This window comes from Micromonospora avicenniae (assembly GCF_900156065.1).
Lineage (GTDB): Bacteria > Actinomycetota > Actinomycetes > Mycobacteriales > Micromonosporaceae > Micromonospora > Micromonospora avicenniae.
Map to the genome: position 1 here is coordinate 169462 of NZ_FTNF01000007.1, position 57153 is coordinate 226614.

General features: G+C 72.0%; 51 protein-coding genes and 2 pseudogenes. 19 read left to right on the plus strand and 34 right to left on the minus strand.

Annotated elements, in window-relative coordinates; genetic code table 11:
* Positions 1 to 78: 78 nt before the first annotated feature.
* From BXA10_RS13790 to BXA10_RS13805, 4 genes are all read left to right on the plus strand, one after another.
* Complete coding sequence (locus BXA10_RS13790) at positions 79 to 873, plus strand: hypothetical protein (RefSeq protein ID WP_076470846.1); 795 nt, start codon at positions 79 to 81, stop codon at positions 871 to 873.
* A gap of 123 nt (positions 874 to 996) precedes the next feature.
* Positions 997 to 1341 carry a YkvA family protein gene (locus BXA10_RS13795; RefSeq protein ID WP_076470724.1) on the plus strand — a complete coding sequence of 115 codons (345 nt, stop codon included), beginning with the start codon at positions 997 to 999 and terminating at the stop codon, positions 1339 to 1341.
* Between the two features lie 30 nt (positions 1342 to 1371).
* Complete coding sequence (locus BXA10_RS13800; protein ID WP_076470725.1) at positions 1372 to 1779, plus strand: pyridoxamine 5'-phosphate oxidase family protein; 408 nt, start codon at positions 1372 to 1374, stop codon at positions 1777 to 1779.
* 449 nt (positions 1780 to 2228) lie between these two features.
* Positions 2229 to 2891 (plus strand): C39 family peptidase, encoded by a 663-nt coding sequence (locus BXA10_RS13805; protein ID WP_076470726.1) that lies wholly within the window; start codon positions 2229 to 2231, stop codon positions 2889 to 2891.
* A gap of 8 nt (positions 2892 to 2899) precedes the next feature.
* On the opposite strand, the gene BXA10_RS13810 is transcribed toward BXA10_RS13805, so the two are convergent.
* The 3 genes from BXA10_RS13810 to BXA10_RS13820 form a co-directional block, all read right to left on the minus strand.
* Positions 2900 to 4243 carry an FUSC family protein gene (locus BXA10_RS13810; protein ID WP_076470727.1) on the minus strand — a complete coding sequence of 448 codons (1344 nt, stop codon included), beginning with the start codon at positions 4241 to 4243 and terminating at the stop codon, positions 2900 to 2902.
* A 166-nt stretch (positions 4244 to 4409) separates the two neighbouring features.
* Positions 4410 to 4592: an antitoxin gene (locus BXA10_RS13815; protein WP_076470728.1), complete on the minus strand. Its 183-nt coding sequence runs from the start codon at positions 4590 to 4592 to the stop codon at positions 4410 to 4412.
* Between the two features lie 64 nt (positions 4593 to 4656).
* Positions 4657 to 5304, minus strand: coding sequence for a dienelactone hydrolase family protein (locus tag BXA10_RS13820; RefSeq protein WP_076470729.1), 648 nt, complete (start codon positions 5302 to 5304; stop codon positions 4657 to 4659).
* A gap of 226 nt (positions 5305 to 5530) precedes the next feature.
* On the opposite strand from BXA10_RS13820, the gene BXA10_RS13825 reads away from it, so the two are divergent.
* On the plus strand, positions 5531 to 5731 hold the full coding sequence (locus BXA10_RS13825; RefSeq protein WP_076470730.1) for a hypothetical protein: 201 nt from the start codon (positions 5531 to 5533) through the stop codon (positions 5729 to 5731).
* Between the two features lie 47 nt (positions 5732 to 5778).
* Here BXA10_RS13825 and BXA10_RS13830 read toward each other — a convergent pair whose 3' ends face one another.
* From BXA10_RS13830 to BXA10_RS13865, 8 genes and pseudogenes are all read right to left on the minus strand, one after another.
* Entirely contained in the window at positions 5779 to 8151 is a 2373-nt protein-coding gene (locus BXA10_RS13830; protein ID WP_076470731.1) for a glycoside hydrolase family 65 protein, read from the minus strand.
* Positions 8148 to 8900: an HAD family hydrolase gene (locus BXA10_RS13835; RefSeq protein ID WP_076470732.1), complete on the minus strand. Its 753-nt coding sequence runs from the start codon at positions 8898 to 8900 to the stop codon at positions 8148 to 8150. Before BXA10_RS13835 ends, BXA10_RS13830 begins: the two co-directional genes overlap by 4 nt.
* An 84-nt stretch (positions 8901 to 8984) precedes the next feature.
* Positions 8985 to 9449, minus strand: coding sequence for a DUF4442 domain-containing protein (locus tag BXA10_RS13840; protein WP_076470733.1), 465 nt, complete (start codon positions 9447 to 9449; stop codon positions 8985 to 8987).
* A gap of 188 nt (positions 9450 to 9637) precedes the next feature.
* A complete protein-coding gene (locus tag BXA10_RS13845; RefSeq protein ID WP_076470734.1) occupies positions 9638 to 11848 on the minus strand; it encodes a bifunctional glycosyltransferase/CDP-glycerol:glycerophosphate glycerophosphotransferase in 2211 nt (736 codons plus the stop codon).
* Positions 11849 to 11867: 19 nt separating this feature from the next.
* A pseudogene (locus BXA10_RS13850) lies at positions 11868 to 13834 on the minus strand (DUF5941 domain-containing protein); the annotation flags it as partial.
* Positions 13831 to 14577, minus strand: a complete 747-nt coding sequence (locus BXA10_RS13855) for an ABC transporter ATP-binding protein (protein WP_076470736.1) — start codon at positions 14575 to 14577, stop codon at positions 13831 to 13833. The gene BXA10_RS13855 and the pseudogene BXA10_RS13850, both read right to left, overlap by 4 nt.
* A 1-nt stretch (position 14578) precedes the next feature.
* Positions 14579 to 15406, minus strand: coding sequence for an ABC transporter permease (locus BXA10_RS13860; protein ID WP_076470737.1), 828 nt, complete (start codon positions 15404 to 15406; stop codon positions 14579 to 14581).
* 68 nt (positions 15407 to 15474) lie between these two features.
* Positions 15475 to 16845 carry an L-serine ammonia-lyase gene (locus tag BXA10_RS13865; protein WP_076470738.1) on the minus strand — a complete coding sequence of 457 codons (1371 nt, stop codon included), beginning with the start codon at positions 16843 to 16845 and terminating at the stop codon, positions 15475 to 15477.
* An 813-nt stretch (positions 16846 to 17658) separates the two neighbouring features.
* On the opposite strand from BXA10_RS13865, the gene BXA10_RS13870 reads away from it, so the two are divergent.
* Positions 17659 to 17865, plus strand: coding sequence for a PspC domain-containing protein (locus tag BXA10_RS13870; protein WP_076470739.1), 207 nt, complete (start codon positions 17659 to 17661; stop codon positions 17863 to 17865).
* Between the two features lie 236 nt (positions 17866 to 18101).
* On the opposite strand, the gene BXA10_RS13875 is transcribed toward BXA10_RS13870, so the two are convergent.
* The 7 genes and pseudogenes from BXA10_RS13875 to pdxH all read right to left on the minus strand — a co-directional run bounded on the left by BXA10_RS13875 (position 18102) and on the right by pdxH (position 24280).
* Complete coding sequence (locus BXA10_RS13875) at positions 18102 to 18863, minus strand: DUF4230 domain-containing protein (protein WP_076470740.1); 762 nt, start codon at positions 18861 to 18863, stop codon at positions 18102 to 18104.
* Positions 18864 to 18986: 123 nt separating this feature from the next.
* The gene (locus tag BXA10_RS13880; RefSeq protein WP_076470741.1) at positions 18987 to 20162 is read right to left on the minus strand and encodes an acyl-CoA dehydrogenase family protein; all 1176 of its coding nucleotides are present in this window, start codon (positions 20160 to 20162) and stop codon (positions 18987 to 18989) included.
* Between the two features lie 45 nt (positions 20163 to 20207).
* Positions 20208 to 20513: a type II toxin-antitoxin system VapB family antitoxin gene (locus BXA10_RS13885; RefSeq protein ID WP_076470742.1), complete on the minus strand. Its 306-nt coding sequence runs from the start codon at positions 20511 to 20513 to the stop codon at positions 20208 to 20210.
* A gap of 188 nt (positions 20514 to 20701) precedes the next feature.
* The gene (locus BXA10_RS13890; RefSeq protein ID WP_076470743.1) at positions 20702 to 21304 is read right to left on the minus strand and encodes a nitroreductase family protein; all 603 of its coding nucleotides are present in this window, start codon (positions 21302 to 21304) and stop codon (positions 20702 to 20704) included.
* Positions 21305 to 21320: 16 nt separating this feature from the next.
* The gene (locus BXA10_RS13895; RefSeq protein ID WP_076470744.1) at positions 21321 to 22247 is read right to left on the minus strand and encodes an aldose 1-epimerase family protein; all 927 of its coding nucleotides are present in this window, start codon (positions 22245 to 22247) and stop codon (positions 21321 to 21323) included.
* Between the two features lie 126 nt (positions 22248 to 22373).
* Positions 22374 to 23654: pseudogene (locus BXA10_RS13900) on the minus strand (MFS transporter); the annotation flags it as partial.
* Positions 23651 to 24280, minus strand: coding sequence for a pyridoxamine 5'-phosphate oxidase (gene pdxH / locus BXA10_RS13905; protein ID WP_076470745.1), 630 nt, complete (start codon positions 24278 to 24280; stop codon positions 23651 to 23653). The gene pdxH and the pseudogene BXA10_RS13900, both read right to left, overlap by 4 nt.
* A 281-nt stretch (positions 24281 to 24561) precedes the next feature.
* On the opposite strand from pdxH, the gene BXA10_RS13910 reads away from it, so the two are divergent.
* The 4 genes from BXA10_RS13910 to BXA10_RS13925 all read left to right on the plus strand — a co-directional run bounded on the left by BXA10_RS13910 (position 24562) and on the right by BXA10_RS13925 (position 29792).
* The gene (locus BXA10_RS13910) at positions 24562 to 25668 is read left to right on the plus strand and encodes a citrate synthase 2 (RefSeq protein WP_076470847.1); all 1107 of its coding nucleotides are present in this window, start codon (positions 24562 to 24564) and stop codon (positions 25666 to 25668) included.
* A gap of 578 nt (positions 25669 to 26246) precedes the next feature.
* Entirely contained in the window at positions 26247 to 27374 is a 1128-nt protein-coding gene (serC, locus tag BXA10_RS13915) for a phosphoserine transaminase (RefSeq protein ID WP_076470746.1), read from the plus strand.
* 185 nt (positions 27375 to 27559) lie between these two features.
* Positions 27560 to 28636 (plus strand): septation protein SepH, encoded by a 1077-nt coding sequence (gene sepH / locus BXA10_RS13920; RefSeq protein WP_076470747.1) that lies wholly within the window; start codon positions 27560 to 27562, stop codon positions 28634 to 28636.
* 157 nt (positions 28637 to 28793) lie between these two features.
* Positions 28794 to 29792 (plus strand): alpha/beta fold hydrolase, encoded by a 999-nt coding sequence (locus BXA10_RS13925; RefSeq protein WP_076470748.1) that lies wholly within the window; start codon positions 28794 to 28796, stop codon positions 29790 to 29792.
* Positions 29793 to 29820: 28 nt separating this feature from the next.
* On the opposite strand, the gene thpR is transcribed toward BXA10_RS13925, so the two are convergent.
* The 5 genes from thpR to BXA10_RS13950 all read right to left on the minus strand — a co-directional run bounded on the left by thpR (position 29821) and on the right by BXA10_RS13950 (position 34471).
* Positions 29821 to 30399, minus strand: a complete 579-nt coding sequence (gene thpR / locus BXA10_RS13930; RefSeq protein ID WP_076470848.1) for an RNA 2',3'-cyclic phosphodiesterase — start codon at positions 30397 to 30399, stop codon at positions 29821 to 29823.
* Between the two features lie 13 nt (positions 30400 to 30412).
* On the minus strand, positions 30413 to 30922 hold the full coding sequence (locus BXA10_RS13935; protein WP_076470749.1) for a hypothetical protein: 510 nt from the start codon (positions 30920 to 30922) through the stop codon (positions 30413 to 30415).
* Between the two features lie 147 nt (positions 30923 to 31069).
* Positions 31070 to 32353: an MFS transporter gene (locus tag BXA10_RS13940; protein ID WP_076470750.1), complete on the minus strand. Its 1284-nt coding sequence runs from the start codon at positions 32351 to 32353 to the stop codon at positions 31070 to 31072.
* Between the two features lie 73 nt (positions 32354 to 32426).
* Positions 32427 to 32876, minus strand: a complete 450-nt coding sequence (locus tag BXA10_RS13945; protein ID WP_175649206.1) for a MarR family winged helix-turn-helix transcriptional regulator — start codon at positions 32874 to 32876, stop codon at positions 32427 to 32429.
* Positions 32877 to 32992: 116 nt separating this feature from the next.
* Complete coding sequence (locus tag BXA10_RS13950; RefSeq protein WP_076470751.1) at positions 32993 to 34471, minus strand: NCS2 family permease; 1479 nt, start codon at positions 34469 to 34471, stop codon at positions 32993 to 32995.
* Positions 34472 to 34558: 87 nt separating this feature from the next.
* Between BXA10_RS13950 and BXA10_RS13955 the strand changes: the two genes are divergently transcribed.
* On the plus strand, positions 34559 to 34807 hold the full coding sequence (locus BXA10_RS13955) for a DUF2530 domain-containing protein (RefSeq protein ID WP_076470752.1): 249 nt from the start codon (positions 34559 to 34561) through the stop codon (positions 34805 to 34807).
* An 87-nt stretch (positions 34808 to 34894) separates the two neighbouring features.
* Here the strand turns inward: BXA10_RS13955 and BXA10_RS13960 are convergent, their stop codons facing one another.
* Positions 34895 to 35734, minus strand: a complete 840-nt coding sequence (locus BXA10_RS13960; RefSeq protein WP_076470753.1) for a DUF3027 domain-containing protein — start codon at positions 35732 to 35734, stop codon at positions 34895 to 34897.
* 87 nt (positions 35735 to 35821) lie between these two features.
* Here BXA10_RS13960 and BXA10_RS13965 point away from each other — a divergent pair, with 87 nt between their 5' ends.
* Complete coding sequence (locus tag BXA10_RS13965; RefSeq protein WP_076470754.1) at positions 35822 to 37435, plus strand: MFS transporter; 1614 nt, start codon at positions 35822 to 35824, stop codon at positions 37433 to 37435.
* On the plus strand, positions 37432 to 38082 hold the full coding sequence (locus BXA10_RS13970; protein WP_076470755.1) for a futalosine hydrolase: 651 nt from the start codon (positions 37432 to 37434) through the stop codon (positions 38080 to 38082). The genes BXA10_RS13965 and BXA10_RS13970 overlap by 4 nt, the downstream gene beginning before the upstream one ends.
* A 40-nt stretch (positions 38083 to 38122) precedes the next feature.
* On the opposite strand, the gene BXA10_RS13975 is transcribed toward BXA10_RS13970, so the two are convergent.
* The gene (locus BXA10_RS13975; protein WP_076470756.1) at positions 38123 to 38992 is read right to left on the minus strand and encodes a GNAT family N-acetyltransferase; all 870 of its coding nucleotides are present in this window, start codon (positions 38990 to 38992) and stop codon (positions 38123 to 38125) included.
* A 631-nt stretch (positions 38993 to 39623) separates the two neighbouring features.
* Between BXA10_RS13975 and BXA10_RS13980 the strand changes: the two genes are divergently transcribed.
* A complete protein-coding gene (locus BXA10_RS13980; protein ID WP_076470850.1) occupies positions 39624 to 40454 on the plus strand; it encodes a 1,4-dihydroxy-6-naphtoate synthase in 831 nt (276 codons plus the stop codon).
* Here BXA10_RS13980 and BXA10_RS13985 read toward each other — a convergent pair.
* A complete protein-coding gene (locus BXA10_RS13985) occupies positions 40415 to 40801 on the minus strand; it encodes a cold-shock protein (RefSeq protein ID WP_076470757.1) in 387 nt (128 codons plus the stop codon). The two genes, BXA10_RS13980 and BXA10_RS13985, sit on opposite strands and share 40 nt — an antisense overlap.
* A 28-nt stretch (positions 40802 to 40829) precedes the next feature.
* Positions 40830 to 41453 carry an HAD family hydrolase gene (locus BXA10_RS13990; protein WP_076470758.1) on the minus strand — a complete coding sequence of 208 codons (624 nt, stop codon included), beginning with the start codon at positions 41451 to 41453 and terminating at the stop codon, positions 40830 to 40832.
* Positions 41454 to 41563: 110 nt separating this feature from the next.
* Between BXA10_RS13990 and BXA10_RS13995 the strand changes: the two genes are divergently transcribed.
* The gene (locus tag BXA10_RS13995; protein ID WP_076470759.1) at positions 41564 to 44026 is read left to right on the plus strand and encodes a helicase-associated domain-containing protein; all 2463 of its coding nucleotides are present in this window, start codon (positions 41564 to 41566) and stop codon (positions 44024 to 44026) included.
* Between the two features lie 56 nt (positions 44027 to 44082).
* On the opposite strand, the gene BXA10_RS14000 is transcribed toward BXA10_RS13995, so the two are convergent.
* Entirely contained in the window at positions 44083 to 44313 is a 231-nt protein-coding gene (locus tag BXA10_RS14000; protein ID WP_076470760.1) for a hypothetical protein, read from the minus strand.
* 238 nt (positions 44314 to 44551) lie between these two features.
* On the opposite strand from BXA10_RS14000, the gene BXA10_RS14005 reads away from it, so the two are divergent.
* A complete protein-coding gene (locus BXA10_RS14005) occupies positions 44552 to 46231 on the plus strand; it encodes a DNA repair helicase XPB (RefSeq protein WP_076470851.1) in 1680 nt (559 codons plus the stop codon).
* A 102-nt stretch (positions 46232 to 46333) separates the two neighbouring features.
* Here the strand turns inward: BXA10_RS14005 and BXA10_RS14010 are convergent, their stop codons facing one another.
* Entirely contained in the window at positions 46334 to 47296 is a 963-nt protein-coding gene (locus BXA10_RS14010) for a zinc metalloprotease (protein WP_076470761.1), read from the minus strand.
* Positions 47297 to 47664: 368 nt separating this feature from the next.
* On the opposite strand from BXA10_RS14010, the gene BXA10_RS14015 reads away from it, so the two are divergent.
* Together BXA10_RS14015 and BXA10_RS31505 are read left to right on the plus strand one after the other, a co-directional pair.
* On the plus strand, positions 47665 to 49515 hold the full coding sequence (locus tag BXA10_RS14015; protein ID WP_084752722.1) for an amidase: 1851 nt from the start codon (positions 47665 to 47667) through the stop codon (positions 49513 to 49515).
* Positions 49512 to 49685: a hypothetical protein gene (locus tag BXA10_RS31505; RefSeq protein ID WP_175649207.1), complete on the plus strand. Its 174-nt coding sequence runs from the start codon at positions 49512 to 49514 to the stop codon at positions 49683 to 49685. Before BXA10_RS14015 ends, BXA10_RS31505 begins: the two co-directional genes overlap by 4 nt.
* A 139-nt stretch (positions 49686 to 49824) precedes the next feature.
* On the opposite strand, the gene BXA10_RS14025 is transcribed toward BXA10_RS31505, so the two are convergent.
* The 4 genes from BXA10_RS14025 to BXA10_RS14040 all read right to left on the minus strand — a co-directional run bounded on the left by BXA10_RS14025 (position 49825) and on the right by BXA10_RS14040 (position 53162).
* Positions 49825 to 50670: a patatin-like phospholipase family protein gene (locus BXA10_RS14025; protein WP_076470764.1), complete on the minus strand. Its 846-nt coding sequence runs from the start codon at positions 50668 to 50670 to the stop codon at positions 49825 to 49827.
* A 204-nt stretch (positions 50671 to 50874) separates the two neighbouring features.
* Positions 50875 to 51630, minus strand: coding sequence for a TIGR03089 family protein (locus BXA10_RS14030; RefSeq protein ID WP_076470765.1), 756 nt, complete (start codon positions 51628 to 51630; stop codon positions 50875 to 50877).
* Positions 51631 to 51779: 149 nt separating this feature from the next.
* Positions 51780 to 52658: a hypothetical protein gene (locus tag BXA10_RS14035; protein WP_076470766.1), complete on the minus strand. Its 879-nt coding sequence runs from the start codon at positions 52656 to 52658 to the stop codon at positions 51780 to 51782.
* Positions 52659 to 52664: 6 nt separating this feature from the next.
* The gene (locus BXA10_RS14040; protein ID WP_076470767.1) at positions 52665 to 53162 is read right to left on the minus strand and encodes a SigE family RNA polymerase sigma factor; all 498 of its coding nucleotides are present in this window, start codon (positions 53160 to 53162) and stop codon (positions 52665 to 52667) included.
* A gap of 175 nt (positions 53163 to 53337) precedes the next feature.
* Here BXA10_RS14040 and BXA10_RS14045 point away from each other — a divergent pair, with 175 nt between their 5' ends.
* Positions 53338 to 55647, plus strand: coding sequence for an esterase-like activity of phytase family protein (locus BXA10_RS14045; RefSeq protein ID WP_245828240.1), 2310 nt, complete (start codon positions 53338 to 53340; stop codon positions 55645 to 55647).
* 107 nt (positions 55648 to 55754) lie between these two features.
* On the opposite strand, the gene BXA10_RS14050 is transcribed toward BXA10_RS14045, so the two are convergent.
* Positions 55755 to 56642, minus strand: coding sequence for a GNAT family N-acetyltransferase (locus BXA10_RS14050; RefSeq protein ID WP_139337999.1), 888 nt, complete (start codon positions 56640 to 56642; stop codon positions 55755 to 55757).
* Positions 56643 to 57153: the final 511 nt, after the last annotated feature.

Sequence of the window (57153 nt, forward strand, 5' to 3'; positions counted from 1 at the left end):
AACCCTCCACCCAGTCGTCATTCCGCTCACCAGCGGGTCAGATCGTTCACTTCCGACACCGACCACGAGGTGCAGATGATGCAGACCGTCCTCTCCGCCGTCCTGCCCGATGTGCCCCGCGCCGCCGTGATCTGGCTGAGTTTGCTCGCCGTCGTGGGCGTCGCCGTCGCCGCCCTGCTGCTCCGGCCGGGCCGGCTCGCGATCGACGCCGCCAAGCGGGTCCGGAGCGCAGCCATGCCGAGCCCGCTCGAACTCGCCGAGGAGGAGCGCGAGCGGACCCGTTACTCGCAGGAGGTCGCCGTGGCCGCCGAGCGCGCCACCGCCACCGCGCAACGGCAGCGCGCGGAGTGGCTCGCCGCGCAGGAGGCGGTCGAGGTGGCCTGGCAGGCGTACGAGGCCGCCGAGGCGGACGTACGCCGGCTGAGCGCCGCCGCTGCCATGCCGCTCCCGCGTACCGCCCGCACCCCGTCCGAGTACGTCGACCGTGAGCGCTACCTGCACCGTGCGGCGCTGGACGCGTACTGGCAGCGGGAACTCTCCGTCGAGCAGCTCAGCGACGTGTTCGCGCACCGCAACGGCTGGGACCCGCGACTGCACCCGGTGGAACAGGAGTTGGTGCTGCGCCGGGCGGTACGCGACAACCTCCTCGCCCGCCACCAGGCGGCACGGGAGCAGGAGCAGGCCGCGTGGCGGGAGGCCGAGCGCGCTGTCGCGGCGGCCCGGAGCCTCCGGGAGGAGGCGTTCGCCGCCACCGGCCGCCGGGTCGAGGACGCCCAGTCGGTGCTGCCGCTGAGCGAGGTCGCCCAGCCGGCGGAGCAGACGCGGGAGAACCAGGTCGTGGCGCGGGGCCGGGCGGCCGTGCCGGCGTACTGAGCAGCGCTGCCGCCGGGAGGCGCACGCGGTGAAGGCAGCCGGGCCGGGGCGTCGTCCGCCGGTACGTGGTGGTCGATGGCCCGGCATCGGGTGGGCGCGGCCCGATTGGGTTAGCGTGACCGCATGTCCCGGGAAGCGTGGATCGTCGTCCTCGTCATCGCTGGCATCGTGCTGCTCGCGACGCTGGTCGGCGTCGTGGTGCTGGCCGTCCGGGTGGTACGGACGCATCGCCTGCTCACCTCGCTCGGCGCGAGCGGCAAGCTGGCGCTCTACGGCGCGCTCCTCTACACGATCTTCCCGATCGACCTGCTGCCCGATCCGATCTACCTGGACGACATGGGCATCCTCGCCGGCACGCTGTTCTACCTCACCCGGCTGGTCCAGAAGCACCGGGCGGCCGCGCGCCAGCTGCCGGGTCAGCCGTACGCTCCACCGGGGACCGGGCACGACCGCCGGCCCGTTCCATGATCGGTCGACGGCGGGAGGCGGGGGACGGAGATGCCGGGGGCGCACCTGTTGGACGTACGTGACGACCGGGTCGTCGCCTTCTGCCGGGAACGGCACCTCGCCACGCTCACCACGCTCCGCCCGGACGGTACCCCGCACGTGGTGCCGGTCGGGGTGACGCTGGACCCGGCGTCCGGCCTCGCCCGGGTGATCACCTCGGCCGCTTCCCGCAAGGCTCGGCACGTCGCCGCTGCCGGCCCTCAGGGCGCACCGGTGGCGCTCTGCCATGTCGACGGCCGCCGCTGGCTCACCATCGAGGGCCGCGCGGTCGTACGGACGGACGCGGCCGCGGTCGCCGAGGCGGAACGCCGGTACGCGGAGCGTTATCGCACCCCGCGTCCCAATCCGGAGCGGGTCGTCGTCGAGGTCACCGTCACCCGGGTCTTGGGCAGTTTGTGAAATATGCCGCGCGGTGCGCCACGCCCGCGCGCCACGATGTCGCCTACCCCGCAAGATCGTACGGGCGCGCCGCACCAGCGCGGCAAGATCGCGCTTGATCTAGGAAATAGTGGCCTCCGATCGCAGGGACGCCACTATTTCCCTGTTGCAGCATGATCTTGTGGCGCGATCTGGTCGCGATCTGACGGAACGCGACACCGACAGCGTGTGACACGAAGGACGTCCCTTCGCAAAACGCCGACAAGTACGTGCGGGACGCCCGAAAGTGCGTAACGGGACGCGGGCACCGGGGTCGCCGGCCGCCGGAATGCCGGCCGGAGCAGGGCCGTTACAACCGCGGGACGCCCGTGGGCCGTACGGTCCGCGCGTCGTTCCGCAGCTGAGCCGAGCCCCCTGTCCCGGTGCGTGCGCCTCCATCGGAGGCGCCACCCCCGATTGGAGCCCGACCCATGAACCCCATCCTTCACAAGAGCGGTCTCTCCGTGGCCGGCCTGCTCGTCGCCGGCGGGTGCGCGCTGGGTCCCGCGGTGGCCGCACCCGCCGCCCCGCCCCAGACCGGGCCCACGGCCACGTCCGCGCAGGCCGACAAGGGTGGCCACGACCGGCGGGCCGAGCGCCTCGTGAACGTGGACTACCAGGCCCAGCCGAACTTCTTCTACTGCGGACCCGCCGCGACGCGGATCGCGCTCTCCGCGCAGGGCAAGGAGATCTCGCAGGACGACGTCGCCGCACTGCTGGGCACCACCGAGGCGGGCACCCCGTCCGCCCTGGACACCACCCGGGTGCTCAACCAGCTGACCGGCGGCAGGTACCGGACCACCGAGATTCCGGACTCGACGGCCAAGCCGAGCGAGGTGGAGCGTCTGCGTACCGACGCGATGAAGGCGCTCGACGACGGGCGTCCGGTGGTGGCGAACGTCAAGGGCACGGCCGTGGACACCAACGGCGTTCCGCACTCGTACGAGGGTGGCCACTACGTGACCCTGATCGGCTACCGGGACGGCGGCGACAGCATCCGGATCGCCGACCCGGCCGACCCGGCCGACAGCGAGTACTGGATGCCCCTCGCCAAGGTCGCCAACTGGATCGCGGAGCGCGGCTACTCCGCCTGATCCGAGCATCACCGCGCCGGGCTGCTCCTGCGGGGGCGCCCGGTGCTCCGCGTTCTCCTGGCCCGGTTGCTGGTACGCAACGAAGAGCGACGGGACAATCGGGCGTCCCTGGTGGAGAAGTTCCGCTTGGCGGCCCGGTGCAGCCGGCGGTGCACCAACGGACGAATCGAGTGCTGCCCGGCAGCGGCCGCCGTACGAACGAGCCGGTTCGCTTCGGCGGGCTCGTAACCGGTGGCCCGGAGCAGGTCGCTGGCGCTGGCCCGGAGATCGGTGGTCAGGGTGTCGCCGAACGAGTGGACGCCGTGCGCCCACGCCCGGCCGGCGAGGTCGGCGGCCTCCAGGACGAGCGCCCGGGTCCGCTCGGGTTTGTCGTCCAGCCGGCACTCCTCGCGCATCTTCAGCACCGATTCGGACAGCCGCACGAAGGCGCCAGGTAGCTCGTCCGGAATGGGTTCCTTGTACTGGATGGCGGTCGCCGACCGTCTCGCCATGACCCGGACGTTCAGCACCAGCCGTTCGACGTGCGTCAGGCTGTTGGCGTACCGGTGGAACTGCCTTCGCCGGTGCCAGCGTGCCGGGGCCAGCGTGACCACCTCCTCCGCCCCGCTCAGCGCCTCGTTCAACCGGCCGATGTCGGCTTCGAGGCCGCGCACCCGCTCCAGGGATCGGATCGACCGGTCCGCGTCACGCTGCCGAAGGGCGACGCCGATCTCACCGAGTTGGTCGGCGATCGCCGAGAAGACCGGTGACGCCGCCCGGTCCAGCACCCGGATCGGGTTGACGGGCAGCAGCAGCACGACGACGACCAGACCGATCCCGCCCCCGATCAGCGCGTCGAAGATCCGGGGCAGTTCGAGATTGCCCTCCATCGGGGTCAGTGTGGAGATCAGGACGGCCGTACCACCCGCCTGGCCGACCAGCGCGCCGCCCCGGCCGGCCACCAGCAGCGCGGTCGCGATCGCCAGGCCCACCACCAGCCCGGTCTGCCAGGCGCCGATACCGAGGAAGTAGCGCAGCAGGTCGCCGATCACGATGCCGAGCCCCACCCCGCCCAGCAACTCGAAGGTGCGCCGGGCGCGCTGCCCGATCGCGGATGCGATGGTGGCGACGGCGGCCGCAGGGGCGAACACGTGCATACCGCTGCCGAACAACGTCTGCGCGATGAGGGTGGCGAGCGCCGCGGCGAGCCCGGCCTGCACCGCGATCACGAGGATGACCTCCAGTTGGCGCATCCGCGCCTTGCCCTCCTCGCCACCACGGCGCCGGGCGTGCCGGAGGTGCTTGCCGCTCTGTGCGGCGGCCATGCCCAGTGGCGACCGTTCGGGTTCCTGCTCAGGACGGTCGTCGGTCATGACGGTAGTTACCCCGCCCGGGACAGGCGAATCGTTGGTCGCGGCCGCTCTTGCCCGCGACGTTCGGGCGATTCTCGCCACCGTGCGACGTCCGGGGCGACAAATCCGTCCGGACAGGAGCTTCCCGGGGAGCCGTGACACGGCACCCCGGGAACGGCGTTTCGCCTCAGCGCGCCTGGTCGCCCTCACCGGTACGCGCCTGGGCCCGGTCGACGGCCTTGTCGATCTGGTCGTCGTACTTGCCGCCGGTGCGTTTGTTGGCCATCTCGCCGCCCTTTTCCAGCGCCCGGTCGATCTGCTTGTCGTGCTTGTTCGCGAAATCCTTGGCCTTGTCCATGAAGTCACTCACGGCATACCTCCTCGGTCCGGGCATCGAACCTGATGTCTTCCCAGGGCCTGCGACGGCAAACTGGTCAGCGGGTGAGGTGCCTGGTGAACCAGTCACCGGCGGCGGCCGTGACCTGGTCGAGGGTGCCGGGTTCCTCGAAGAGGTGGGTGGCGCCGGGCACGATGTGCAGCTCGACCGTGCCGGACAGTTGAGCGCGTGCCTGCTCGTTGAGGGCGATCACCTCGTCGTCGAGGCCGCCCACGAGCAGCAGGGTCGGGGCGCGTACCGCGGCGAGCGCGGAGCGGGCCAGGTCCGGCCGGCCTCCGCGGGAGACCACCGCATCCACCTGCCCGGGCCGGGCCGCCGCGCTGACCAGTGCCGCGGCAGCGCCGGTGCTGGCACCGAAGAGACCGATCGGAAGGCCGCGTGTCGCCTGCTCGGCGCCCAGCCAGTCGACGATCGCCGCCAGCCGGTCGGCGAGCAGTTCGATGTTGAAGCGCAGCTCGGCGGTACGGGAGTCCACCGCGTCCTCGGCCGGCGTGAGCAGGTCGACCAGCACGGTGCCGAGCGCGCGTTCGTTGAGTATGCGGGCGACCGCGACATTGCGGGGACTGTGCCGGGAGCTGCCACTGCCGTGCGCGAAGAGCACCACCCCGACGGAATCGGCCGGAAGGATCACGTCGGCCACCAGCTCCACGTTTCCGACCGGAATCGTCACCTCACGCACGTCCATGCCCTGACCTCCGCCCGCGGGCCACTGCGCCCGGCGGGGACCGTCTTACCCCGCCGGGCGCAGCGCAAGCCTGCCGGGCCGAGAGCCGGCGCGCCGGCGGCCGCGCCCTGCCGACCCAGGGCCGCCGCCGGTGCCGTGGCGTTTGTCGACGGGCGCGTCGGGTAGGCGACGATCGACCGCAGACCGTGTCGGCGCAGCCGCGCCCCGACGGATCGCGAGGATCACCATGGCCCAGCAGCGGCAGACGTCCCGGCAGCAACAGGCGTCCCGACATAAGCAGAGGTCCGAGGAGGAGAGCCGGCTACAGTCGGCCGAACGCAACAAGGACTGGGCGGACAACGCCGCCCACGCGCGTACGGCCGACGATCCCCGGACGATGGCACCGCGTGACGCGGGAGGCCGCCCCTCGACGGGTGACCGTTTCTGACCTGGGCATCACGGTCGGGGTGGGCAGCGTCCCGCCCCGACCGCCCGTCACGGCTCGGTCTCCGGCAGCCGGAGCAGCGGCGACCGGCCGGGCGGGTGCTCCGGGGCCGGTCCGGCGGGATGCGCCGCGGGAATCGGCACCGTCACCGGCTCGTCGCAGGTGACCCGGATGGTCTGACCGTGATGGCGCAGTTCGACCACGTCGTCCGGGTCGGCGTGGCGCAACGCGTACGTCGTCTGGTGCGGCCGCACGTCCACCCGCAGTCGCCGCCCCCGCCACAGGAGCGAGAACTCCAGGCGGCTCAGCTTGCTGGAGAGCCGGGGTGCGAACGACAACGTGCCGTCGTGGTCACGTAGCCCGCCGAACCCGGCCACCAGAGCGATCCAGGCGCCCGCGAGCGAAGCCATGTGCACACCGTCGCGGGTGTTCTCGTTCAGGTCGTGCAGGTCCATCAGCGCGGCTTCGCGCAGGTAGCTGTGCGCCAACTCCGGGTGACCGACCTCGACGGCCAGCACCGCCTGGGTGCAGGCCGACAGAGACGAGTCCCGCACCGTACGTCGCTCGTAGTAGAGGAAGTTCCGCAGCTTCTGCTCCGGGGTGAACGCGTCACCCCGCCAGTGCATGGCCAGCACCAGGTCCGACTGCTTGATCACCTGCTTCCGGTACAGGTCGAAGTACGGGTAGTGCAGCAGCAGCGGGTACTTCTCCGACGGGGTGTGCAGGAAGTCCCACTCCTGGAGCCGGGTGAACCCCTCCACCTGCTGGTGCACGTCGACGTCGTCGTCGTACGGGAGGTGCATGTCCGACGCGGCGTCCCGCCAGCTCGCCGCCTCCTCGTCGGTGACGCCGAGGTGCACCGCGTCGTCCCGGTAGCGGTTCACCAGCTCGGCGGCGAAGAGCAGGTTCCGCTGCGCCATCAGGTTGGTGTAGATGTTGTCGTTCTTGACCGCCGTGTACTCGTCCGGCCCGGTCACCCCGTCGATGTGGAACTTGCCGTGCCGGTCGTGGTGGCCGATGGAGCGCCACAGCCGGGCGGTCTCCACCAGCAGTTCCAGACCGATCTCGCGCTCCAGCTGGTCGTCCCCGGTGACCAGCACGTACCGGCGCAGCGCGTCGGCGATGTCGGCGGCGATGTGGAACGCCGCGGTGCCCGCCGGCCAGTATCCGGAGGATTCGGGACCCTCGATCGTGCGCCAGGGGAAGGCCGCGCCCTTCAGGTTCAACGTCTGGGCCCGCTCCCGGGCCGAATCGAGGGTCGCGTGCCGCCAGTGCAGCGCGTTGCGGACCGCGCTCGGCTGGGTATAGGTGAGCACCGGCAGCACGAACATCTCGGTGTCCCAGAACGCGTGCCCGTCGTACCCCGGACCGGTGAGCCCCTTGGCCGAGATCGGCCGGCGTTCGGCGCGGGCGCCGGCCTGGAGCACGTGGAAGAGGCCGAAGCGGACCGCCTGCTGCACCTCCGGGTCACCCTCGACCCGGACGTCCGACGCGTCCCAGAACTCGTCGAGGTAGGCCCGCTGGTCGCGGCAGAGCCCGTCCCAACCGTCGAGCCGCGCTGCGGCCAGCGCCGCGCCGACCTGGTCACGCAGCGCCGGCAGTGACCGCCGGCTGGACCAGCCGTACGTCAGGTACTTGACCACCCGAAGTTTCTCGCCCGGCCGGAGCACGCAGCCGATCGTGGTGCGGACCCAGTCCTCGTACCCTTCGGACTCGATGCTCGTGCGCTCGGGCCCGTACACCTCGTGATCCATGGCGGCGGCGACGCGCAGCCCGGAGACCTTGGTCCGGTGGACGAGCAGCCCGCCGTCATCGGTGGTCAGCTCCTCCTCCGCCTGCAACGGCGATTCGAGCACCGCCGCCACCCGGGGGTCCCGGCTCTGCGCCGGCAGCGACTCGTTCGCGACGAGCTCCGACTGGAGGATCAACCGCAGCGGCTCGCCGACCGCCTCCACCTCGTAGTTGATCGCGGCCACCGACCGTTGGGTGAACGAGACCAGCCGGGTGGTGCGGACCTTGACCTCGCGGCCGGACGGCGAACGCCAGTGCACCTCCCGGTGCAGGGTCCCGGCGCGCATGTCGAGGATGCGCTCGTGCGAGAGCACCTCGCCGTAGCGGACGTCGAGCGGCTCGTCGTCGACCAGCAGCCGGATCAGCTTGCCGTTTGTCACGTTGACGATGGTCTGGCCGGACTCGGGGAAGCCGTACCCGGCCTCCGCGTACGGCAACGGGCGCAGCTCGTAGAAGGAGTTCAGGTAGGTGCCGGGCAGACCGTGCGGCTCCCCCTCGTCCAGGTTGCCGCGCAGACCGATGTGGCCGTTGGAGAGCGCGAAGACCGACTCGGACTGGGCCAGCACGTCCATGTCCAGCCGGATCTCCCGGACGTGCCACGGATCGACCGGATAGGCCCGCTCCCTGATCATGCGTCGCGCCCTTCGTCCAGCAGCTCGGACAGGTCTCGGACCACGACGTCGGCGCCGTGCGCGCGCAGCTCGTCCGCCTGGCCCACCCGGTCGACCCCCACCACGTAGCCGAAGCCACCGGCACGCCCAGCGGCCACGCCGGAGAGCGCGTCCTCGAAGACGGCCGCCCGGGACGGGTCGACGCCGAGCGCCCGCGCCCCGGCGAGGAAGGTGTCCGGTTCCGGCTTGCCGCGCAGGCCCTCGGCCCGGGCGACCAGTCCGTCCACCCGCGCCTCGATCAACGGCTCCAGTCCGGCGGCGGCGACCACCTCACGGCCGTTGGCGCTCGCCGTGACCACGGCCCGCCGCAGCCCGGCGGCGGCCGCCGCCTTCACGTACGCCACCGAGCCGGGGTATACGTCCACGCCACGGGTGCGCAGCTCGTGCAGGAGCAGGACGTTCTTGCGGTTGCCGATCCCGTTCACCGTCTCCGCCTCGGGCGGGTCGTCCGGCGAACCCTCCGGGAGCACGATCCCGCGGGAGGCCAGGAACGTCCGTACGCCGTCCGCGCGGGGCCGCCCGTCGACGTAGCGGTTGTAGTCGGGCCCGGGATCGAATGGCCGGTACGGATCTCCGGTGGCGGTGGCCCGCTGCCGCAGGAACGCGTTGAACGTCTCGGTCCAGGCCGCGTTGTGTACCCGGGCGGTCTGCGTCAGCACACCGTCAAGATCGAAGAGGCAGGCGGTCACATCAGCAGGCAGGCCCAGCACGTTCCGAATCTAACCACCCGAACGGACCGGCAAACCCGTTTCCGGGCCGTCGAGATCCGCCTGGGCGGTTCATTGCGGTGTGGGTCACTGGGGGCGCAGCGTCCAGATCACAGTCATCTCCGACGTCGGGGTGCCGTCGTCGGTGCTGATCTCGACCTGGACCGGGAACTCCGGGCGCTTGCCGGCATCCAGCTCGGCGACCACCTCCGCGGGCGGGCGACCCAGCCGCGCGGTGGCGCGTACCGGCCCGAGGGCCAGCTTGCGGTACGCGATGTCCGCCCGGACGGCCAGCGGCACCGCCCGGTCGAGCAGCTGCCCGAACGCGGCCAGCACCACCGCGCCGGAGGCGGTCTCGCCGAGGGTGAACATGGCCCCGGCGTGGGGGCCGCCGACGTGGTTGTGGGTGGCCGACGTGTCGGGCAACCGGAGGACCGCCCGGACACCACCCTCGGCTTCGGGGGCGATCTCGAGGAACTCGAAACCGAGCGTGCGGGCGAAGGGCACGGCCTCGAGCATCCCGGCCGCCACCTGGCGTGAGTCGATGGACATGGCGAGACGCTACTCCCGGGTAGTTACCCCGACAAGCCCGACCGCGGTCGCGCCCGGCGTGCGGGTGGTCGTGGTGCCGCAGGTCGCCGACGGCTCGACCCGCCGAGCGGACCGCAGCCGGTCCGCCGACGATCACGGCAGCCCCGGCACGGCGGCGAACCGAACGCCGCCTACCGCCGGGACGGACGTCAGCAGCGGTCTCGGGGCACGGCGGGCTCGCCCAGGAAGACCTGCCGGACCACGCGTTCGGCCGCGTGTCCGTCGTCCAGGGTGCAGAACCGGGCACGGAACCGCTGGCGCGCCCTGGTCGCGGCGTCCGACGAGACAGCACCGGCACGGAACAGGTCGAGCAGTTCGTCGAAGGTCATCGCCACCGTGCCCGGCGGCTCGGCGGTGATGTCGAAGTAGACCCCCCGGGCCAGCCGGTAAGCCTCCCAGTCGGGGGCGTAGATGACGATGGGCCGGTTCAGCACGGCGTAGTCGAACATCGCCGAGGAATAGTCGGTGATCAGCACGTCGGCGACCAGGTAAAGATCCTCCACCCGCTGGTACGCGCTCACGTCGGTGACCTGCTGCCGGTCCACCGCACGACGCGGTCGCCGGTACCGGTCGTGAAAGTAGTGGCTACGCATCAAGAGCCGGCCGGATGGGCCGAGCGCCTCGACGAAGTGGTCCGGGTCGAACGGCGGCCGATAGTTGGGCAGGTGCTCCCGGTGCGTCGGCGCGTAGAGCACGACCTGCTCGGCGAGCCCGATGCCGAGTTCGGCGCGCAGCCGCCGCACGTCTTCCGGCGTGGCGGTGACCAGCCGGTCGTTGCGTGGATAGCCGACCTCCAGCGTGGTGTACCGCGCCGGGTACGCGCGGTCCCACATCTGGGTGGAGAAGCTGTTGGAGGTGACGCTGTAGTCCCAGCGGTCCACCCGGCGCAGCAGGCCGGCGAAGTCCATCCGGCCGGCGCCGATCGGATACCGCTGCTGGTCCAGCCCCATCACCTTCACCGGCGTGCCGTGGTGGGTCTGCAGGTGCACCGAGCCGGGCCGTTTGCGGACGAAGTCCGGGAAGTTGACGTTGTTGACCAGCCAGCGGGCCCGGGCCAGCGTCCGGTAGTAGGCCGGGGTGCCGGCCACGACGTACTCGACCCCGGGCGGGAGCGTGGCCACCCGGTCCCGCCGGACGATCCAGACTCCGCGTACGCCCGGCACGAGCCGACGGGCCGCCTCGTAGATCGCCGCGGGGTTGCAGGCGAACCCCCGGTACCAGTACGCGGCGTAGACCGCGAGCGTCGGATCGATCGGCCGGCGTAGTTCCGCCCGGTAGTACTCGCGCAGCAGCACGTCGCGGGCGCGCCTGGCGTTGCGGCGGGCCACCGGCACCACCCGCCGTCGGGCGGTACGGGCGGAGCGGCGGGCCACGTCACGGGCCCGGTTGGCGGCGCGCAGCGCGCTGAACGTACGCCAGCGGCCGGTGGCTACCAGCCGGTGCTTCAGCCCCTCCACCCCGGACGGAGCCGGGTAGCCCTCGGGTGGCAGCCAACGGGCGTAGTCGGCGGTGATCTGCGCGAAGAACGCGGGGCGCAGTTCGGGGGCGATCCGCTGCCCGTTGCCGAGCACGGTCAGGTAGTGCCAGATCATCCGCTCGAAGACCGCCGGGCGCAGCGCGTCGACCCCCGGCCCCCACCGGTCCATCAGCCGGAACACACGGTGCCACTGCGGAAAGACCTCGAAGTGCCGTTCCCCTCGGGTACGGGTGATCGCCCCGGCGCGACGCTGCCGGTAGTTGACGCAGACCCGGTCCAGTACGCCGATCCGCTCGGCAGCCATCAACGCCGGGTAGCTGAACGACACGTCCTCGTACCAGCCGGGCGCGAAGCGCAGTCCGAGGTCGAGCAGGAACCGCCGGCGGACCACCCGGTTCCAGGCGGTGTGCAGCAGCCGCATCGTCTCCGGCCGGTCGCGCAGCCGGAACGTCTCCTCCCCGGGCTGCTCGGCGAACACCTCGCGCATCGCGCTGCGCGTGGCGGTGTCGTTCCAGTGCGTGCGGACGTGATCGACGATCAGCACGTCCGGCCGGGTGCTGCGCAGCCGCTCGACGACCGCCGGCAGGCACTCCGGCGCCAGCCAGTCGTCCCCGTCGACGAACCAGACGTACTCGCCGACGGCCCGGTCCAGCCCGATGTTGCGGGCCGGACCGAGCCCGACGTTCTCGGTCAGCCGGACGGCGCGGACACGCTGGTCGCCCGCCGCGTACTCGTCGATGATCTCGCCGCTGTCGTCCGGCGAGCAGTCGTCGACAGCGATGATCTCCAGGTCGGTGAAGGGCTGGCCGAGGATCGAGTCCAGGCACTCACGCAGGTAGCCCTGCACTCGGAAGGCCGGTACGACGAAGCTGATCAGGGTCATCCGGCCGTCCCTCCGTCAGCCCGGCACGCCGTCCTCCATCCGCACCGGCGCCGCCGACGCCCGCGCGGCGCGGGCGGGTAGGACGACCCAGGCCAGGACGACGCTCGCCGCGAAAACCACGAGAAGGTATGTACCGAGTGTAGCCATCCCAATACTTCCGAACCCGACAATTGCCGCCAGGGTCAGCAGCACCGAGCGCCCCTCCCAGCCGAACGTGGCCGCGTGCAGCGGCGGCGCCGGCTGCCGCTTCTCCAGCCGGGCGGTGAGGTCGTAGTGGTGCACCGTGAGCACGAGGACGTACCCGAAGATCAGCCAGGGCGGCACATCACCGAGCACTCCCGCGGCGATCGCGAAAAGGTACTCGCCGGCTCGCAACGCGGCCGGCACCAGCCAGTCCAGCGGGCCGTCGTGGTCGGCACGAGCCCCGAGGCCGCCGACCAGCAGCACCACCAGGGCGACCGGCAGCAGCCAGCGCAGGCCGTCCGCGCCACCGTGGGGGTGCCCGGCGACCAGCGCCGCGACCAGCAGCGCCGCCGGGCCGAGCGCCGCGAACACCGCGTACGCGAGCGGCCCCACCGCGCGCGCCCCCGGCAGCAACCTCGCCAGCGGGCCGTCGTCACGGTGCAGGGTGACGTCGACGGTGTCCAGCACCGTCACCCCCATCCAGCGCGCCCGGAGGGTACGCAGCGCGCCCGTGTAGGCGAACGCCAGCGTGCCCCAGACCAGCACCGCGACCAGACTGACCAGCGGGTTGAACAGCGCGACGGTCAGCGCGATCAGGGCCCACCGCTCCCCGATCGGGAAGACCACCGTGCGCTTCAGCCAGTACGACACCGAACCCGTGTCGGCCTGCACCCGGGTCGAGGCGGCGTTCAGCCGGTCACCGATGCCACCGGCGGCGGCAGCCTGGCGGGGCCGACGCGCCGCCTCGTCGTGCAGGACGCCGTACCACGTGTCGGTCATGTGCCGGACGGTCTGCAACGTCATCGCCGCGATGGTCAGTGCCCAGCCGTAGCGGAACCCCAGCTGCGTGGCGCCGTAGCCGAGACCGGCGTAGACGACGTACTCCTTGGCCCGGTCGGCCATGGTGTCCAGCCAGCCACCCCAGGCGCTGAAGTTGCGGGTGTAGCGGGCCAGCTGCCCGTCCACGCAGTCGAGTACGAACCCGAGGTAGAGCAGGACCGCCCCGGAGACCAGCGCCGGCCGGCCCCCGACGGCGAAGAGCACCGCGGCCGCCACCGCGAACGCCACCGAGATCATCGTGACGGTGGTGGGGCCGAGCCGCAGCCGGGCCGCGGCCCGCACCACCAACGTCGACCAGGTGCTCACGAAGAAGGTGGTGAAGAAGTCGTCCCGTTCCTTCACCGACAGGCGCAGCTCGGCCCGGTCCTCGTCGACCGCGGCCACCGCGGCCTCGGCGGCGGCCAGCTCGGCCGCGTCGTTCACCCGGTGGGCGACGAGCAGTCGTACCCGGTGGGCGAAGGCCAGGACGCCCCGGCCGGCGAGGCCGGCGAAGAGGCGGTCCACCGCCGTCCCCTCCCCCGGTGCCGCGGCAGCCGCGCGCGCGGCGGCGGCGAGCGTGGGCAGGTCCTGCGCACCGACCTTCAGCGCGCCACCGAAGACCCCCGTGGCGTCGGGTAGCGTCACCGCCGGACCGGCCTCGACCACCTGGCCGCGTTCCTCGCGTACCGCCGTCTGGCCGGCCGCCGGCGGGTCGGTGAGCACCAGCGCCACGGTCGGGCCGACCGGGCTGGTGGCCAGGTGCCGGAGCACAGCGGTGTGCGCGACCAGGTCCGCGCCGGTCACCAGCACCGGGCCGGTCGCGACCTCGACGAGCGCGGCGAGTTCGTCGAGGTCGGCGGCGGATCGAACCTCATCCGCGCCGGCGCGGCGGCACTGCGCGGCCAGCCGGTCGGCGAGCGCCTCGCCGGTACGGGTGGGCAGGCCCGCCGCGGTGCCGCCGGCGAGCACGATCGCGAGGGTCACCGGGGTGCCGCGCCGTGGTACGCCTCGAGCGCCTCGGCGACCGTCCCGTCGAGGGTCAGCCGCCCGCCGTCGAGGTAGAGCCCCCGACGGCAGAAGCGGGTCAGGTCCTTTTCGTTGTGTGACACCAGCACCAAGGTGCGCCCCTCCCCGAGCAGACGGTCAATCGTCGCATAACACTTTTTCCGGAATTCGGCGTCGCCGACCGCGGTCACCTCGTCCATGAGCAGGATCGGGTGCGGCAGATGCGAGATGATCGCGAAGCCGAGCCGGACCTTCATGCCGGACGAGTAGTGCCGCACCGACGTGTCGATGGCCCGCTCCACCTGCTCTCCGGCGAACGAGACGATGTCGTCGAAGTGCCGCTTCAGGTAGCCCGACGAGAGCCCGTGCAGGCCGCCCACCAGGTAGAGGTTCTCCCGCCCGGTCAGGTCGTTGGAGAAGCCGGCGGAGAGTTCGAGCAGCGGCGCGACGTCACCGCGCACCCGGATGTCGCCCTCGTCGGGGATCAGCACCCCGGCGATCAACCGCAGCAGGGTGCTCTTGCCGGTGCCGTTGCGCCCGATGACACCGACCGTGTCGCCGGCCCGTACGGCGAACGACACGTCGCGTAGCGGCCAGAACTGGCCCGACGGAGCGTTCCGCCCGCCCTGGTGGATGAACAGGTCTCGCAGCCGCAACTGGCGGCGCCGGTTGCGGACGAACCGGATGCCGAGGCCCTTCGCCTCGATGATCACGTCGCCCATCTCAGAGTTCCTTGAGCACTGCGGGTTCAAGGCGACGGAACGACCACCATCCGGCGGCCAGCACCAGCAGACTGCCGACCACGGTGGTGGCGAGCAGGCGGGCGTTCGGGAACTCGTCCGCGTACCAGATCGAGTGGTGCAGCTGGAAGATGCCGACCAGCGGGTTCAACTCATACACGATCTTGAGCCATCCGGGCAGGTCGGAATCCCGGACCAGGCTCAGCGGATAGATGATCGGCGTCGCGTAGAAGAGCACCCGGATGATCAGCCGCATGAACCGCTCCACGTCGCGCATCAGCACGTTGAACGCGGAGAGCAGCAGAGCCAGCCCGAACAGCAGGGTGCCCTGGACGAGCACGGCGAGCGGCAGGGCGAGCAGGGACCAACCGAGGTCGACCCGGCCGTGCACGGCGTACGCCACCGCGACCGCGACGAGGACCGGCAGGCCGGCGACGTACTCGGCGAACCGGCCGGTGACCCGTCCGATGGGGAAGACCTGCCGCGGCACGTTCATCGTGGTGATCAGCCGGGCCTGGCCGGTGAGCGCGTTGGTCGCCTCGCTCAACGCCGAACTGGTCCACATCCAGGCGAAGATCCCGGTGATGAGGAACAGCGGGTACGACTCCGCCGCCTCACCCAGGTGCCGGCCGGTGTCCCGCGAGTAGAGCACCCCGAAGACGAACCAGTAGATCGCCCCCATGCCGAGCGGCTCGATGAGCGACCAGACGTACCCGAGCGCCGACTGCTGGTACTTCACCGCGAGATCGCGCTTGACCAGGATGCGCAGGGAGTTGCGGTGCGACCACAACGCCGCGACCCCAGAGGTCACCGCCGCCTCCCGCCTCAGTAAACGGACGACAGGTTAGCAGTCGGTGAATGATCGCCCTGTCGGCACGTTCAACACTCGATCACATTGACGGCCAGACCGCCGCGTGCCGTCTCCTTGTACTTGACCTTCATGTCGGCGCCGGTCTCCCGCATGGTCTTGATGACCTTGTCCAGCGAGACGTGGTGCACCCCGTCGCCACGCAGCGCGAGACGGGCGGCAGTGATCGCCTTGATGCTAGCCACGGCGTTGCGCTCGATGCAGGGGATCTGCACGAGGCCCCCCACCGGGTCGCAGGTCAGCCCCAGGTTGTGCTCCATGCCGATCTCGGCGGCGTTCTCCACCTGCTCCGGGGTGCCGCCCAGCGCCTCGGCGAGCCCGGCCGCCGCCATCGAGCAGGCCGACCCGACCTCGCCCTGGCAGCCGACCTCCGCGCCGGAGATCGACGCGTTCTCCTTGAACAGCACACCGATCGCGCCGGCCGCCAGCAGGAACCGCACCACCCCGTCCTCGGACGCCTCGGGCACGAACCGCGTGTAGTAGTGCAGCACGGCGGGGATGATCCCGGCCGCACCGTTGGTCGGGGCGGTGACCACCCGGCCACCTGCCGCGTTCTCCTCGTTGACCGCCAGCGCGAACAGGGTCACCCAGTCCATCGCACGCAGCGGGTCGTCGGTGCCGGCTTCCGCCTCCAGCCCACGGCGCAGCTCGGCGGCCCGGCGGCGGACCTTCAGCCCGCCCGGCAGCACGCCGTCGCGTTCGCAACCCCGCTCGACGCACTCGCGCATCACCCGCCAGATCTCCAGCAGACCGGCGCGCACCTCGGCCTCACTCCGCCAGGAGAGCTCGTTGGCGAGCATCACCTCGCTGATCGACAGCCCGGTGGCGGTGGTGACCTCCAGCAGTTCCGCGCCGGTGAGGAAGGGGTACGGGACCGCGGTGGTGTCGGGCACGATCCGGTCGGCGCCGGCCGCCGCCTCGTCGACCACGAACCCGCCGCCGACCGAGTAGTAGGTGCGGGCCCGCAGCTCCGCACCGCTCTCGTCGTACGCCGTGAAGGTCATCCCGTTCGGGTGGTACGGCAGCGAACGGCGGCGGTGCAGCACAAGATCACGGTCGGGGTCGAAGTCGATCTCGTGCGCGTCGAGCAGGTTGATCCGCCGCTCCTCGCGGATCCGGGCCACCCGGGACGCCACGCTGTCGGTGTCGACCGTCTCCGGCGCCTCGCCGGTGAGCCCGAGCAGCACGGCCCGGTCGCTGCCGTGGCCGTGGCCGGTGGCGCCGAGCGAGCCGAACAGTTCCGCGTGCACCCGGGTGGTGACAGCGAGCAGTCCGTCGGCCTTGAGGCCGGTGACGAATGTACGGGCGGCGCGCATCGGCCCGACGGTGTGCGAGCTGGAGGGCCCGATGCCGACGCTGAAGAGGTCAAAAACGCTGATCATGGCTGCACTTTCCTCGCCGTCGCACCCGTTGTGCGGGATACGGGCCCTTCGTGGTCGCCCGGGCTCGGGCGGCCGGCCGGGCGCCCGGGGGTGTGGGTGCCCGACCGGCGAGCCTACCCGCCCAGGTGACCCCCCGCCCGGCAGTCCGCCCACGTCCCCACCGCCGACGTCGCTGGCGCCGTCGCCGTCTCTGGCGCTGACGCGGTCGTCGTCGCTGGCACCGTCGCCGTCTCTGGCGCTGGCGCCGGTCAAGATCGCACTACTTCAACGATCCAGTGGCCTCCAGCCGCCGGCGAGGCCACTACATCCATGTTCCAGCGTGACCTTGCCGGATGTCAGGCGAGTGCGTGTCGGGGACGAGACAGTCGGGTGCCGGGCACGAGACGATCGTCGTGTCCGCCGGCCGAACCGGGGGCGCTGGGCGGCGGCAGGGCTGGACGGGCCGGACACGCTGGGCCTGCCGGAGACGCGGGGCCAGCCGCAGAGTTGAGCGAGCCGACGCCGGGAGAGCCGGCGACGCTGGGCCGGCCTGAGACGTGGGGCAGCCCGCCGAGCCGGGCGGGCCGGAGACGGGGGGCTGGGCGGGCCGGAGGCGCTGGGCCGACCGCCGAGCCGGGCAGGCCGGCGACGCTGGACGGGCCGGAGACGCTGGACGGGCCCACCGGCTGCGGGGAGTCGCTCGGGCCGGACACGGGTAACCACCTACGGGTACGCGGTCCCCCGATCGTCCTGCGGACTGAGGGCGGGACAGCGGGTGGTTCCTACCGTGGATTCCAGACGCGGCACTCACCGCCGCAGAGTGGGAGTACGACGATGAGTCGCAAACTGGTCCGGCCCCGGGAGGGGCGCATGCTCGCCGGTGTCTGCGCCGGCCTGGCCCAGCGGTTCGGCATGTCGGCCGGTGCCGTCCGGCTGCTGTTCCTGCTGTCGCTGCTGCTGCCCGGCACCCAGGTGATCGTCTACCTGGTGCTCTGGATCCTGATGCCCAACGAGGACCGCCACTTCGCCCCCACCCGCTAACCGGCGCCCTCGCCCTCCCCCGCCCAGCTCTCGTTGATCAACCGGCGCCCTCGCCCTCCCCCGCCCAGCTCTCGTTGATCAAGAGGTTTACGTCGCCGAGACCGTCATCTCTGACGCAAACCTCTTGATCACCCCGACTCCGGGTCCCGGGAGGGGCGGGGGGGGGAGGCGGGGAGGCCGGGGGGTCTGTCGGCGTGCGTCGCCGGGTATGGGGCGCGCGTCGACTTGGCTGGCGGTCAGGGGGTTACGTACGTGATGGTGACCCGCTCGTAGCCGAGTGAGCCGAGCAGACCCTCCAGCATCTTGCGGGTGTTCTCCTCCGCCCGTGCGCCGAGGCCGCTGTCCCGGGCGGCGGCGGTGATCCGATCCTCGGCCAGGCGGTAGACCTCCTGCTGCCGGTTCGGGTCACCACCGAACACCTCGCCCAACCGGTTGAGCAAGCCGCGCCGCTCCGCGAAGACGTAGCTCTTCTCGAGGTCCAGGTTGGTCTCGCCGAGCTGCGGCGCGGGCAACTTGACCTCCACCGACTTGCCGTCGGCCGACTCGACGATCGCGCCGTCGGAGATCTTCGAGAAGTCCACGTACGCCTCGACGCTGCCCGCCCCGACGAACAGGGTGCGCTCGTTGAGCAGGAACTCGGGCACGTACTGGCGGTCCTTCTGAAGATCGACCACCACCTGGAAGTTGCCCTCGGCGGCCACGTAGCGGCTGAGGTCCTGAATCGACTTCAGCAGCGTCGGCTGGCTGCGGTCCGTCCGCTCCTCGGCGAACGGGTTACGGAAGTTGGGAAGCAGCCCGGAGGTCTGCACACCGAGCAGCACGACCACGGCGATGGCCGCCGCGCCGAGCACCCAGAGCAGGCCCCGGGCGGGGCGGGTGGCGGGCACCGGTGTCGCCGACGCCTCGGGCGGCGCGTCGGAGCGGCCCTTGAGCGCCTCGCCGGTCGGGTAACCGGGGAACTCCCTGGTGGGCTCGTTGCTGTCAGCGTCGCGGGCCATCGCCCTCACCGTCCTCGTCAGACACTGCCGTCTGCAATGACGGTACGTCCGCCGTACGACAGCCGCGCGCCGAGCCGACGGAGACATCGTATCCGCAGGTCAGGGGCGGTGCCCCGGCAGCGGTCAGGCGAAGGCGCCGAGCCCGGTCAGCTTCTGTCCGATCACGAGCTGGTGGATCTCCGAGGTGCCCTCGTAGGTGAGCACGCTCTCCAGGTTGTTGGCGTGCCGCATCACCGGGTACTCGCCGGAGATGCCGTTCGCGCCGAGGATCGTCCGGCACTGCCGGGCGATCTCCAGTGCCTCGCGAACGTTGTTCAGCTTGCCGACGCTCACCTGCTCGGGGCGCAGCCGGCCGGCGTCGGCGAGCCGGCCCAGGTGCAGGGCCAGCAGGTAACCCTTCTGCAGCTCCACCGTCATGTCGGCGAGCTTCGCCTGGGTGAGCTGGAAGCCGGCCAGCGGCCGGCCGAACTGGGTGCGGGTGCCCGCGTACGCGAGCGCGGTCTCCAAACAGTCCCGGGCGGCGCCGAGCGCGCCCCAGACGATTCCGTGCCGCGCCTCGGTGAGGCAGCTCAGCGGCGCCTTGAGCCCGATCGCCTCCGGCAGCTGCGCGTCCGCCGGAAGCCGGACGTCGTCGAGCACGATCTCACCGGTCACCGACGCCCGCAACGACATCTTGTGCTGGATCTCCCGCACGGTCACACCCGGCGTGTCCATCGGCACGGCGAAGCCCCGGACGCCGTCCTCGGTCCGCGCCCAGATCACCCCGACTTCGGCGATCGGCGCGTTCGTGATCCACATCTTGCCGCCGGTGAGCACCCAGTCGTCGCCGTCGCGGCGGGCTCGGGTGGCCATCGAGGCGGGGTCGGAGCCGTGATCGGGTTCGGTCAGTCCGAAGCAGCCGATCGCCTCACCCGCGGCCATCGCCGGCAGCCAGCGCTGCTTCTGCTCCTCGCTGCCGTAGCGCCAGATCGCGTACATGGCCAGCGAACCCTGCACCGAGACGAGCGAACGGATCCCCGAGTCGCCGGCCTCCAGCTCCAGGCAGGCCAGCCCGTACGCGACCGCCGAAGCGCCCGCGCAGCCGTAGCCGCTCAGGTGCATGCCGAGCAGGCCGAGCTTGCCGAACTCGCGGGCCAGCTCACGGCCGGGCAACCTGCCCTGCTCGTACCAGCCGGCGACATGCGGGCGTACCCGGTCGTCGATCAACTGGCGGACGACGGCGCGGATCTGCCGCTCCTCCTCGCTGAGCACGGAGTCCAGGTCGAGCAGTTCGAGCGGTGCGCTCGGGCGGGGGCTCATGGCAGCCACCCTAACGGTGGCTCAGCCGCGGGCGCGAGAAGCGGATCACTCCACCGGTTCGGAGAGCACCAGCACCCGGGCGTGGATCTGGTTGCGCTGCTGGAGCGCGGCACGCAGCGCCCGGTGCAGGCCGTCCTCCAGGTAGAGGCCGCCATTCCACTGCACCACGTGCGGGAACAGGTCGCCGTAGAAGGTGGAGTCCTCGGCGAGGAGCTTGTCCAGGGCCAGTTCGCGCTTGGTGGTGATCAACTGGTCCAGGCGCAGCGGGCGCGGCGGGATCTCCGCCCACTGCTTGAGCGTCAGGTTGTGTTCCGGATAGGGACGCCCGTCCCGAACCGCTCTGAAGATCACGACGGCACGCTCCCTCCCCGTGGCCGGGCCGACCGGCGGCGCCGTGCCGGGTCGCGGCGTGGCACCGCACGGCACGGCACGGATGACCCGTGCCAGCCTAGCCGCCTGTCGCACACCACGTACTTCTCCCTGATGTCAGTTTCGCTACCGCTCGCCCGATCTCCAACAGGGCGAATCCGGCGTGCCGGTCAACTCCACCGCCCACGCCGGACCACTTCGTCGACCGGTCGCCGCCCACGTCGCAGCGACGGCGACCGATGGTCGGCGGCTCGGTAACCGACCGTCACCGCGCCGATCGGCTCGAACTCCTCCGGTACGCCGAACGCCTCCCGGTACGCCGCCAACCGTTGCGGAGGAATGCCGAAGAAGCAGGCCCCCAGCCCCTCGTCCACCGCCGTGAGCAGCATCAGCAGGGCGGCGAAGCCGGTGTCCACGTACCAGTAGGGCACCGGCCACCGCTGTGTGGACCGGTCCGTCCAGCCCTTGTCCGCCTCGGCGTACCGCTCCAGGTACACCGACCGGTTCGCGTGCGGCACCACGATCAGCGGCGCCTTCCGCATCCCCGCCAGCCAGCGCTCCCGGCCGCCGCCGCCCGGCGTGGCCGCCGTCCAGAACCGCTCCCGGTCGGCGGCTTCCTCGAGCAGCAGGAAGCCCCAGCCCTGCGCGAACCCGGCCGACGGCGCGCGGACCGCGTGGTCGAGCAACCGCTGCACCACTTCGGGCGGGACCGGCCGGTCCGGGTCGTAGTTGCGCACCATCCGCCGGCGCCGCAGCACCTCGGCGAACTCCATGCGACTCCCCTCCCGGTCAGGCGCCGGGGCGGACACCCCAGACGCCACGCCAGGTCTCGCCCGGCGCGAGCGTGATCACGTCGTGGCCGGACCGGAACGCGTCGGGCGGGCAGGTCATCGGCTCGATGGCCACCGAACGCCGGTGCCGCTCACCGGTCAGCGTGTCCCCGGTGAAGACCTGCCACCAACCGAACTCCCCGTCGGCCCAGATGGTCACGCCCGAGCCGTCCGGCGCGGCCAGGCTCACCGACGACCCGCCGTCGGCCTCCCGGACCACGTCACCGAAGGCCAGGTCGAGGACGGCATCGCCGATCTTGCGCGGGCTCGTCCAGTCGTACTCGGTGCCCGCCACGTCGGTCACGGCGATCGGCAGCAGCCGGTTGTCCAGCACGATCCGGCTCCGGCCGGGCACCCGCATCGCCAGCTCGTCGACCGGCACCCCGGGAAGTTGCAGGTACGGGTGCACGGAGAAGCCGAACGGGGCCGGCTCGCCGCTGACGTTGCGCACCTCGTGCTCGGCGCGCAGACCGTCCGCCCCGACGCTCCACCGGCTGCGCAGCCGCAACGCCCACGGGTAGCCGGGCTGCGCCGGCAGGTCGCAGCCGATGGTCACGGCGTCCGCCGACTGCTCGAGCAGCTGCCACGGCATCCAGTTGACCAGTCCGTGGATCGCCACGTGCCGCGCCGGCTCGGTCAGCGGCAGCTGGTACGTCCGCTCACCGATCGTGTAGCGGCCGTCCCGGATCCGGTTCGGCCACGGGGCGAGCACCTGGCCGGCGGAGCCGGGGCAGAGCTCGCCCTCCGCGTACCCGTCGACGTAGTCGACGCCGTCGTGCGTGTACGTCCGCAACCCGCCGCCCACCTCGACGATGACGGCCTCGTGGCCGGCGGCGGAGATGGTCCACTGGGTGCCCGAGGGGGGACGCTGGTCAGGGATGTGCATGTCGGCGACCCTAACCGGTCACTCTCGGTCACCGCCCGACGCCGTCGCCGCCCGGTCGGTGGCGGCCGGACCCGCCACCTGGGGCCCGTCCACGCTCGTCGATCCGGCACCGACGTCCGGTGCGGGTTCGGTGCCGGTCGCCGTCGCGGCCCGGTACCGCAGCAGTGCCGGGAAGGCGACCGCGAGCACGACGACCAGCACCGCCGAGGCGACACCGCCGGCCACCCAGGCGACCCCACCGCCGAGGCCGGCCGCCATCGCGCCCGCCCGTAGATCGCCGAGGCGCGGGCCGCCGGCGACGACCACCGTGTTGACCCCCTGGAGCCGGCCGCGCATCCGGTCCGGCGCGTAGATCAGCAGCATGGACTGGCGCAGCACCGCGCTGACCAGGTCGGCCGCGCCGGCGACACCGAGCAGCAGCACCATCAGCCAGAGCTGGTGGGCGAAACCGGCCGCCGCGATGGCCACTCCCCACCCGACGACCGCGAGCACCAGCCCGAGCCCCTGGCGGCGTAGCCGGCTGATCCAGCCGGAGGTGAGGCCGCCGACCATCGAACCGATGGCGATGGCGCTGTACAGCCAGCCGACCGCACCGTCGCTGAACCGCTCCTGGGCGATCTCGGGGAAGAGCGCCCGGGGCATGGCCAGGATCATCGCGATCAGGTCGACGGCGAACGAGAGCAGCAGCACCGGTGTGGTCGCCAGGTAGCGGAAACCGTCCACGACGCTCGCCAGCCCCGCCCTGCGGGGCGTGCCGTCGCCGTCCGGGTCCGGCTCGGGCGGCAGCGCGGGCAGTCGCAGCGTGGCCCAGAGCGAGACTGTGAAGAGCAGCCCGTCGACCGCGTACGCGATCGGCAGGCCGACGTCGACACCCCAGGACGAGAAAATCAGACCGGCTGCCAGCGGACCGACCACCGAGGCGGCCGTGAAGGTGGTGTAGTTCAGCGTGCTGGCCGCCGGTACCAGTTCGTCCGGCACCAGGCGCGGCAGGATCGCGCTGCGGGCCGGCGAGGTGATCGCGAACGCGACCGACTGCACGGCCACCAGGATCAGCAGCAGCACCGGGCTGCCCACGTGCAGCAGCGACTGGGCCAGCAGCCCGAGGGTGGACGCCCACAGCAGCGTGCCGGCACCGAGCAGCACCTTTCGGCGGTCCCGGGCGTCGGCGACCGCGCCGCCCCATAGGCCGAAGATCAGCAAGGGTACGAAACCGGCGATACCGAGCAGGCCCACCCAGAGGGAGGCCTTCGTGAGGTCGTACATCTCCACCGGCACGGCCACCGCGGTGAACTGGAACCCGAACATCGCGACGCCGTTGCCGAGCCAGATCCGCCGGTAGTCCGGCACCTTCAGCGGCCGCAGGTCGATCGCCCAGCGGCGCACCCCGGCACGTTGTTTCTCCGTCACGGGGCGAGCCGTTCGACGATCCAGTCACCGGCGTCGGTACGCCGGAACCGCAGGCGGTCGTGCAGCCGACCGGCGTGACCCTGCCAGAACTCCACCGAGTCCGGACGGACCCGCAGCCCGCCCCAGTGCGGCGGGGCCGGGATCGGCGCGTCGTCGGCGAACCGCTCCGCCGCTTCCCGGAAGCGTGCCTCGAGCGCCGCCCGGTCCGGAATGACCTGCGACTGGGGGCTGGCCCAGGCGCCCAACTGCGAGGCACGGGGCCGCGTGGCGAAGTACGCCTCGGTCTCCGCCCGCGGCACCTCCTGCACGGTGCCGGCGACCACTACCTGGCGCTGCATCGGGAACCAGGGGAAGACCAGGCTGGCGTACGGGTTCGCGGCCGCCTCGGTGCCCTTGCGCGAGGCGTGGTTGGTGAAGAAGACGAAGCCGTCCGGGCTGAAGCCCTTCAGCAGCACGGTGCGCCCGCTGGGCCGCCCGGCGGCGTCCGCGGTGCCGACGACCATGGCGTTCGGTTCGGGCAGCCCGAAGGCCACGGCGTCGGCGAACCAGCGGGCGAACTGTGCGTGCCAGTCACCGGCCAGGTCAGCCTCGGAAAGGCCCCGGTCCGCGGCGTACTCGTTACGCATCGCGGCCGGGGCTGGTGTGTCGCCCGTCACGTTTCTACTCCCTTTCACCGGGCCGGCGCACGCTCGTCAAGGCTGGCCAGCCCGTACCGTCCCAGTCTTGCCCAGGCGCGAACCGGATGCGCGTCCGGGGATGTCGTATGCAGCACAGTCGCAGCGGGTCGCGGACTTGGTTACTCAGCAGGCAAGATGTTCCGAACGAATCCCCAAGGGTCGCCCAAGGTGCTCGACCGACCGGGCCGCGTGTGGCCGAACCGGGCGGCGACCAGAGCCAGGAGAGCGACATGGCTGACTTCAAACCGGGGCTGGAGGGCGTCGTCGCCTTTGAGACCGAGATCGCCGAACCAGACCGCGAGGGTGGCGCGCTGCGCTACCGCGGGGTGGACATCGAGGATCTGATCGGCCAGGTCTCCTTCGGCAACGTGTGGGCCCTGCTGGTGGACGGCCGGTTCGGGCCGGGCCTGCCGCCCGCCGAGCCGTTCCCGGTTCCGGTGCACTCCGGTGACATCCGCGTCGATGTGCAGTCCGCGGTCGCGATGCTCGCCCCGTACTGGGGCCTCGACCAGCTGCTCGACATCACCGACGAACAGGCCCGTGAGGACCTCGCCCGGGTCTCGGTGACCGCGCTCTCCTTCGTCGCCCAGTCCGCCCGTGGCCTCGGCCTGCCGGCCGTGCCGCAGAAGGAGATCGACAAGGCGTCCACGATCGTCGAGCGCTTCATGAAGCGCTGGCGCGGCGAGCCGGACCCCCGGCACGTCAAGGCCGTCGACGCCTACTTCATCTCGGCCGCCGAGCACGGGCTGAACGCCTCGACGTTCACCGCCCGGATCGTCGCCTCGACCGGCGCCGACGCCGCCGCCTGCATCTCCTCCGGCATTGGCGCCCTCTCCGGCCCGCTGCACGGTGGCGCGCCGTCCCGGGTGCTCACCATGCTCGAGGCGGTCGAGCGCAGCGGCGATGCCGAGGGCTACGTCAAGGGTGTGCTGGACCGCGGCGAGCGGCTCATGGGCTTCGGCCACCGGGTCTACCGGGCCGAGGACCCGCGCGCGCGGGTGCTCCGCCGGACGGCCAAGGAGCTCGGCGCGCCCCGCTTCGAGGTGGCCGAGGCGCTGGAGAAGGCCGCCCTGGAGGAACTGCACAACCGCAAGCCGGACCGGGTGCTCGCCACCAACGTCGAGTTCTGGTCGGCCGTCGTGCTCGACTTCGCCGAGGTGCCGGCGCACATGTTCACCTCGATGTTCACCTGCGCCCGGATGGGTGGCTGGAGCGCCCACATCCTGGAGCAGAAGAAGCTCCAGCGGTTGGTGCGGCCGTCCGCCCGGTACATCGGCCACAGCCCGCGCAAGCCGCAGGAGGTCGAGGGCTGGGACGCCATCCCGCACGGCGTCTGAAGTCTGGTCGAGGGGCCCAGCGGGCGTCGCGGCCGGCGTCGCGGGCCATGGGCCGCCCCTCGATGTGACGTTGTGTGAGGCGTCGGTCCGACCCGGAAGTGCACTTCGCCTCCTTTGCTCTGCACCCCTATAAGCGCCAGTCACTCTCCGCATCCGCCGTTTCCCGGCACAGCTCGCGGACTGTCAACGGAACCCCAGGTCAATCGGGGTGGTGCGTCGAGGGGTGCAGAGCAAAGGCCGAAGGAGGCTCCCCGGCACCCCGGAGATCCGTCACCCTCCGCATCCTTCCCGTTCAGTCACCGTGCGTGCGGCACAATGACCGTGCCGCCCGCCCCGCACGCCGGCGTCCGCCCGCGCGTGCCCTGCCGGCCGACGCCGAGCCCGCCGACAGCTGTGGCGCACGCCTCAACCCGGCAGGCGGGACCGAGGCTCGGGCCCGGGTGCCGGGATGGGAGGATGTCATTTCGGCAGTGCCGCCGGACCGGGCTCGGATCCCGGTCGGCGCGTGCCCGCGCCGCCGGTGCTCCGCGCCCGCCAGCTCACCGGGCCCCGGCCCACGCGGAAGGATCTTGAGAACCGTGGCTGACGCACCGACCATCCGGATTCCCGACGAGATCAAGCCCGCCGACGGGCGGTTCGGCTGCGGACCGTCCAAGGTCCGCCCGGCGGCGGTGTCCGCCCTCGCCGACGTGGCCACCAGCTACCTCGGCACCTCGCACCGGCAGAAGACGGTCCGCGACCAGGTGGCCCGGCTGCGCAGCGGCATCGCCCAGTTCTTCTCGCTGCCGGACGGCTACGAGGTGATCATCGGCAACGGTGGCACGACGGCCTTCTGGGAGGTCGCCACGTTCGGTCTCATCCGCGACCGGGCGCAGTTCGCCAGTTTCGGCGAGTTCGGCGCCAAGTTCGCCAAGGCGGTCAAGGACGCGCCCTTCCTCGGCGAGCCGACCGTCCGGAAGTCGGACGCGGGCAGCGCACCGGGCCTGGTCGCCGAGGCGGGAGTCGACGTCTACGCGACCCCGCACAACGAGACCTCCACCGGCGTGGCGGTGCCGATCTCCCGGGTGTCCGGCGCGGACGAGGGCTCGCTGCTGCTGGTCGACGCCACCTCCGGCGCGGGTGGCCTGGACGTGGACCTCGCGGAGACGGACGTCTACTACTTCGCACCACAGAAGTGCTTCGGTTCCGACGGCGGGCTCTGGCTCGCCCTGATGTCGCCGGCCGCGCTGGCGCGTGCCGCGGAGATCAAGTCGTCCGGGCGCTACATCCCGGCCTTCCTCGACCTGGTCACCGCCATCGACAACTCGCGTCTCGAACAGACCTACAACACCCCGGCCCTGGCCACCATCTTCCTGGCCGCTGAGCAGACCGACTGGATGAACGAGCAGGGTGGGCTGGCCTGGGCCGCCAAGCGGACGGCCGAGAGCGCGTCCATCGTGTACGGCTGGGCCGAGCGTTCGGAGGTGGCCAAGCCGTTCGTCGCCGACCAGGCACTGCGCTCCAACGTGGTGGCCACCATCGACTTCGCCGACGGGGTGGACGCGGGCGCGATCGCCAAGGTGCTGCGCGCCAACGGCATCGTGGACACCGAGCCGTACCGCAAGCTGGGCCGCAACCAGCTGCGGGTCGCGCTCTTCCCGGCCATCGAGCCGGCCGACGTGGAGGCGCTCACCGCGTCGATCGATTACGTGGTCGAGCGACTCTGATCGACATGACGGTGGGTGGCCGCCGCTCGGCGCGGCGGCCACCCACCGTGATCATCGCCGCAGGTCATCCACGACATGCGGGTGTCGCATCCCCCACCTGCAGGCAGATGAGCGTACGGTGGTGCGAGACGCCCGGGTGGCTGGCTCGTGGCGTGCGGCCAACGAAGCGGGACGGAGGCAACGCTATGCGCCCAGTACGCTTCGTCGCCCTTTCCGAGGACGGCCAGGCCCTGGTGCTCGCCGACGAGGTGGGGCGGCTGCTCGCGCTACCCATCGACGAGCGGGTGAGCACGGCGCTGCACGCCGAGCCCGGCGCCCCGCCGCTCACGGTGGCGCCCGCTGCCGCCGACCCGATCCCGTCCCTGTCCCCACGCGACATCCAGGCCCGCATCCGCTCCGGTGAGTCCGCCGAGGACGTCGCCCGGATCGCCGGAGTGCCGGTCGACCGGGTGCTGCGCTACGCCGGCCCGGTGCTGCAGGAGCGGGCGATGCTCGCCCAGCACGCTCGGCGCACCCGGCTCAAGGGCGCGGAGAAGCCGACGCCACTCGCCGAGGTCGTCAACGACCGGCTGGCCCAGCACGGCATCGACACCGAGAAGATCTCCTGGGACGCGTACCGGCGTGACGACGGCACCTGGCGGATCATCGCCACCTGGCCGTCGGGCAAGGCCACCGCGCAGGCGATCTGGGTCCTCGACAAGACCCGACAGGCGGTCGCCCCGCACGACGACATGGCGCAATACCTCTGCGCCGAGCGGCCCACGCCGATCCTCGGCCAGGATCCGCCGGAGCGGGGCGGGCACGCCCTGCCCGGGCCGACCCGCAGCGAGCCGAGCAGAGGCGGGCACGGGCTGCCGGCGCCCGCCGAGCACTCCCGCCCCGGTCGGGATCCGATCCGGGCCGGGCGGGACGCCCTGCTCGCATCCCTCGACCGGCCGCTGGGTGGCTCCTCCGGCCGAGGCCTGGAGCCGCGTACGCCCGCCGCGCTCGCGGGGTCCGACGCGCCCCGGCAGCGAGCCGTCGCGGGCGGTGCCGCCGCGCTGCTCGGCGGCGGGCCCGGCTCGGCCTTCGACGACGACTCGGACGCGCCCAAGGAGGTGCCGGCCGTGCCGTCGCTGGCGGTGCTCCGGCCGCGCCGCACCGGGGCGGCGGCCGCCGCGGGCAGCGAGCCCACCGACAACTCGGGCAAGCCACGCAAGCGCCTGCCGAGCTGGGACGACGTCCTCTTCGGCAGCGGCCCGGCCGCCCGCGAGTCCTCCTGACCCACCTGCGGCCGGGCAACTTCTCCTGACGCGCCTCCGGAAGGGTGGGCGGATCGGCCCACCCTTCCGGAGGAGAGCCAGCACACAGTAGAGCGCCCGAACCGCAACCGGTTCGCCCGCGTGTCCACGTTGTCCCCTCACGTGGAAGGCGCGCCTCTTGACCCTCGACATCGCACAGCAGAAGAGCCCGCCCCGGCGGACCGCGCTCGGCCGGGTCGGCGTCACCCTCAGTGCGCTGCTCGCGCTCGTCGTCCTGGCGGCCATCGTCCTCTACGCCTGGCCGCTCGGCGGAACCGACCTGCAGCGCGCCACCCCGAAGGCCCTCACCTTCGACGCTGCCCTCGGTCAGGCCGAGCAGGTCGTCGCGGCTGAGACCGCGGATCCGGACGTACGCCCGGAGTGCCGCAGCGTCGTGATGTCGCACGGCACCAGGACAGCCAAGGCCGTCCTGCTGCTGCACGGCTACACCGACTGCCCCAAGCAGTACGCCGGCCTGGCGAAGCGCTACTTCGACGAGGGATACAACGTCTGGGTGCCCCGGGCGCCCCGCCACGGGGTCACCGACGAGCTGGCGCACACGAAGCTCGAAGCCACCGAGCTGGTCACCTACGCCAACGACGCGCTGAACCTCGTCACCGGGCTCGGCGAGGACGTCGGAGTCGTGGGCATCTCCGGCGGCGGAGTGCTGGCCACCTGGCTGGCGGGCCGGCGCCCCGACGCGGTGCGTCACCTCTTGGTGCTGTCACCCTTCTACAAGCCGAACAGTGCGCAGGCGCCCGGCTTCGTGGTCAAACCCACGATCGTGCTCTTCGGTTTCCATCTCCTACCGGACCGGACCAACTCGGAAGGGTTCTCCTTCGCCGCGCTCTCCCAGTACCTCCGCATCGCGCGCAACTTCGATCTGGACCAGCGAAATCCGCGACTGACGAGTGTGGCGGTCGTGACGTCGGCGAACGACGACTTCATCGATCGCCGGGAAGCGGTGGACGTCGCCCGGCGTATCGCCACGGCGAACGACCGCCCGCTGGCCGTCCACGAGCTGCCCGCGGAACTGGGCATCGGGCACGACGTCGTCGATCCCGGCGCGCTGGGCAACCGGAGCGACGAGCTCGACAAGCTGTACTTCGACCTCTACGAGGGCACCCGGAAGGACTGAGACCGACAGCCCCTGCGCCCGGGCCCGGTCACAGGGGCCAGGCGGCGAGCCGGTCGTAGCGTGGTCGGGGGCCGGGGTGGCTGCGCATCAGCAACAACTCGGCCGCCGGCCACTCCGGCCCCAGGTAGCCATCCAGCGTGACCCGGTCCGCCTCGATGTCGGTCTCCGCCATCCGGTCACCGGGCCGGGCGATGGTGAGGTGTGCACGGAAGGGCTTCTCGTCGTACGGCAGGCGTGCGCTCCGCAGTCGTGAGCGGATCAGCCGGGCCAGGGTGGCGATCGCCTCGACCTCACCCCGTACGTCCACCCAGAGGATCGTGAACCGGTTCTCCCCGAACCGGCCACCCCCGCCCAACCGCAGCCGTGGCGCGGCGTCCCGCGACTCGCGGAACCACTGGGCGGCGAGCCCGAGCGAGCTCTCCACCTCGACCAGCCGGGCCTCCTCGACATCACCGAGGAAGGCGAGCGTGAGGTGGGCGTGCGCCGGGTCGGCCAGCCGTACGTTTGTGCCGGCGGCGGCCGCCGCCCCGATCCGGAGTCGGGCGACCTGAGTGGTCAGGTCGGCGACCACGTCCGCCGGCGGGTTGACCGCGACGAAGAGCCTCAACCGGGGTACGTCCTCACCGGTGCTGCTGGCGGCGCGCGCCACGCGCGGCCGGCAGGCTCAGCCCCGCGGCGTGCAGCAGCCCCTCCACCCGGACCCGTTCGATCTCCTGGTCGACGCCGTCCAGCTCGCTGAGATGCTCCGTGATGTCGAGCGCGCGACAGGCGAGACGGAGCCGGTCGTCGTACGCCTGGAGCACCGCGCCATGCCAGACCATCGGCCGGCCGGTGCCCCCGAGTCGCTGGCCGCCCAGCCGGCGCAGGTCGGTGGCGAGCTGTTCCAGCGGCCTCCGGTCCTCCCGGTCGAATTCGGACAGGTCGATGTCACGGGTCAACGCGTCGGCCTCGACGGCCCGGTCCAGCCGGGCGATGACGCGCCGCTCCCGCCGACGCTCGCGCCATTCGGCGAAGCCGCAGGCCACCCGGTCGATGATCTCGTCGGCGCAGAAGAGCAGGGCGATCAACGCAGGCAGACTCGCCACGGCGACGAACGCCAGGGCGAGCAACAGTGCGCGTCCGAGCTCCACGCATCGACGCTAAGCTCCGCCCTGCCGCTCCGCCACCGGAATGGCGGCATCCGCGCCATCCGCGCATCGGGACGCTTCGGCCCGCCAGATGTGTTAGGAGAGGCCCCTGCCGCGTGAGTTCGCACGACAACAGGGGCCTCTTCCGGCTCAGCTCTCCGTCTGCGTCACGTAGAAGCGGGGCATCGGCAGCACCTGGAACCGGAGCCGGGCGCCGGAGCGGCGCAGCTGCCAGGCCAGCGCGAGCAGCGCGGTGGCCAGCGAGATCAGCGCGCCGATCCAGATGGCGGCCCCGGCACCGAAGGTCTCCGCGACCCAACCGATCACGGGCGCGCCGACCGGGTTGGTGCCGAGGAACACCAGCACCCAGAGGGCCATGACCCGGCCCCGGAACGCGGCGTCCACGCCGAGCTGCACCCGCTGGTTGGCCGCCTGGGCGAAGAAGACCATGAAGAATCCGGTCGGCACCAGCAGGACGGCCACCAGCCAGTACACCTGGGAGAGGCCGACCAGCGTGCCGAAGCTCGCGCAGGCGATGGCGGCGCCGAGCACCAGCCAGATGGACGGCCGGCTGCGCCGCCCGGTGCCGGCGAGCGCCCCACCGAGCGCGCCGAGCGCGAGCGCGGTGGTGAACAGGCCGAACGAGGCCGCGCCGGTGTGGAACACGGTCTTGGCCAGCGCCGCCAGGGTGAGCTGGAAGTTGAACAACGACATGCCGATCACCGACATCACGACCATCGGGAGCAGCAGGTCGGGGCGGTGCCAGACGTACCGCAACCCGTCGATCACCCGGGCCTCGGCACGTTCGTCCCGCGGCGGCAGGGCGTCCCGGTAGAGCTCGGACGTACGCATCCGCACCACGTTCACCAGCGGCGCGATCGAGCTGACCGCGGTGATGATGAAGACCGGACCGACGTCGAAGACGGCGATGGCCACGCCGGCGATGGCCGGGCCGATGATCCGCGCGGAGTTGAACACGGCGGCGTTGAGCGAGAGGGCGTTCGGCAGCAGCGGCACGCCGACCAGTTCGGAGACGAAGGACTGCCGGACGGGAGTCTCCACCGCGTTGGCGACGCCGAGCAGGAGGGCGAACGCGAAGACGTGCCAGAGCTGAGCCAGGCCGGTGATGACCAGCATGCTCATGCCGAGCGCCAGCACGGTCCAGAAGGTGTTGGCGACGAAGAGCAGGATGCGCTTGTCGTACCGGTCGGCGAGGCGGCCGGAGATAAGGGTGAGCAGGAGCACCGGGGTGAACTGCAGGGCCGTCACCACGCCGAGCGCGGTCGCGGAGTTGTCCGAGAGGTCGAGGACGAGCCAGTCCTGGGCGATGTACATCATCCAGACGCCGAGCAGTTTGATCAGCTGTCCGGTGGCGAAGAGCCGGTAGTTGCGAACCTGTAGGGACTGGAACATGGTGCTCAGCCTGGCCTGCACTCTTGGTAGCGCCTCCTCGAGTCGTACGCGTCATCCACGGCGGACGGCGCGGACCCGATGGCGCGGGTGCGAGTCAGGCGCGAGCGATCTGCTGGAGAAGCTCGGCAGCTTTCCCCAGCGTCTCCCGGTCGACCTCGCTGAGCTCGGCCAGCCGGTTGGCCAGCCACTCGTTACGGGCGCGCTCGAACTTCTCGAGCATCGCCCGCCCTCCCTCGGTCGGTGCGAGGATGACCTGGCGTCCGTCGGTCGGATGGGGGGTGCGCTGCACGAGGCCGCGCTCCTCCAACTTCGCCACGATCCGGGTCATCGTCGGTGGCTGCACCCGTTCCACATCGGCCAGTTCCCGTGGCGTCAGCGCGCCTGCCAGCCCGAGGCTGGTGAGCGCGCTGAGCTGGGTGATCGTCAGATCGCCGACCGGCCGGGCCTGTCTGACCCGCCGGCTGAGTCGGGTGATCGCATCACGCAGCTGGGGGGCCAGCTGCGCCGGTGGCACGCGTTTCGCAGTCACCGTCCGCTCCGTCACGATAGTTAGCTTAACTAATGAGCTTGGCTAACGACATCTGATATGACCAGGCTCACGAGGACTTTCGCCTGCCCCGGGCCGGGTGTCCGCTTCCGGACGCCCGGCCCGGGGCGGCGTCACAGCACCACGGACTCGATCGGTCCGCGCAGGAAGTAGAGGACGAAGAGCGCGGCCACCCCGTACATCAGCGGGTGCACCTCCCGTGCCTTCCCCCTGGCCAGTTTCAACACCGCGTAGGTGATCACGCCGGCCCCGATCCCGTTGGAGATCGAGTAGGTGAAGGGCATCAGCACGATGGTGAGGAACGCCGGGATCGCGATCTCGTAGTCGGACCAGTCGATGGTCCGGACCGCGGTCATCATCAGGAAACCCACCACCACCAGCGCGGTGGAGGCCGCCTCGAACGGCACGACCACCACCAGCGGCGCCAGGAACATGGCCAGCAGGAAGAGCCCGCCGGTGACCAGGTTGGCCACACCGGTCCGGGCACCCTCCGCCACACCGGCGGCGCTCTCGATGTACGAGGTGTTGCTGGAGGTGCTCGCCGCACCGCCGGCTGCCGCGGCGATCGAGTCGACCAGCAGGATCTCCTTCGTCCGCGGCGGGGTGCCCCGCTCGTCGAGCATCCCGCCCTCCTGGCCGACCGCGACCATCGTGCCCATCGTGTCGAAGAAGTCCGTGATCAGCAGCGTGAAGACGAACATCAGCACGACCAGCCAGCCGGCCCGGCCCCACGAGTCGAGCACGTTGAAGTGGCCGAGCAGCGACAGGTCCGGAACGTCCGCGATGGTCTTCGGCAGCTCCGGAACGTTGAGCGCCCAGCCCTTCGGGTTGGGCTTGCCGTCGACCACGGACGGTCCGACGTTCGCGATCGCCTCGACGATGATCGCCAGCACGGTCGAGCCGAGGATGCCGATCAGGATCGCGCCCCGGACCCGGCGGACCACCAGCACCAGCGTCAGCAGTAGTCCGACCACGAAGACGAGCAGCGGCCAGCTCGCCAGCTTGCCGCCGATCCCCAGCCCCACCGGCACCGTCGTGTTGGCCACGTCCGGCACGCGGCGTACGAAGCCGGCGTCGACCAGCCCGATGATGGTCAGGAACAGCCCGATGCCGACGCCGATCGCCGTCTTCAGCTGGGTCGGCACCGCGCGGAACACCGCGGTACGCAGGCCGGTCAGCACCAGCACCGCGATGATCACACCTTCGATCACCACCAGTCCCATGGCGTCGGCCCAGGTCATCTCCGGGGCGATCTCGAACGCGACGAGCGCGTTGACGCCGAGGCCGGCGGCGAGCGCCAGCGGGAACCGGCCGACCACACCCATCAGGATGGTCATCACCCCGGCGACCAGCGCCGTCGCCGCGGCGATCGCCGGGATCGCGAGTTTCTTGCCGTCACCGTCGGCGGCGCCGCCGAGGATCAGCGGGTTGAGCACCACGATGTAGGCCATCGTGAAGAAGGTCGCCAGGCCTCCGCGTACCTCACGGCTCATCGTCGAGCCACGGGCGGATATCTCGAAGAACCGGTCAAATCCGTTGCGCGGTGAATCAGGGGCGGGTGGTGTGCCGTTCTCTGGGGGCGGTACTGCCATCACGTCCTCGCAGGTGATCTTCGATCGTCGCGCGCATCGTCCCAGATCAGTGGGCTGCCAGGAAAGTTGATCGCGTACGCTTGCCGCGTGCCGAAGCAGCAGCCGCCGCGGCCCGAGCCGCTCGACCCGCCGATGGTGCCGTTCGCCCTCGCCGGCATGGCCGGCTGGGCCGTCGCCGGCCTGGTGCTGCTGCTCTTCTGTCGCGGCTGGCTGACCGAGCACGGGCATGAGAACTGGCTCTGGATCTGCCTGGCCGGCTTCCTCTGGGGCATCCCGGGCCTCGCGGTGATGATGCGGCACGACGCGAACCGCCGCCGCCGTCGCGCCGCCCGCTGACCGCGCGTCCACTCGCCGCGCCGCCCGGCCGGGGCCGGCCCACACCCACGCCGGCCATCGCGCCCGCGGGCGCCGTGGCCGGTCCGCTCAGGAGTGGCCGTACGGCTCCGCCGGCTCGGCCCCCTCGACCGACCCGGGAGCACGGCTGACCGCGACGGCCTCCACCGCGCTGTCGTCGTACACGGTTGGCATCTCGTCGACGGCCGTCTCGGCCGCCTCGATGAGCGTCTCCGAGTGCGCGCCACAGCCGTGGTCGGCGCTCACCACCCGACCGTCGTCCGGGGCGTAGAAGTTGCCGCATGCCCCGAAGGCCTGCCGGAGCTGCCCGGCCAGCGGCAGATAGAAGCCGCAGGTGCCACACCGGGCCGCCGCGGGCGCGGCCGTGGAGATCGGCGCCGAGGGGCCGTGTTCGCCGTCGTACCAGCGCTGGGCGGCCTCGGCGCGCCCCTCGCGGGAAAGCACCCGGGCCCGGCCCAGGCCGAGCTCCCAGGCGGTCTCCTCGACCGCCGGATCGTCGGAGAGCAGGTAACCGGGCGCGAGCCGCTCGTCGTCCGGCGGAGTGGGCAGCAGGTCACCCGGACCCAGGTCGCCCGGCTTGAGCCGCTCCTGCCAGGGCAGCCAACCGGGGGCGAGCAGCGCGTCGGTGCCGGGCAGCAGGACGGTCTCGCAGATGGTCACGTTGCGGCTGCGGGGCACCCGGGTGACGGTGACCGCCCAACGCCAGCCGCGGTAACCGGCGAGCCGGCACTCGAAGTAGTGCGTGACGAGCCGTTCGCCCTCAGCGACCGCCTGGAGATGCTCGCCGACGTCGGAGGCGTCCACCTCGGTGATGCCGGCGCGGGCCACCTCGACGGCGGCGGCGCAGACCTGGTCGAGACGGGCGGCACGGGTGGAGGCGGGCCTGGTCACCAGACCATTGTTCCCCATGCGTACGCGACCGGCGACGGGGACTCCCCGAGACCTTCTGCTCAACTGGTGCGGCACACCCGGATCCGATGGGCGAGGATGGTGCACATGCCGCTGTCATCCCGCCCTGAGCGGTCCGTCCTCGGGCGGACCGTGGGCACCGGCATCCGCTTCGTCCGGCTGCTGCTGCGCGGTTCGATCGGCAGCAGCCGCTGGGTGACCCGGCGCGCCGGCCGGGCCCGGGCCCGGGGCGCGGGTGGCGAGGCCGGCATGGTGCGCCTCTTCGACCTGCACGCGCTCTCCTGCGCCGGGGACACCCTGATCGCCATCGGCCTGGCAGGGACGATCTTCTTCAACGTCCCGCTCGGCGAGGCGCGCAGCAAGGTGGCGCTCTACCTGCTGGTGACCATGGTGCCGTTCGCCATGCTCGCCCCGGTGGTGGGCCCGCTGCTCGACCACTTCCGCCACGGTCGCCGGTACGCGCTGGCCACCACCATGCTCGGCCGCGCCTTCCTGGCCTGGCTGATCAGCGACTACATCCACGGCTTCGGGCTCTATCCGGCGGCCTTCGGGGTGTTGGCGCTCTCCCGGGCGTACGGAGTCGCCCGCTCGGCCGCGGTGCCGAGGCTGCTGCCGGAGGGGCTCGGCCTGTCCCAGGTCGGCGCACGGGCCAGCGTCTACGGCACGGTGGCCGGTGGCCTGGTCGCCCCGATCGGACTGGCCGCCTTCTGGTTCGGGCCGCAGTGGCCGTTGCGGGTCGCGTCGGTGATCTTCCTGGTCGGCATGGTGATCTCGCTGCGGCTGCCGCCCAAGGCCGACTCGGAACCGCCGGAACGAGTGCCCCGCCCGCTGCGGGCGCTGTTCAGCCGTCGCCGTAACGGAGACCGACCGCTCGGTCGGGGGAGGCCGGCGGGCCGGCTGGTGATCGCCACCCTGATCGGAGCGGCCGCCCTGCGCGCGGTCTACGGGTTCCTGCTGCTCTTCCTCGCCTTCGCCATCAAGAAGGGCGACCTCACGACGGCCGCGTTCGGCCGCGAACTCACCGACGAGGCGGCCCTGGGCCTGGTCGGCGGGGCGCTGGTCGTGGGTACCTTCCTGGCCACCGCGATCGGCACCCGGCTACGGATCCACCGGCCGACCGCCATCCAGTCCAGCAGCATGATCATCGTGGCCGGTGTCGCGGTGCTCGCCGTGGTGAAGTTCTCGCTTCCCATGGTTGCCCTGTTCTGCCTGGTCGCCGCCCTGTTCAGCGGCATCGCCAAGCTCGCCGTGGACGCGTCGATCCAGGAGCGGATTCCGGAGCGGCTACGGGCCAGTTCCTTCGCGCACTCCGAGACGGTGCTGATGCTCGCGTTCGTCCTCGGCGGCGGGCTCGGGTTGGTTCCCTTCGACGGCCGGACCGGCATCGCGGTCGCCGGTGGAGTGGGCGTACTGGCCGCCATCCGGGGTCTGCTGGTCGCCGGCCGGCTCCGCGGCGAGCGTCTGGTCGGCCGTCCACTCGGCGACGACGAGTTGGCCGAGGCGGAGGAGGCGGCACCGGAGGCCGATGACCCACGTCCCACGTCACCCGCCCCGGCACCCAGCGAGACGGCGGGCTACGAACCAGGTCCCACCGCCACCGCCCCGCCCGGCTACCACCTCTACCGCCCCTCCCCGTCCGTCGCCGGGCCGGGCGGGAGCGACGAGGAGAGCCACCGGGAACCACGCGGACCGCTGTCGTGAGCGGTCTGCTGGTGGTCACCGCCGTACCCGCCGAGGCGGACGCGATCCGGGCGGGTCTCGCCGACCCGACGGTGACCGTGACCCCGGTCGGTGTGGGGCCGGCGGTCGCCGCCGCGGCCACCGCCCGCGCGCTGGCGCTCGCCGAGGTGGCCGGACAGCCGTACCGCGCGGTGATCAGCGCCGGGGTGGCCGGCGGCTTCGCCGGCCGGGTCCCGGTCGGCGGCACGGTGCTGGGCACCGCGAGCATCGCCGCCGACCTCGGGGCCGAGGCCCCGGAGGGTTTCATCCCGATCGACGCGCTGGGCATGCCGCCCGCCCTGCTGGGCGGCGGCAGCACCATCGTCGCCGACCCGGAACTGCTGGCCGCGCTCCGCGCCGCCCTGCCGGACGCCGTGATCGGGCCGGTCCTCACGGTCAACACGGTGACCGGCACCGCGGTGAGCACCGAACTGCTCTCCAAGCGCCACCCGGACGCCGTGGCCGAGGCGATGGAGGGGTACGGCGTGGCGGTGGCCGCCGCTCAGGCCGGCCTCCCCTTCGCCGAGCTGCGTGCGATCTCCAACCCGATCGGCCCCCGCGATCGCAATTCGTGGCGGATGCGGGAAGCGCTCGCCGCCCTGACCGAGGCCGCCCCGGCCCTGACCTGAGCGCGAACCCAGCCCTGACCTGAGCACGAAGGTGGAAGGGTCAGGCGCGGTTGAACCGCAGCGCCGCCGGCCGGCTCGCCTCGAGGCGGAACCCGCAAGCCAACAACAAGTCGATGCCGGGGCCGTCGGCGACCGCATGGGCGGTGACGATGCCTTGATCACGCATCCCGCCGACGAGTGCCTCGACCAGTCGCCGCCCGATGCCCAGACGGCGGTAGCTGAACGCCACGAGGATCCCGTCGAGCACCATCTCCCGCTCGGATTCGCGCCCGTGCCCGTACATCAGGTGCGGGTTCCGCTCGTGGGCCCGTAGCTCGCCGGCGAGTTCGCCATCCGGCAGCTCGGCGACGAACCGCCAGCCGGTGGGCGGCACGTCCGCGCCGGTCACCCGGCGTATCCGAACGGTCCGCCGCACCGTCTCGCGTCGGCGTCGGTTGTCGCGGTAGCGCCGGTTCCGCTCGTAGGTCGCCGGTGGGAGAGGCAGTGGATACCGCTCGGGTGGCAGCTTGTACCAGTCGGCCCACCAGGCTCCGGGCCAGTCACGTGGCTCACGGACCTCCCATACGTCCAGATGCGCCGGGTACCGCCGCCCCGCCTCGTCCCGCAGCTCGTCGTGCGGCACGGCAGACACCGGCAACACCTCGGCTGGCGCCGCAACTCCCGGCGCCGCCCCTGAGGCACCGGGTTTCTCCCCGGCGCGTACCCCGATCGCGAGGTCGCCGCCGGCGGCCCGCACCAGGCGCTCGACCGTGCGGAACCTCGGGTCTCTCGCCCGGCCGGACTCGATACGCGCCAAGGTCGCCTGCGGTACGCCCGACCGCTGGGCCAACTCCCGTTGGCTCAGATCCGCCCTGCGGCGCAGGGCCCGCAGCGCCCTACCCAGCTCGACCGTGTCCACCAGTTCACCCACGAACCGATGCTCATCAACGGCGCCCCCGTAATCAACACCCGCTCCACTCCTGTGGATAAAACTGTGGATAACCATGTGGACGGCTCGGGGAGCGGTGGACAGAAGCCGCACCGCGCCCGACGCACTGTGGCCACGCCAAGTCGAACATGCGTTCCGGCGACGCTTTAGAGGTGACTCGTCTATGTCATCGCTTCGCGCGACGGCCGACCTTCCGCCTGCTCGGGCGCTGCGACCGCGTCCCCCGACCACTCCGCGCCACGCCCACTCACTCCACCACGGGGCGCACCCGACCACTGTTCTCAGCCGATGCCTGCGCGGACCCGCTCAATGTGTGCAACGGTCACCGACCCGGCACCTGCTGTCCGCGTGCTCGGTGCCCGGTGCCCGTGCCTCGTGCGCTGTCCGCGTGCTCGGTGCCCTGTGCCCGTGCGCTGCCCGCGTTCGTGCTGCGCTGCCTGCATGCTCGCGCTGAGCTGTCCGCGAATCGCCTACGACATCAGCTCCAAAGGTTGCGCGCCACAGTTACGCTCGCCGGCTCAGCCTCCGATCCGCTCAACCGCGCGGCGGCGGCGCGTCACACCCCCAGGGGCCGGTTCAGACGGTCGTGCCGGCACGGGGCTACGGTGGGGTCGTGGCGCTCTCGTTGGCATTCTCGCCCTGCCCCAACGACACCTTCATCTTCCACGCCCTGGTGCACGGCCGCGTGGCCGGCGCTCCGCCGGTCGACGTGACCTACGCCGATGTGGACGTCACCAACACCGCGGCCGAGCGCGGGGCGTTCGACCTGGTGAAGGTGAGCTACGCGGCACTGCCGTGGCTGCTGGACAAATACCACCTGCTGCCCTGCGGTGGGGCGCTGGGCCGGGGCTGCGGCCCGCTGGTGCTCACCCGCGGTGACCGTACCGACCTCTCGGGCGCGACAGTGGCGGTCCCCGGCGACCGCACCACCGCGTACCTGCTCTTCCGGCTCTGGGCGGCCGACCGCCCGCCGGCGCGGATCGAGGTGGTTCCGTTCCACGAGATCATGCCCGGCGTGGCCGCCGGCCGGTACGACGCCGGCCTGGTCATCCACGAGGCCCGGTTCACCTACCACCGGCACGGCCTGACCGCCCTGGTCGACCTCGGCGAGTGGTGGGAGGCCGACACCGGCCTCCCCATCCCGCTCGGCGCGATCCTGGCCCGGCGTGGCGTGGTCGACCCGGAGGCCGCCGCCGGATGGATCCGCGAGTCCGTACGGCAGGCCTGGGCCGACCCGGCCGCCAGCCGCGAATATGTGCTCTCGCACGCCCAGGAGATGGAACTCGACGTGGTGGACCGGCACATCGGTCTCTACGTCAACGAGTTCTCCGCCGACCTGGGGGATGCGGGATTCGCCGCGGTGGACGCGCTGCTGGGCCGGGCCGCCGCCGCCGGGCTGGTGCCTCAGACCTCCAACTCGCGCGCCACCGCGTGGACCAGCTGAGCGATCTTCTGCGCGGTCTTCCGGTCGGGGAAGCGACCCCGGCGCAGGTCCGGCTGAACCTTCGCCTCAAGCACCTTGATCATGTCCTCGACGAGGCCGTGCAGCTCCTCCGCCGGCCGGCGGCGCAGCTCGGCCATCGACGGCGGCGCCTCCAGCAGCTTGACCCCCATCGCCTGCGCACCGCGTCGGCTGTCGACCACACTGAAGTCGATTCGCTGGCCACCCTTGAGGTCGGTGACACCCGCCGGTAGCGCGCCCTTCGGCAGGAACACGTCGCCACCCTCGTCACTGGTGACGAAACCGTATCCCTTGGCCGCGTCGTACCACTTCACTCGACCCGTAGGCACCTGAGATCCCCTGCTTCGTTTGAGACGTTTACTGCTCCAAGGCTAGCTGGATCATGCGCTCCAGTGCCCCTGGGAATCCGGTGAGATCATCGAGCACCACTTCCGCGCCCGCCGTCCGCAGCTCATCGGCCGAACAAGGGCCGGTCGCCACGCCGATCCCCGGCACGCCGGCCGTCTCCGCGGCGACCATGTCCGCCACATGATCACCGACGTAGTGGGTCGCGCCGTGCTCGCGCAGGGCGGTGGCCTTCTCCTCGGCGAAGAGGTCACCGGCCACCTCGTCCACCGCCAGTCCGAGGTGATCCAGGTGCAGCCGGGCCAGCCGGCCGAGCTTGGACGTGACCACGAGCACGCGCCCGCCCCGCGCCCGGACCACCTCGATCGCCTCGCGGGCGCCGGGCAGCGGGACGGTCGGGGTGATCGCGTACGCCGGGTAGAGCTCCCGGAAGATCGACACTGCCGGCTCGACCTGCTCCGGCGGGAACCACCGGGCGATCTCGGAGCGCAGCGGCGGCCCGAGGCGGGACACCGCCGCGTCCGCGTCGACCGGCACCCCGGTGCGCGCCGTGAGCGCCCGGTACGTGGCAGCGATGCCGGGGCGCGAGTCGACCAGGGTCATGTCGAGATCGAACCCGACCGTCAGTAGGGGCATGCGGAGAACGTACCGGCCGGGCCCACAGCGCTCCGGAGGCCGGTGCCCGGTGAGCCAGCCGGACGTCCGAGGGGCGGGAGCACCCTGGGCCGGGCTAGCGTGGAATGACGATGACCACCTCACTCGCCGACCACCTGCGGTCGCTTCCCGACGAGTCGCTGGCCGCCCTCCTGCAGCTGCGGCCGGACCTCGTCGTGCCCGTGCCGGCCGACGTCTCCGCGCTCGCCACCCGGGCGCAGTCCCGCGTGTCGGTGGCCCGGGCCCTGGACGGGCTGGACCAGTTCACCCTTCAGATCCTCGACGCCGCCCGGCTCACCCGGAACCCGGCCGACGGCACCACCTCCACGGAGGCCGTGCTCGCCATGGCGACGGCCGGGGCACGACCGCCCGCGCCGGCCACCGTCCGGGGCGCGGTCGACCGGCTGCGCGCGCTCTTCCTGCTGTACGGCACACCCGAAGCGCTCAGCGTGACGGCGAGCGTCGACGAGGTGTCGCCGTACCCCGCGGGGCTGGGCCGGCCGGCGGCGGAGCTGGACTCGCGCAGCGCCGCGCTCTGCGCGGACCCGGCGAAGCTGCGCCGGACGCTGCTGGCCGCACCGCCCTCGGCCCGGGCGATCCTGGACCGGCTCGCGGCCGGGCCGCCGGTGGGCAGCGTGCCCCCGGGCGCGTTGCAGGCGCCACCGCTCGGCGAGGAGGACCAACTGCCACCCGACCCCGTCAACGGTGGCGCGCCGACCGGGTCGCCCGTGCGCTGGCTGGTGGAGCACCGACTGCTCGTACCGGTCTCCGCCGGCACCGTGGAGCTTCCCCGCGAGGTCGGGCTGCTGCTGCGCCGCGACACCGGGCCGCTCGGACCGCTGCGGACCAGTCCGCCGGCGGTCGCCGCGGCGCCTCGCGAGCCGAAGGCCGTCGACTCCGCCGGGGCCGGGCAGACCCTGGAGGTCGTCCGCCACACCGAAGGGCTGATGGAGCAGCTCGCCGCCGAACCGGCCCCGGTGCTCCGCTCCGGCGGCATCGGCGTACGAGACCTGCGCCGCCTGGCCCGCACCGGCGGGCTGGACGAGCCGACGACGGCGCTGCTGATCGAGGTGGCGTACGCTGCCGGGCTCCTCGGCGAGCTGGAGCTGCCCGGAGTCACCACCAGCCGCTACGGCGCCGACCAGCAGGTGCTGCCGGCCGCCGGCTACGAGGTGTGGCGGGCCGCCTCCCTGGCCCAGCGCTGGGAACAGCTGGCCCGGGCCTGGCTGACGATGACCCGGCAGGTGGGGCTGGTCGGGCAGCGCGACGACCGGGACCGGCCGATCACGGCGCTCTCGGCCGAGGCGGAGCGGGCCGGTGCCCCGGCCGCCCGGCGGGCCGTGCTCGGGGTGCTCGCCGACCTGGAACCGGCCACCGTGCCCACCACCGACGAGGTCCTGGCGCTGCTCGACTGGCGCTCGCCGCGGCGCAGCCGGGGGCGGGAGAACGCGCACCGGGAGGTGCTCGCCGAGGCCGCTCAGCTCGGCGTGACCGGCCTGGGGGCGCTCACCTCGTACGGGCGGCTGCTGCTGGCCGACGTCACCCAAGCCGACGACGGCACCGACGACCCGCTCGGGCTGCACCTGGAAATCGACAGCGAGGAACCGTCGACGGCGGCGCGGGCGCTGGACGCGCTCCTACCCGCCCCGGTGGACCACTTCCTGATGCAGGCCGACCTGACCCTCGTGGTACCGGGCCCACCCGAGCCGACGCTCGCCGCCGAGCTGGACGCGGTGGCCGAGCCGGAGTCGGCGGGCGGCGCCAGCGTGCACCGGGTGACCACGGCCAGCGTGCGCCGGGCGTTGGACGCGGGCTACACCGCCGACGACCTGCACGGGCTCTTCCGGCGGAGGTCCCGCACACCGGTGCCGCAGTCGCTCACGTACCTGATCGACGACGTGGCCCGCCGGCACGGCGGGTTGCGGGCCGGGTCCGCCGGCGCGTACCTGCGCAGTGACGACGAGGCGTTGCTCAGCGAGGTCTGCGCCGATCGGCGGCTGGAGTCCCTGGCGTTGCGCCGGCTGGCGCCGACCGTGCTGGTGAGCCCGTACCAGGTGGGGCGGCTGCTGGGCGCGCTGCGCGACGCCGGGTACGCCCCGGTGCCCGAGGACGCCAGCGGCGCGGCGGTGCTGTCCCGGCCGAAGACACGGCGGGCGCCCGCCCGGGTGTCGGTGGCCACCCGGACGCTGGACCCGCTGGCCGCGCCGAGGCTGCCGATGCCGCGGCTGCTCGGGGTGGTGGAGCAGATCCGGCGCGGCGACGCGGCGGCGCGGGCGGCCCGACGGGCCCCGGCGGCGGTACGCGGCGGCGGCCGAGGTGCCGCCGGTCCGGCGCCGACCCAGGGCCACAGCGACGCTCTCGCGGTGCTCCAGCAGGCGGTCCGGGACAAGGCGCTGGTCTGGGTCGGCTACGTCGACGCGCACGGGGCGACCGCATCCCGGCTGGTCAAGCCGGTCTCCATCGGTGCCGGCTACCTGCGCGCGGAGGACGAGCGGACGGAGATGCTGCACACCTTCGCGCTGCACCGGATCACCGCGGCGGTACGCCCCGACTGAGCCGCCGGACCGGCGGTCGCCGGGCGGGTGGGCCCGACCGGCGGCTACGGAGCCGGTCAGCGGCGGCTGCGCCGTACCGTGCCGACGATCGAGACGACCAGCAGCAGCGCGAACCCGGTGCCGGCCGCCTCGCCCACCGAATTGACGAAGCCCTGCCGGAGCACGAGCCAGCCGTAGAGGAACCAGCCGAGGACGGCCAGCGCGGCGACCACGTACGCGACCACTGTCGCGGCGGACACCTCCTCGCCCTGGTCGTGCTCCCGGGCCACGTCATGATCGAGCGCCATCTGCGCCTCCCCGTCCGGTACGACCCCGGACGTTCAGCGTGGCACCGTTGTGGCGCGAGTGACAGGGCGAAACACCCCCGGACGCCGCCGTCCCATTCTCAGACGTTCGCGAGTGCCGGGGTGGTTGCACCCGGTACGCGTGCTCCTGCCCACCTCCGGCCGCGTGCAACACTGGATGGTCGGCCTGCGGCGGGTCAACGACCGCCCTGGGCAGCTCATCGGACGGAAGGACGCTGGCGTGAGCGGTGGACCCCTGATCGTGCAGTCGGACAAGACCCTGCTGCTGGAGATCGACCACCCCGACGCGCAGGCGTGCCGGATGGCCATCGCCCCGTTCGCGGAGCTGGAACGCTCCCCGGAGCACGTGCACACCTACCGGCTCACGCCGCTCGGCCTGTGGAACGCCCGGGCCGCCGGTCATGACGCCGAGGGTGTCGTCGACTCGCTGATCAAGTTCTCCCGCTATCCCGTGCCGCACGCGCTGCTGGTCGACGTGGCCGAGACCATGGACCGGTACGGCCGGCTCCAGCTCGTCAACGACCCGGTGCACGGCCTCGTCCTGCGGGCGCTGGACCGGCTGGTACTGGTCGAGGTCGCCAAGAGTAAGAAGCTCGCCGGCATGCTGGGCGCGAAGATCGACGACGACACGATCGCGGTGCACCCGTCCGAGCGGGGCCGGCTCAAGCAGGCGCTGCTGAAGCTGGGCTGGCCAGCCGAGGACCTCGCCGGGTACGTCGACGGCGAGGCCCACCCGATCGACCTGGCGGAGGCCGGCAAGGAAGGCCGGAAGCCGTGGACGCTGCGGTCGTACCAGCGGGAGGCCGCCGAGGCGTTCTGGGCCGGCGGCTCGGGTGTCGTGGTGCTTCCCTGCGGCGCGGGCAAGACGCTGGTCGGGGCGGCGGCGATGGCCGAGGCGAAGGCGACCACGCTGATCCTGGTCACCAACACGGTGGCGGGGCGGCAGTGGAAGCGGGAGCTGATCGCACGCACGTCGCTGACCGAGGAGGAGATCGGCGAGTACTCGGGCGAGCGCAAGGAGATCCGCCCGGTCACCATCGCCACGTACCAGGTGCTCACCTCACGGCGCGGCGGCGCGTTCACCCACCTGGACCTGTTCGGCGCCCGCGACTGGGGCCTGGTCATCTACGACGAGGTGCACCTGCTGCCCGCACCGATCTTCCGGTTCACCGCGGACCTGCAGGCCCGCCGCCGGCTGGGTCTCACCGCGACGCTGGTCCGGGAGGACGGCCGGGAAGGCGACGTGTTCAGCCTGATCGGCCCGAAGCGGTACGACGCGCCGTGGAAGGACATCGAGTCGCAGGGCTGGATCGCCCCGGCCGAGTGCACCGAGGTCCGGGTGACGCTGACCGATGCGGAGCGGATGGCGTACGCGACGGCGGAGGCCGAGGAGCGCTACCGGATGGCGGCGACCGCCCGGACCAAACTGCCGGTGGTGAAGGCGCTGGTGGACCGGCACCCGGACGACCAGGTGCTGGTCATCGGGGCGTACATCGACCAGCTGCACCAGCTCGGCGAATACCTCGACGCGCCGATCGTGCAGGGCTCCACCACGAACAAGGAGCGGGAGCGGCTGTTCGACGCGTTCCGCTCCGGTGAGCTGCGCACGCTGGTGATCTCGAAGGTTGGCAACTTCTCCATCGACCTGCCCGAGGCGGCCGTCGCGATCCAGGTGTCCGGCACGTTCGGGTCGCGGCAGGAGGAGGCCCAGCGGCTCGGCCGCGTGCTCCGCCCGAAGGCCGACGGCCGGCAGGCCCACTTCTACACGGTGGTCTCCCGGGACACGATCGACACCGAGTACGCGGCACACCGGCAGCGTTTCCTCGCCGAACAGGGGTACGCGTACACCATCGTGGACGCCGACGACGTCCTCGGCCCGAAGCTCCCGTCCGTCGACTGAGTGCTCGCCCGCCCCGAGAATGATCAAGAGGTTTGCGTCGCCGATCAGCACTCCGGCGACGCAAACCTCTTGATCAACGCGGTGCAGTTGGCGGGGTGGAGGTCAGCTCTTGCCGCCGCCGGCGCGGAAGGCCACCCAGGCGTCGCTCATCCGGTCGGCCTGTCCGGCGGTGAACATGTTCATGCAGGAGTCCTGCGTGTAGTCCATGAAGTTGTGGATCGGGTCCAGGCCGGGTGCGGTGCAGGTGTCCGCGCCCACCGGGCAGTCGAACTGCGGCGCCGCCTCCCGCGGGGTGTCCGCCACGAAGTCGCCGGACGCGGAACAGCCGTGCGCGAAGGTGTGCTCCAGCATCAGCCAGTGCCCGACCTCGTGCGTCAGCGTGTCACCGAGGGAGTACTTGCCCGCCGTGCCGCCCGGCATCGACTCGTCGAGCATCACCACGCCGTCGATGTAGTCGCGGCCGTTGTTGTAGCCCTTCGGGAAGTACGCCCAACCGAGGAGCCCGCCGCCGATGTTCGCCGCGTACACGTTGAGGGTGCGGGCGTCTCCGGTGTAGAGCGCCTTCTTCATGTCGCGCTCGTTCTTGCCCGGCACGACGGTGTACCAGTCGCTGTTCACCGTCCAGGTGGTGTCGACCAGCTCGAACCGGAACGGCGTGTCCGAGGCGTCCGGTGCGGTGCGGCCAGCGTAGGAGTCGTTCAGCACCTCCATCTGGTCGCCGATCATCGTGTTCCAGCGGGCCGTCTCCGCCGCGCTCAGCGGGTGGTCGGAGACCATGTGGAAGACCGTGGGGATGGTGACGCTGCCGTTGGGCAGGCGCGGCGAGTCCTTGATGACGCCGTAGGCGTTCGCCTCGTTCTTCGAGTACAGCTCCGGCTCCTGCGCGGTGGCGCCCTCGGCGACCCGGGCCACGCCGGGCGCGTCGGTGCCCGGCTCACACACCGCAGCGCCCGGGGAGACGGTCGCGGGTGCCGCCGCCACCGCGCCGTAGGCGCCACCGGACGCGAGGAACGTCGCGGCGGAGGCGGTGAGGACCGCCAGTCGGAAGATCGGTCTCCTGTTCATCGGTGCACCTTTCGGGGGATGGAAGCGGCGCGGCATCGACGCGGGGTTGGCACGACCAGGTCGACGGCGTCGTCTGCCCGGTATGAGACCACGTCAGGAGCGTCCACAAAAGCCCTGATCAAGGGGCTGACGCCGATGTAACGAAAGGCGGCCGGGGAACGCTTTCGAAGAGGCACCCGGGACGGGCGTGAGGAGCGCCCGTAGCGAAGATCGGCGTCGCCCACAACCCGGCGAAGGTCCGGTTTACCCAACGGAACGCAGTTGGCAACATCAATGCGACAGTTCACGCGCGACGATCCCTTCCAGCAGCGCCGACCAGACGTTCGGGTGATCCCACGCGCCCACCCTCCTGGCAGACGGGAGCCTTCATGGGCAACAGCACTGATGCCACTGCGACACCGACCACGACGGAAAGCGCACGGTCGGGTGTCAGTCGTCGGTTCCTGCTCGGCGGCGGTGCCGCGGCAGCTGGTGCGACGGTGGCCGGTTTCGTCACCGCACAACCGGCCACCGCCTCCCCCGGCTCCACTCCGGACCTGCTCACCCAACTGCCGTCGATCGGCCAGATCCCGCGCCGGTCGCGGATCGTGGACTACGAACTCGGTGAGCTGATCGTCCTGCTGCGGGCCCGGCAGGTGACCTCGGTCGAGCTGACCGAGGCCTACCTCGACCGCATCGAGCGGTTGAACGGCCCGTTCGAGGTCTACGGCGACAACGGCGGGTACAACGCGTTCGTCCGGATCGACCGGGAGGGCGCCCTCGCCCAGGCCGCGGCGGCGGACAGCCTGCTCCGCCACGGCCGGCGGTCACCCCTGCTCTGTGGCATTCCCTTCGGGATCAAGGACTCGATCGCGGTCAAGGGGCTGGAGGCGAAGAACGGCACCCACGCGTACGACGGGAACCTTTCTCGCCGCGACGCGACAATCGTGGCGCGGCTGCGCGCCCAGGGCGCGGTGATCATCGGCCACACCATCGCCTCGGCGTTCTCCGGCAGCATCGCCGGCACGTTCGCCGGCAACGCCTGGAACCCACGCTTCATCCCGGGCGGGTCGAGCCAGGGATCCGGGGTGGCCACCGTGGCTCGACTGGCTGCGGCCACGATCGGTGAGGAGACCGGAGGCTCCATCATCATGCCGGCGGCGGCGAACGGTGCGAGCGCCATCAAGCCCTCGCTGGGCCTCGTCTCCACCGCCGGAACGATGCCGCTCTCGCCGGGCTACGACGTGCTCGGGCCGATCACCCGTTCGATCCGGGACGCGTCGCTCGTGCTGGCCGCCGTCCTCGGACCGGACCCCGCGTCCGACCCGCTCACCCTCTCCGCCCCGCACCCCTTCCCCGCGCTGCCGGTGGCCGCGCGGCGCGGCAGCCGCCCCCTGGCTGGTACGACCATCGGCATCCCGCAGACCGACTGGATGACCAGAGGCGGCACGGGCGTCGCGCCGGCAGAGACGTACGACGGCGACTACCGGGCCGCCTTCGAACGGTTCAAGGCCGAGCTGCTCGCCCTGGGAGCCACGGTCAAGGAGTTTCCCGGCCTCGACGTCACCGTGGCGGCGAACGACCCCTACTTCCGCACCACCGAACGTCTCCCGCTGCCCGACGGCAGTGCGGTGTCGCCCGCCACGGCGCTGCTCAACCCGAACCGGTACGAGATCCGCTACTGGCAGGCGATCCGGGCGTTCGCCGAGTCGCACCCCGAGAACGCCGCCGCGTTGACCCGGCAGTTCGGCGACCTCGCCGAGGCCGCGGCCGCCGCCGGCGCGATCCCCACAGCGGTACGCGACGAGGGCGAACGTCGCCGCCGTACGCTGCAGGCCAACTACCAGCGGGCGCTCGACGAGGCCGGCGTCGACTTCATGCTCGTGCTGCCGATGGGCGCGCAGATCGGGCCCCGGTTCGGCGGCACCCAGCTCCGCAACTACCGCAGCTTCTACCAGCTCCCCAACGCGCTCACCTGGCCCATGGTGACCTTCCCGATCGGATACGACAGCACGGAAGGGCTGCCGATCAACGCCGCCTTCTGGGGACCCCGCTTCTCCGAGCCGGCGCTGGTCCAGGCTGCCCTGGACTACCAGGACCGGCATCCGCAGCACCATCGAGCGGCTCCGCCCGATCCCCTCTTCGCGCCGCAGCAGGCGCGGGGCCTGGCTCCGGCCGAGGAGACGGTGCCGCCCGAGCTGTCGAACGACCCGCTCGTCGCGGAGAGGGCGTGGGCATGACCGAGCCGTTCCTGACCGTGGAGTGGCAGCCGCTGCTCAGCGCGGGCCTCCCGCTGCGCGACCCGGGCGATGAACCCGAGCCGGCGCTGACCGTCGAGTGGGGGCCGAAGCTCGGCACGAGCTGGTACGCCTACGGCGAGCACCTCTCCAAGGAGACCGACGTCCGGTAACGAACCCTCGGCTGCTCGTCGGCTAGCGCTCGGTCGGCTCGGCGTCCTTGATGTCGGGGTGTCCAGCCGGACCGGACACCCCGACATACCTACAAGTCGAGCCGATCAACCCGACGGGCGGCCGGGAACGGTCAGCGGGTCAGCTCCACAGTGCGGCGACGGCCTCGGCGTGGGCCTCGCCGACGGCCCGACCTGCCTGGGCGGCCGGCCCGCGGGTCGCGGGCGACAGCGCGTTGGTGCCGAACGCGTCGACGGAGGCCTGGTCGGCGCTGATCACATGCACCTTGGCCGGGGCGAGCTTGGCGATCTCGTCGTCGAGGTTGCCCCACGGCTGCGGGGTGCCCTCCAGGATGGGCTGGATGATCAGCACCCGGTCGGCACCGGCGGCGAGGTCGGCGTTGGTCATCGAGCGCACCCCGCCGTCGATGTAGTGACGGTCGCCGATCGCCACGGGCGGCCAGATGCCGGGCACCGCGCAGCTGGCGGCCACCGCGTCGCGCAGCGACACCCCGGAGTCGCCGCTGAAGACGGTTACCTCACCGCTCTCGGCGTCGACGGCGGGCAGCCGTACGTCCCGGCTCGGCCACGCCTTGACCGGGAGCCGGGCGTCGATCGCGGCGAGCCGGACGGCCGGGTCGACGTTCCGCGCGGCGAGTGCGAGCGCACCCAGGCGGCGGCGGGCCTCCGCCGGGTCGGAGACGCCGGCCAGCACCGCGCCGTACTCGCCGAAGAGCTTCTCCGTGTCGACATCCACCTCGATCTCGGCGGTCTCCGCGCGCAACTGTGCCGCGTACAGGTCGTCGAGCGGGGTGCCGCTGGTGATCTGCGCGGCGACCGCCGAGCCGGCCGAGGTGCCGACCACGAGGTCGGCAGCGAGAATCTGGTCGGCGAGTGCCGGATCGGCGTCGGCGAGGCCGCGCAGGACCCCGAGTTCCCAGGCGATGCCGGCGACTCCGCCGCCGGCAAGTACCAGTGCGCTACCCATGAACGGAGCCTTTCACAGGGCCCGAGGGCCAGGAAGGCCGTTCGGCTGTGACGCGCGTCGTTCACTCCGGCCGCCCGGGAGCGGCACACGGCTCCGCCACGCCGCCGAAGCCGGAGCCGGCAGGCGGAGCCGGAGCCGGAGCCGGCAGGCGGAGCCGGAGCCGGAGCCGGCAGGCGGTAGGCGGAGCCGCCAGGCGGCAGGCGGTCAGAGCACTCGGGTGACCTGCTCGGCGGCGACGCGCGCGTCGAGCGTGGACCGGTCCAGGTTCGCGCAGATCAGCACGGACGCGCCGACGGAGAGCGGGGCGAGCAGCCACTTGAGCGGCTGCTCGTGCTCGGCCGCGTCGACCAGCAGCCGGTCGCCGGCCCGCAGGTCCCACATCTCGGCCATCTCCCGGGCGAGCCCGCCCCATTCGCCGTACGTGGTGCCGTCGGGGCTGGCCGGGTCGGACGCATGGATCTCGGTGTAGTTGGGCGTGACGCCGGGATGCCGCAGCACCTCGCTGGACCAGTCGAGCCAGCCCACCGGCACGTCGGCCAACTGCTCCGCCCCGGTGCCGACGAGGTATCGGTGCGTCCCGTCCGGCACGTCCTCCAACCAGTCGTCGAGGCGTTCCGGGGTCACGAACACCGCGTCGTACGGCCGGTCACCGCCCGGTTCGAGCACCGGCAGGCCGGCGAGGGCCCGTGGCCGGTAGGAGACGGACATCCCGACCGACCAGGCGCCCAGCAGCACCGCGGCGGTACGCCAGTGCGGCGGCAGCAGGACCGCCACCCGGCTGCCGGGAGCGAGCCCGCAGCCGTCGCGTAGCAGGCCCGCGCTGCGTGCCGCCCATTCACCGAGCTGCGTCGCGGTCAGGTCGATCCGCGCGCCGGTCGCGTCGTCGCAGTAGCTGAGCAACGGCCGGTCGGCGTCGCGCGGAGCCTGCGGAACGAGGGTCACGGGGGTGCTGGCGGTCATCGTGGGCGCTCCTCCCTGCCGGTGCGCCCCACCCTAACGACTGGCACGGCGGGCGGCGTGGCACCCGGGCTGCCCGCGTCGCCGTTGGCCGGCCGGGAGGTTGAGCTGCCCGCGACCGTCTGGCCGCGGGCAGCTCAGGCAGGAGGGGACTACTGCTTGACCTTGACCACGTCGGCGGGACGCTCCACCTTCACCTCGACGCCGTAATCGAAGAGTTCGAGCGTCGCGGTGGAGTTGCCGGTGTCGAGTCGACCCTTCGCCGTGGACTGCCAGGTGCTGTTGAGCACCACTGTCGCGATCCGGCCGTCGGCGTCGAGGGTCACGTCGCCGGACGCGCTTGTCGATCCGGCCGCGGACTCCGTCGCGTACGCGAAGTGCAGCGTGCCGTCCGGGTTCTCGGTGATCGTCGCGTCCGCCCGCTTCAACGCCCTGAACAGGGCCGCCGGATCGGGCGAGACGGCACCCAGGACGTCGTTCCCATCGCCGTAGAGGGACAGCCGGTCGTACCTGCCCGGGTACTGACCGTAGCGGCCGTAGGTCTCGCCGGGGCCCTTGTCGGCCGGCAGCGTGCCCTGCGGTCGTTCGCCGCCCTCGTACCGGGTGCCGTTGATCAGCAACTCGACCATGACCGAGTCGTCGCTCGGGGCACGCACGTACCCGGTGGCGGTCCTCGGGTCGAACGCCCCCTCGTACATCTGGCCGCCGCCCGTCTGGGTCAGCCGCATCCGGTAACTGATGTTCTCGCTGGCCGTGACCGCCGAGACCAGTTTCATCCCGGGCGAGGTCGGCTGCGACGCGCCCTCGGCGGTGACCGCCGGGCGGTCCGACGTCGGCACCGTCGCCACGGTCACCGCCGTGGCGGCACCCAACGCCAGGAACGCGCACGTCGCGCCGACCATCGCGGTCCTCCGGCGCCGCCGCGCCCGCCGACCCCGGCCGAGCAGCGTTTCCATCGGGGGTACGGAGTCCGGTCCGCCGTCGACGATGTCGTGCAGCCGGTGGGCGAGTTGCTCATCGAGTGTGTTCATGGCTGATCACCTGCTTACCGCGTAGGAGGATTCATCGAGTAGGTGGCGGAGCTTGTCCAGCGCCTTGGCGTTCTGGCTCTTGACCGTGCCGAGCGAGCAACCCAGCACCTTGGCGACCTCACGCTCGGTCAGGTCCTCGTAGTGGCGCAGCACCACTACCGCACGCTGCTTGGCCGGAAGCGACATGAGCGCCCCGCGCAGGACGAGGGCGTCGGGCCCGACGTCGCTGGCCGGGGCAGCCCGGTCGGGGACGTCCGCCACGAGGTTCTCCCGGCGCCGCCGCCGCCAGCCGGACGTGTGGTTGTTGACCAGAGCGCGACGGAGGTAGGCGTGCGGGTCGTCGAGCCGGGACAGCCGCCGCCACCGCTCGTACACCTTCACCAGGCTGTCCTGGAGCAGCTCCTCGGCCCGCCACCGATCGCCGGTCAGCAGCATGGCGAGCCGGATGTGTCGCCGCCAGGCCACCTCGACGAACGCCACGTACGACCGATCCGCCGTGGACATCGCTTCTTCTTGGTCGGTCACGCCCCTACCACGCAGCAGCGCCACAGAAGGTTGTCTCCGGTCGGCTTCCGCCACGATGCCGGCGTTCCTTCGTCGAGTGTTCACGTACGCGCAAGCTGATGCTCCCCGAAGGGTGCCAGCCTCCGACCGGGCACGACCTTACGGAGGAAGTCCTTTGACCTTGAGAAGAGCCTTCACCGCGCTGACCGCAGCCGGTGTCGCCGCCGCCAGCCTGACCGGCGCCACCCCCGCGTCGGCCGGCGGTAACCACCACCCGGGCAAACCTCTCGCCTTTGACCGGGTCGCCACCTACCCCGTCTTCCAGAACCGCCCCGCCGGTGAGGACCCCACGTCTCCCACCGTCGCCGAGATCTCGGCGGTCAGCGAGGACGGTCGCACCCTCGTCTACACCGATGCCCTCGGACGCCGGATCGGCTTCCTCGACATCTCCCGGGCCGACAAGCCCCGTGGCCTCGGCACGCTGTCCCTGTCGCAGCTCGGTGACGCCGAGGACGAGCCGACCTCGGTCGCCGTGGTCGGCAGGTACGTGCTCGTGGTGGTGAACACCAGCCGCAGCTACACCGAGCCGTCCGGGCGACTGGACGTGGTCGAGCTGGCCACCCGCAAGCGGGTCCGCAGCTTCGACCTCGGCGGCCAGCCCGACTCCATCGCCATCAGCAAGGACCACCGGTACGCCGCGATCGCCATCGAGAACGAGCGCGACGAGGAGGCCACCCCGCCCGGCGGCGAGGAGGGCGACCTGCCTCAGCTCCCCGGCGGCTTCGTGCAGATCGTCGACCTGGACGGCATGGACCCGGCCAGCTGGCGGGTGCGGCCGGTGCCGTTGAGCGGTCCGGACGGCCAGGCGCTGCCCGCCCTCGTCAAGGCCGGCCTCACCGCGCCCATCGATCCGGAGCCGGAGTACGTCTCGATCAACAGCCGTGGCGAGCTGGCCGTGACGCTGCAGGAGAACAACGGCGTCGCGCTGATCGACCTGCCGAGCGGCCGGATCAACAAGGTGTTCAGCGCGGGTACCGCGACGATCAGCGGGGTCGACACGAAGAAGGACGGTGTCATCGACCTGACCGGCACGATCACCGACGTGCCGCGGGAGCCCGACGCGGTGGCCTGGATCGACGACCGCTACCTCGCGACGGCCAACGAGGGCGACTGGAAGGGCGGCAGCCGAGGCTGGACCGTCTTCGACAGCCGCACCGGCGAGGTCGCCTGGGACGCGGGCAACACGTTCGAGCGCCTCGCCGTCACGTACGGGCTGCACAACGAGGACCGTGCCGGCAAGAAGGGCACCGAGCCGGAGGGCGTGGCGGTCGCCGAGTACGACGGTGTGCGCTACGGCTTCGTGGGCTCGGAGCGGAGCAACTTCGTCGCCGTCTACGACCTCAGCAACCCGACCAAGCCGGTCTTCAAGCAGGCGCTGCCGTCCACCAACGGGCCGGAGGGGCTGCTGCCCATCCCGTCCCGGGGGCTGTTCGCCATCTCCAGCGAGGAGGACGACGCGTCGGTCAACGTCCGGGCCTCGGTCTCGCTCTACCAGTTGGGCAAGGGCGCGCCCGCGTTCCCGAGCATCGTGTCCGCCTCCAGCGAGCAGGGCACGCCGATCGGCTGGGGTGCCCTCGGCGCCTTGAGCGCGGTGCCCGGCAAGCCGAACCAGCTCGTCAGCGTCACCGACGCGGCGTACTCGCAGACCCGCATCCTGACCGTCGACGTGAAGCACTCGCCGGCTGTCATCAGCACCGCGCTGCCCGTCAAGGACGCCGCCGGCAAGCCGGTCGGCTACGACGCCGAGGGCATCTTCGCCCGTCCGCAGGGCGGCTACTGGCTCGCCGTCGAGGGTGCCAGCGGCCCGGAGAACGCCCTGGTCCGCCTGGACGCCGCCGGGGTCACCCGCCAGGTCGTCCCGCTGCCGGCGGACGTCGCCGCCGGCCTCGGCAAGCAGGGCCTGGAAGGGGTCACCGCCACCACCGACCCGCGCGGCCGGGAGGTCGTCTGGGTGGCCGTGCAGCGTGAGCTCTCCACCGATCCGGCCGGCACCGTCCGGCTCGGCCGGTACGACGTCACGGCCGGCACCTGGAGCTGGTTCGGTTACCAGCTGAACAGCACCGGCGTACCGGGGGACTGGATCGGCCTCTCCGAGATCACGGTGGTCGGTGACCGGCTCGCGGTGATCGAGCGGGACAAGCTGAACGGGCCCGCCGCGGCCCTGAAGCGGGTCTACACCGTGCCGATGCCGGACTCGGCGGCGGCGCCCGGCCCGCTGCGCGTACTGCCGAAGACCCTCGCCGTCGACGTGCTGCCCGCGCTGCGCGCGACGAACGGGTGGACGCAGGAGAAGCTCGAGGGTCTGACCGTGGCCGGCAACGGTCAGGTGTACGCGGTTACCGACAACGACGCGCTCCAGGACGCGACGGGTGAGACGGTCTTCCTGCAGCTGGGGTCCAGCCGGAAGGTCTTCGGCCGCGACTGAGCCTCGGCAACGTTCGACTGATCCGCCACCGGCCCGGCGTCCACCCCGCGTGGGTGCCGGGCCGGTGGCCTTCCCGGGCGGCGCGCCCGTGGCTGTTCACGGCCGGCTCAGGCGCGGCGGAGCAGGTAACGGGCTCGCCGACCGGCGTCGGCGAAACCCAGCCGCCGGTACAGCCCGCCGGCCGGGTTGTCGTCGTTGACGCAGAGCCAGGCCTCTCGGGCATTCTCGGCGGCGAGCGACCGCAGCACGCTCGCCACCAGGTACGCCCCGACCCGTCGCTTCCGCCACGCCGGGACCACCCCGACCTGGTCGATCCAGGTGCCGACGATGTTGACGAAGCCGACGGCCTGTCCGTCCGGGCCTCGGGCCAGCAGGGACAGGTCCGGCCGGTACTCGTCGTCCTCGTGCAGCTCCCCCAGCCACTCGTCGGCCTCGGGCACCACGAAGCCCGGTCGGTCCGCGAACGCCGCGCAGTAGGTGGCGAAGAGGTCCGCCCCGGTTTCGGCGGTCACCGGCTCGGTCACCACCGTCTCAGGTCGCGGGACGGCCGGCACGACGTCGAGGTGGTGTCGCAGCACCGACTCGGAAAAGGTCAGGTGCAACCCGTGGGCCGTGAAGAGCCGCTCCCCGGTGGCGCTCCACGTCTCGGTGGTCAGCAGCAGGTCGGCGTCGCCGGCCCGCTGGTCGGCCCAGCTGATCAGTCGGGTGCCGAGTCCTCGCCCGCGCCACCGCGGGTGCACGAGCCCGGTGGCGGTGGCCGGGCCTTGCGCGACGGCGGCCGACGGCGCGATGTTTCCGACGCCGACGCCGACGGCGGCGACGAGCTGGCCGTGGTGCCAGGCGCCGAGCGTGTACGACTGGAGTAGGCGCGCCCGCAGCAGCGGCGGCCGCTTGAACAACGGCAGGCCGCCGTCGACCTCGAGGCAGGCCTCGGCCAGCTCGGTCAGCGCCGCGAGGTGTTCCTCGTCGATCTCGCCCCAGCTGAGGGTCTCCATCGGTTCCACGTCGCCCTTCTCACCCGTCGGGAAGGAGGCGCCGACCACGCGCCCGGTGGCCCAGTAGGCGACGCGAGCGGTTCAGGTGTCAACCGGATTCGCTGCCCAGCGTCCTCGCCGGAGCCCCACGGTGACGGCCCGCGGCTTCGGCCGACGGAGACGGCAGCTGCCTGACTGGCGGAGGCTGCGGCGACCTCGCGAGTCCATCACCGAGCGCTACTTCGGCGCCACCACGGCCCACCCGCTCCGGACGCTTTGCTCTGCACCCATATACGCGCCAGCCACGTTGAGTGCTTGCCGTCAAGATCGTTGCCCGTGGTGGCCAATCGCAGATCCGCAGGTCCGGGCGATGGCGCGTATCAGGGTGCAGAGCAAAGCGGGCGAAGTGCGGTACCCGTCCACGCCATGCCCGGTTACGCCGCGTCACTTGGGGCCGACGTTACGCTGAGTGACTCAAATCGATGGCTCGCCGCTGCCAGAGTCAGAGAGCACCATTCGCCCGCGCGGCCCG

Coding starts and splice junctions, on each gene's coding strand:
- BXA10_RS13790 (WP_076470846.1), top strand. CDS start 79: ATGCAGACCGTCCTCTCCGCCGTCCTGCCCGATGTGCCCCGCGCCGCC.
- BXA10_RS13795 (WP_076470724.1), top strand. CDS start 997: ATGTCCCGGGAAGCGTGGATCGTCGTCCTCGTCATCGCTGGCATCGTG.
- BXA10_RS13800 (WP_076470725.1), top strand. CDS start 1,372: ATGCCGGGGGCGCACCTGTTGGACGTACGTGACGACCGGGTCGTCGCC.
- BXA10_RS13805 (WP_076470726.1), top strand. CDS start 2,229: ATGAACCCCATCCTTCACAAGAGCGGTCTCTCCGTGGCCGGCCTGCTC.
- BXA10_RS13810 (WP_076470727.1), bottom strand. CDS start 4,243: ATGACCGACGACCGTCCTGAGCAGGAACCCGAACGGTCGCCACTGGGC.
- BXA10_RS13820 (WP_076470729.1), bottom strand. CDS start 5,304: ATGGACGTGCGTGAGGTGACGATTCCGGTCGGAAACGTGGAGCTGGTG.
- BXA10_RS13825 (WP_076470730.1), top strand. CDS start 5,531: ATGGCCCAGCAGCGGCAGACGTCCCGGCAGCAACAGGCGTCCCGACAT.
- BXA10_RS13830 (WP_076470731.1), bottom strand. CDS start 8,151: ATGATCAGGGAGCGGGCCTATCCGGTCGATCCGTGGCACGTCCGGGAG.
- BXA10_RS13840 (WP_076470733.1), bottom strand. CDS start 9,449: ATGTCCATCGACTCACGCCAGGTGGCGGCCGGGATGCTCGAGGCCGTG.
- BXA10_RS13845 (WP_076470734.1), bottom strand. CDS start 11,848: ATGACCCTGATCAGCTTCGTCGTACCGGCCTTCCGAGTGCAGGGCTAC.
- BXA10_RS13855 (WP_076470736.1), bottom strand. CDS start 14,577: ATGGGCGACGTGATCATCGAGGCGAAGGGCCTCGGCATCCGGTTCGTC.
- BXA10_RS13865 (WP_076470738.1), bottom strand. CDS start 16,845: ATGATCAGCGTTTTTGACCTCTTCAGCGTCGGCATCGGGCCCTCCAGC.
- BXA10_RS13870 (WP_076470739.1), top strand. CDS start 17,659: ATGAGTCGCAAACTGGTCCGGCCCCGGGAGGGGCGCATGCTCGCCGGT.
- BXA10_RS13875 (WP_076470740.1), bottom strand. CDS start 18,863: ATGGCCCGCGACGCTGACAGCAACGAGCCCACCAGGGAGTTCCCCGGT.
- BXA10_RS13880 (WP_076470741.1), bottom strand. CDS start 20,162: ATGAGCCCCCGCCCGAGCGCACCGCTCGAACTGCTCGACCTGGACTCC.
- BXA10_RS13890 (WP_076470743.1), bottom strand. CDS start 21,304: ATGGAGTTCGCCGAGGTGCTGCGGCGCCGGCGGATGGTGCGCAACTAC.
- BXA10_RS13895 (WP_076470744.1), bottom strand. CDS start 22,247: ATGCACATCCCTGACCAGCGTCCCCCCTCGGGCACCCAGTGGACCATC.
- pdxH (WP_076470745.1), bottom strand. CDS start 24,280: ATGCGTAACGAGTACGCCGCGGACCGGGGCCTTTCCGAGGCTGACCTG.
- BXA10_RS13910 (WP_076470847.1), top strand. CDS start 24,562: ATGGCTGACTTCAAACCGGGGCTGGAGGGCGTCGTCGCCTTTGAGACC.
- sepH (WP_076470747.1), top strand. CDS start 27,560: ATGCGCCCAGTACGCTTCGTCGCCCTTTCCGAGGACGGCCAGGCCCTG.
- BXA10_RS13950 (WP_076470751.1), bottom strand. CDS start 34,471: ATGGCAGTACCGCCCCCAGAGAACGGCACACCACCCGCCCCTGATTCA.
- BXA10_RS13960 (WP_076470753.1), bottom strand. CDS start 35,734: ATGGGGAACAATGGTCTGGTGACCAGGCCCGCCTCCACCCGTGCCGCC.
- BXA10_RS13965 (WP_076470754.1), top strand. CDS start 35,822: ATGCCGCTGTCATCCCGCCCTGAGCGGTCCGTCCTCGGGCGGACCGTG.
- BXA10_RS13990 (WP_076470758.1), bottom strand. CDS start 41,453: ATGCCCCTACTGACGGTCGGGTTCGATCTCGACATGACCCTGGTCGAC.
- BXA10_RS13995 (WP_076470759.1), top strand. CDS start 41,564: ATGACCACCTCACTCGCCGACCACCTGCGGTCGCTTCCCGACGAGTCG.
- BXA10_RS14000 (WP_076470760.1), bottom strand. CDS start 44,313: ATGGCGCTCGATCATGACGTGGCCCGGGAGCACGACCAGGGCGAGGAG.
- BXA10_RS14010 (WP_076470761.1), bottom strand. CDS start 47,296: ATGAACAGGAGACCGATCTTCCGACTGGCGGTCCTCACCGCCTCCGCC.
- BXA10_RS14015 (WP_084752722.1), top strand. CDS start 47,665: ATGGGCAACAGCACTGATGCCACTGCGACACCGACCACGACGGAAAGC.
- BXA10_RS31505 (WP_175649207.1), top strand. CDS start 49,512: ATGACCGAGCCGTTCCTGACCGTGGAGTGGCAGCCGCTGCTCAGCGCG.
- BXA10_RS14025 (WP_076470764.1), bottom strand. CDS start 50,670: ATGGGTAGCGCACTGGTACTTGCCGGCGGCGGAGTCGCCGGCATCGCC.
- BXA10_RS14030 (WP_076470765.1), bottom strand. CDS start 51,630: ATGACCGCCAGCACCCCCGTGACCCTCGTTCCGCAGGCTCCGCGCGAC.
- BXA10_RS14035 (WP_076470766.1), bottom strand. CDS start 52,658: ATGAACACACTCGATGAGCAACTCGCCCACCGGCTGCACGACATCGTC.
- BXA10_RS14040 (WP_076470767.1), bottom strand. CDS start 53,162: ATGTCCACGGCGGATCGGTCGTACGTGGCGTTCGTCGAGGTGGCCTGG.
- BXA10_RS14050 (WP_139337999.1), bottom strand. CDS start 56,642: ATGGAGACCCTCAGCTGGGGCGAGATCGACGAGGAACACCTCGCGGCG.